Annotated in this window: 28 protein-coding genes and 1 pseudogene; 17 read left to right on the top strand and 12 right to left on the bottom strand. The window is 59.8% G+C overall.

The features are described from left to right. Window positions 1-44: 44 nt before the first annotated feature. A complete protein-coding gene (locus tag OK411_RS16510; protein WP_016774979.1) occupies window positions 45-347 on the bottom strand; it encodes a hypothetical protein in 303 nt (100 codons plus the stop codon). Window positions 348-496: 149 nt separating this feature from the next. On the opposite strand from OK411_RS16510, the gene OK411_RS16505 reads away from it, so the two are divergent. Genes OK411_RS16505 through OK411_RS16495 form a run of 3 tightly spaced genes read left to right on the top strand, consistent with a single transcriptional unit; the run spans window position 497 to window position 2,738 of the window. After that, the gene (locus tag OK411_RS16505; RefSeq protein ID WP_264365381.1) at window positions 497-1,219 is read left to right on the top strand and encodes a secretin and TonB N-terminal domain-containing protein; all 723 of its coding nucleotides are present in this window, start codon (window positions 497-499) and stop codon (window positions 1,217-1,219) included. Beyond that, window positions 1,216-1,767, top strand: a complete 552-nt coding sequence (locus tag OK411_RS16500; RefSeq protein WP_041480103.1) for an RNA polymerase sigma factor — start codon at window positions 1,216-1,218, stop codon at window positions 1,765-1,767. The genes OK411_RS16505 and OK411_RS16500 overlap by 4 nt, the downstream gene beginning before the upstream one ends. Window positions 1,768-1,799: 32 nt before the next feature. Further along, a complete protein-coding gene (locus OK411_RS16495; protein WP_264365380.1) occupies window positions 1,800-2,738 on the top strand; it encodes a FecR family protein in 939 nt (312 codons plus the stop codon). Between the two features lie 695 nt (window positions 2,739-3,433). On the opposite strand, the gene OK411_RS16490 is transcribed toward OK411_RS16495, so the two are convergent. Further along, a complete protein-coding gene (locus OK411_RS16490; protein WP_264365379.1) occupies window positions 3,434-4,042 on the bottom strand; it encodes a prepilin-type N-terminal cleavage/methylation domain-containing protein in 609 nt (202 codons plus the stop codon). Beyond that, complete coding sequence (locus tag OK411_RS16485; RefSeq protein ID WP_151552732.1) at window positions 4,039-4,485, bottom strand: GspH/FimT family pseudopilin; 447 nt, start codon at window positions 4,483-4,485, stop codon at window positions 4,039-4,041. The genes OK411_RS16490 and OK411_RS16485 overlap by 4 nt, the downstream gene beginning before the upstream one ends. Before the next feature lie 120 nt (window positions 4,486-4,605). Between OK411_RS16485 and OK411_RS16480 the strand changes: the two genes are divergently transcribed. Beyond that, entirely contained in the window at window positions 4,606-5,043 is a 438-nt protein-coding gene (locus tag OK411_RS16480; RefSeq protein ID WP_264365378.1) for a type II secretion system protein N, read from the top strand. A 393-nt stretch (window positions 5,044-5,436) separates the two neighbouring features. On the opposite strand, the gene OK411_RS16475 is transcribed toward OK411_RS16480, so the two are convergent. From OK411_RS16475 to OK411_RS16465, 3 genes are all read right to left on the bottom strand, one after another. Continuing rightward, window positions 5,437-5,865 (bottom strand): hypothetical protein, encoded by a 429-nt coding sequence (locus OK411_RS16475; protein WP_264365377.1) that lies wholly within the window; start codon window positions 5,863-5,865, stop codon window positions 5,437-5,439. Window positions 5,866-6,260: 395 nt separating this feature from the next. After that, complete coding sequence (locus OK411_RS16470) at window positions 6,261-6,977, bottom strand: hypothetical protein (RefSeq protein WP_264365376.1); 717 nt, start codon at window positions 6,975-6,977, stop codon at window positions 6,261-6,263. Further along, a complete protein-coding gene (locus OK411_RS16465; protein ID WP_264365375.1) occupies window positions 6,974-8,239 on the bottom strand; it encodes an AAA family ATPase in 1,266 nt (421 codons plus the stop codon). Before OK411_RS16465 ends, OK411_RS16470 begins: the two co-directional genes overlap by 4 nt. Window positions 8,240-8,771: 532 nt before the next feature. On the opposite strand from OK411_RS16465, the gene OK411_RS16460 reads away from it, so the two are divergent. Next, entirely contained in the window at window positions 8,772-9,131 is a 360-nt protein-coding gene (locus tag OK411_RS16460; protein WP_065616219.1) for a DUF6124 family protein, read from the top strand. A gap of 157 nt (window positions 9,132-9,288) precedes the next feature. On the opposite strand, the gene OK411_RS16455 is transcribed toward OK411_RS16460, so the two are convergent. Both OK411_RS16455 and OK411_RS16450 read right to left on the bottom strand, forming a co-directional pair. Beyond that, entirely contained in the window at window positions 9,289-9,678 is a 390-nt protein-coding gene (locus tag OK411_RS16455) for a hypothetical protein (RefSeq protein WP_264365374.1), read from the bottom strand. Window positions 9,679-9,882: 204 nt separating this feature from the next. Further along, entirely contained in the window at window positions 9,883-10,356 is a 474-nt protein-coding gene (locus OK411_RS16450) for a hypothetical protein (RefSeq protein WP_264365373.1), read from the bottom strand. Between the two features lie 1,301 nt (window positions 10,357-11,657). On the opposite strand from OK411_RS16450, the gene OK411_RS16445 reads away from it, so the two are divergent. The 3 genes and pseudogenes from OK411_RS16445 (at window position 11,658) to OK411_RS16435 (ending at window position 16,911) form a co-directional block, all read left to right on the top strand. After that, window positions 11,658-12,017, top strand: a complete 360-nt coding sequence (locus tag OK411_RS16445) for a DUF6124 family protein (RefSeq protein WP_016774969.1) — start codon at window positions 11,658-11,660, stop codon at window positions 12,015-12,017. A 641-nt stretch (window positions 12,018-12,658) separates the two neighbouring features. Next, window positions 12,659-13,011: pseudogene (locus tag OK411_RS16440) on the top strand (DUF6124 family protein); the annotation flags it as partial. A gap of 222 nt (window positions 13,012-13,233) precedes the next feature. Beyond that, on the top strand, window positions 13,234-16,911 hold the full coding sequence (locus tag OK411_RS16435; RefSeq protein ID WP_264365372.1) for an RCC1 domain-containing protein: 3,678 nt from the start codon (window positions 13,234-13,236) through the stop codon (window positions 16,909-16,911). Between the two features lie 226 nt (window positions 16,912-17,137). On the opposite strand, the gene gspI is transcribed toward OK411_RS16435, so the two are convergent. After that, window positions 17,138-17,518 carry a type II secretion system minor pseudopilin GspI gene (gene gspI / locus OK411_RS16430; RefSeq protein ID WP_264365371.1) on the bottom strand — a complete coding sequence of 127 codons (381 nt, stop codon included), beginning with the start codon at window positions 17,516-17,518 and terminating at the stop codon, window positions 17,138-17,140. A gap of 148 nt (window positions 17,519-17,666) precedes the next feature. Here gspI and gspG point away from each other — a divergent pair, with 148 nt between their 5' ends. The 9 genes from gspG to OK411_RS16385 all read left to right on the top strand — a co-directional run bounded on the left by gspG (window position 17,667) and on the right by OK411_RS16385 (window position 41,480). Next, on the top strand, window positions 17,667-18,125 hold the full coding sequence (gspG, locus tag OK411_RS16425; protein ID WP_056789534.1) for a type II secretion system major pseudopilin GspG: 459 nt from the start codon (window positions 17,667-17,669) through the stop codon (window positions 18,123-18,125). 47 nt (window positions 18,126-18,172) lie between these two features. Beyond that, complete coding sequence (gspK, locus tag OK411_RS16420) at window positions 18,173-19,093, top strand: type II secretion system minor pseudopilin GspK (RefSeq protein WP_136492551.1); 921 nt, start codon at window positions 18,173-18,175, stop codon at window positions 19,091-19,093. After that, window positions 19,090-20,211, top strand: a complete 1,122-nt coding sequence (gene gspL / locus OK411_RS16415; protein WP_264365370.1) for a type II secretion system protein GspL — start codon at window positions 19,090-19,092, stop codon at window positions 20,209-20,211. Before gspK ends, gspL begins: the two co-directional genes overlap by 4 nt. Next, on the top strand, window positions 20,204-20,752 hold the full coding sequence (locus tag OK411_RS16410; RefSeq protein WP_264365369.1) for a type II secretion system protein M: 549 nt from the start codon (window positions 20,204-20,206) through the stop codon (window positions 20,750-20,752). Before gspL ends, OK411_RS16410 begins: the two co-directional genes overlap by 8 nt. Then, window positions 20,749-23,130: a type II secretion system secretin GspD gene (gene gspD, locus OK411_RS16405; protein WP_264365368.1), complete on the top strand. Its 2,382-nt coding sequence runs from the start codon at window positions 20,749-20,751 to the stop codon at window positions 23,128-23,130. The genes OK411_RS16410 and gspD overlap by 4 nt, the downstream gene beginning before the upstream one ends. A gap of 1,531 nt (window positions 23,131-24,661) precedes the next feature. Beyond that, a complete protein-coding gene (gene gspE, locus OK411_RS16400; RefSeq protein ID WP_264365367.1) occupies window positions 24,662-26,068 on the top strand; it encodes a type II secretion system ATPase GspE in 1,407 nt (468 codons plus the stop codon). Next, entirely contained in the window at window positions 26,068-27,279 is a 1,212-nt protein-coding gene (gene gspF / locus OK411_RS16395) for a type II secretion system inner membrane protein GspF (RefSeq protein ID WP_264365366.1), read from the top strand. Before gspE ends, gspF begins: the two co-directional genes overlap by 1 nt. A 437-nt stretch (window positions 27,280-27,716) precedes the next feature. After that, the gene (locus OK411_RS16390) at window positions 27,717-28,820 is read left to right on the top strand and encodes a substrate-binding domain-containing protein (RefSeq protein ID WP_130886952.1); all 1,104 of its coding nucleotides are present in this window, start codon (window positions 27,717-27,719) and stop codon (window positions 28,818-28,820) included. A gap of 174 nt (window positions 28,821-28,994) precedes the next feature. After that, complete coding sequence (locus OK411_RS16385; RefSeq protein WP_264365365.1) at window positions 28,995-41,480, top strand: filamentous haemagglutinin family protein; 12,486 nt, start codon at window positions 28,995-28,997, stop codon at window positions 41,478-41,480. Window positions 41,481-41,526: 46 nt separating this feature from the next. Here OK411_RS16385 and OK411_RS16380 read toward each other — a convergent pair whose 3' ends face one another. From OK411_RS16380 to OK411_RS16370, 3 genes are all read right to left on the bottom strand, one after another. Next, window positions 41,527-41,838, bottom strand: coding sequence for a type II toxin-antitoxin system RelE/ParE family toxin (locus OK411_RS16380; RefSeq protein WP_130886950.1), 312 nt, complete (start codon window positions 41,836-41,838; stop codon window positions 41,527-41,529). Continuing rightward, window positions 41,801-41,995, bottom strand: a complete 195-nt coding sequence (locus tag OK411_RS16375; RefSeq protein WP_016774959.1) for a hypothetical protein — start codon at window positions 41,993-41,995, stop codon at window positions 41,801-41,803. The genes OK411_RS16380 and OK411_RS16375 overlap by 38 nt, the downstream gene beginning before the upstream one ends. 230 nt (window positions 41,996-42,225) lie before the next feature. Next, window positions 42,226-42,444 carry a hypothetical protein gene (locus tag OK411_RS16370; RefSeq protein WP_016774958.1) on the bottom strand — a complete coding sequence of 73 codons (219 nt, stop codon included), beginning with the start codon at window positions 42,442-42,444 and terminating at the stop codon, window positions 42,226-42,228. Window positions 42,445-42,520: the final 76 nt, after the last annotated feature.

Genomic DNA, 42,520 nt, shown 5'->3' with positions numbered 1-42,520 from the left:
CCCGGGCTGCATTCCCACGCAGGAGCGTGGGAACGATCAGTCCTTCACTGCGGCGGTCGCTGCGGTTTCACTGATGTGCCAAACGTATTCCCCATCCGCGTACTGGTCGCGGCCGGGGTCGCCAGTCCGACCTGATTCGGCGCGCGCTTGTGCACCGGCACATTCAACGCTTCCATGTTCTTCTGCGCCGCCGCCGCGCCGTCGGGGTTGTTGCCCATCTGCTGGCTCAGGCAATCGTAATTCGGCGCCTTGTAACCGCCGACCGTGACCTCGACACAACCCAGCGGCTCCTCCGCCTGCGCCGCGCCCACCGTCATCAGCAAGACCCACATCCACCGTGTTTTCATGTCCGCCTCCTGGCCCGCCCGATTGGGCCGCTCTGGGTTTGAGTCTAGTGCAAGCGCGGCGCAAAACCCGTGATGGTTTTTTTGCACTGCCCGTCATACCAGAGTCATAAATGCCCCGCAGGATAGCGATTTTCAGGGGTGCGCCAGTCGTGCAGCGAGGCAGTTCGCGGATCAGTCTTCAGCGCTCGGCGACGCTTGTGCGCCGCGCGGGCCTGGGGTGGCTGCTCGGTCTGCTGACCTGCGCGGCCAATGCTGATCCGGCAGCGGCGGACATGCGCATGACCTTGCACATCCCGGCGCAGGAGCTGGCCCGGGCGTTGGATCAATACAGCCGCGCCACGGGCGTCGCGGTGTTGGTCGACAGTCAGTTGAGCCGGGGCCGTCGCTCCCTCGCCGTGGATGGCGAATTCACCGCCGCCGACGCCTTGCGCCATCTGCTCGGCGGCACCGGGTTGATGGCGCGTTATGCCCGCGCCGACGCGTTCACCCTGCAAGCGGCGCAGGTGGAAGACCTGCCAGTGCCGACGGACAAACCCACGCCGGCCGCTGTCGCGGTCAACCGCAGTTACGCGACGGCGGTGCAAGCGGCGATCGAGCGCAAGCTTTGTCGTTCGCCGCTGACCCGGCCGGGCAGTTATCGCGCGGTGTTGCAGGTGTGGGTCGGGCGCGACGGCGTGGTGCAGCACAACCGGTTGGTCACTTCGACCGGCGATGTACGGCGCGATAACGCGCTGGTGGAAAGTTTTCGCAACCTCATAATCGATCGGCCGACGCCCAGCGCCTTGCGCCAGCCGGTCACGTTGCTGTTGTTACCGGAGTCGTCAGGGAAACGCATGGAATGCACGAGATGGGAAGGAGTTTCCGGGGGATGAAAGACGCCGGACAAAGCACGATGGGCCAGCTGTTCCTCAGCTCCTACGAGGATTTTCGCGTGCGCCTGCGCCGCCGCCTCGGCTCCGAGGATCTGGCCAACGACGTGCTGCACGAAACCTGGCTGCGGGTCGATCGCATGGAGACCCCGCCGAACCTGCTCAAGCCCAACGCCTACCTGTATCGCATGGCCCTCAACATCGCCGCCGACCGCCGTCAGGCCGATGCGCGCCTGCTCACCGGCACCGAAGTCGAGGAACTGCTGCAACTGGGCGACGAAGCCCTCGACCCGGCGCGGGTGGTAGGCGGGCAAAAAGAGATGCAGGCGCTGCTCAGCGCCTTGTACGAACTGCCCGCACGACGTCGGCGAATCTTCATCGCCGCGCGGCTGGAAGAGGCGCCACACCTGGAAATCTCCCAGCGTTTCGGCATTTCCACGCGCATGGTCGAGAAGGAAATCAAAGCCGCGCTGGGCTTCTGCGCAGCGAAACTTGAAAGAAAAGTGTTTCAGCGGTTCGGTCGCGGGGCCGGAAAACCGTCTAGCGAATAGTGACCCGATTAATCCGTTGAGAATTTGCGCGTTTGAACATCTTTCGACTGAAACCCGCCGAGCCCTCGGCCACCGAGTCTCTGCACAGCGAAGCCCACGACTGGCTGATCCTGCTGACCTCGGGCCGCGCCACCGTCGCCGACGCCCGCGCCCTGCGCGAATGGTGCGCGCAAAGTGGCGAACATGCCCAGGCGTTCGAAGAAGCCAAGCGGCTGTGGCATCACCTGCAACCGGCCGCCGAAGCCGTGCAGGGCCGACGCAGCTTCGGTCGACGGGCATTTCTCGGCGGCGCGATTGCCGCATCCGCCGCGTTCCTGCTGGTGCGCGGCACGATTCCCGGCGGCTTCGAAGGGTTGGGCGCCGACTACATCACCGAAGTCGGCCAGCAACGGCGGGTCGAACCGGCGCAAGGCGTCAGCCTCGAACTCAACACCCAGACCCGCATCAACCAGCGCAGCGTCGAAAACGGCGTGCAGGGCTTTGAACTGGTCAGCGGCGAAGTCGAAGTGCAAACCGCACGTCTGCCACTGGCGATGCAGGCCGGAGCAGGGTGGTTGCGCGCCAGTCAGGCGCGCTTCAACCTGCGCAACACCGACCAGCAAGTCTGCGTGACCTGCCTCGACGGCACGGTCGACGTCGCCATCGAAGGCCGCAACCTGCGCCTCGAAGCGGGCCAGCAAGTCACCTACGACGCACGGCAAATCGGCAACGTGCAAACCGTCGACACCGCCGCCGTGATGAACTGGCGCCAACAAGTGCTGGTGTTCAACGGCGCGACCCTCAGCCAGATGATCGACGAAATCAACCGCTACCGCCCCGGCATGCTCCTGCTGCTCAACCGCGAACTCGGCCAACGCCGCGTCCAGGCCCGCTTCAACCTCGACCAACTCGCCGGCGTCGCCTTGCTGATCCGCGACGCCTACGGCGTCAAATGCACCGAACTGCCGGGCGGCGTCGTCGTCCTCAGCTAACTGCCTGCCACACACAGATCCCCTGTGGGAGCGAGCCTGCTCGCGAAAGCGGTTGCCCAACTGACCAATATCGTCCGGTCGCACTCGAACCCTGTGGGAGCTGGCTTGCCAGCGATGACGGCCTAACAGCCACCCAACCTGCAACTGACCGCCCCCAACCCAATTGTGGGAGCGAGCCTGCTCGCGAAAGCGGTCTACCATCTGACCAATATCTTCCGGTCGCACTCGAACCCTGCGGGAGCTGGCTTGCCAGCGATAACGGCCTAACAGCCACCCAACCTGCAACTGACCGCCCCCGATTCAATTGTGGGAGCGAGCCTGCTCGCGAAAGCGGTTGCCCAGCTGACCAATATTTTCCGGTCGCACTCGATCCCTGTGGGAGCTGGCTTGCCAGCGATGACGGTCTAACAGCCACCCAACCTGCAACTGACCGCCCCCAACCCAATTGTGGGAGCGAGCCTGCTCGCGAAAGCGGTCTACCAGCTGACCAATATCTTCCGGTCGCACTCGATCCCTGTGGGAGCTGGCTTGCCAGCGATAACGGCCTAACAGCCACCCAACCTAAAGCTGACTGCCCCCAATTCAATTGTGGGAGCGAGCCTGCTCGCGAAAGCGGTCTACCAGTAACAACAACATTGACTGACCCACCGCAATCGCGAGCAGGCTCACTCCTACAAAAACTGCGGTGATCCCGGCTATTGCAACAACCCAATCACCTGCCGATAACGCTCAACCCCCTGCGCCGTCTGCCGACTCAAACTAACTTCCAATCCCAACGGATCCTCCCGCCGATTCCCGCTCAACTGCCGCCATCCCTTATCCACCTCCCAAACCCGCACCTGCACATCACTCACCTCACGCAACACCGCCACCCCATTCCCAGGCGCCGGCAACGGATAGCGACTGCGCGCCTCAGCCACCGCCCGATACAACGTATCCCCCTTGACCCACCACCGCACCCGCTGCAACGCCCCCGGCTGATCCGCCGCGCTACGAATAATGTCCAGCCGAAACCCCTTGCTGTCGCTACTGCGCACCGTCACTGCCGGCGGCGCAATCGGCGCCTCATCCTCAGCCCCAACCTTGCGCGGCTCGCTCAACTCCACCCCCGCGCGCATGTCCACATCCCGCTGCAACTGATTCAACACCCGCAACAACCCATCGCTCTGCTCACTGCTGGCCTGCAAATGACTGTCCGCCCGCGTCACACTGTCCAGCCCGCGCCAGGCAATCAGACTCACCACCGCCATCAGCAGAATCGCGACCATCACCTCAATCAGAGTGAACCCTTGCTGAGTCTTCATTGAACACTGATCCGCCCACTGCCATCGCGCAGCACACTCAGCCGATTGGCCCCATCCGACAAAATCAGCCGCAACGGCGGATTGATCCACTCGGCATTCAGCACCACCGTCTGCCGAGGCTCCACACGCACCTCGACCTTCGGGCTCTGCCACGCACGCGGGCGCAACTGCGCATCCTCCTTGAACGACTCAAACCCCACGCCATCATCCCCACGCCGACCAAACCGAAACCCCTTGGCATCCGTCACCCACACAATCGGCCGCCCATCCGCGCGAGCCTCGGCCTGCGCCACCTGCAACAACTGCGCAACCCGCTCGGCATCCTTGCGCAACAACTGCAACGGATCGGGCCTGATACTCAAACTGATCGCCGCACTGGCAATGCCAATAATCACCAGCACCACCATCAACTCGATCAACGTAAAACCCTGCTGCCTGCTCATCACCCACGCGCTCCTTGGCGTCCCACCCCATCGTGCCCGGCGAACATGTAAGGCATGTGAAATAAAACGGAGAGAATTGCCGCGTAGGCTGGCAACAGGGACAACAAGGAGCGACAACCCATGAAATTCACCGCACGGATCACCCCGGCGCAAACCGTCCAGGCCCTGGCCCTGCTCGCCGCCCTGGTGGGCGTCGCGACATGGTCGTCGCTGCTGCTGACCACGGCGGAATCGCATACCCCAGCGGCCGCCCCGCAAGTGCTCGCGGCGAGGAGTGATAGCCCGGCGTTGCAGTGGTTTTCCAATGAGACCGCGCCGGTGGATATCAAGGTGAGCGGGGTGATCGCAGGCGGGAGTGGGACGGTGGCGATATTGAGTTTGAACGATGGCGCGCCGAGGAGTTTTTTGGTGGGGGAGAAGGTTGGGGTAGGGGTGAAGTTGGTGGGGGTTGGGGGGGATGGGGTGGTGATTGAGCGGGGTGGGGAGAGGGTGCGGTTGGGGGTGGAGAGGTTGGGGGAGGGGGTGCAGATGCCGAGGCTGATCCGGCCGGAATGGTAGAGTCAGGAAAAAGGGAGAACCCCGAGGTCTTGGGGTTTGCTTTTATTCCAAAACGGACAATTGTGTTTGTCCGCTATCGGCCCAGAGCGTGTAAAAACGCTTCGCCAAAATTGAAGTGTGCGCGTCTACGTTAAATCTGAAATTTATCTACGCGTCAGCAGATGTAGACTTCACGAAGAATCGCGATTTCCAGTCCGGTTTTGAGTACCTGTCGCGCTGAAGAACGTTTTCACACAGCCTCGGCCAAACTGGCCGTTCGTAAGTAGCGGCGAACAGTTGAGAGCGGTCGTTAGAAAATGTCTGGAAAACTAGGGCCGATTAATAGACAGTCGTCATTGCTTTGTGAAGCATTGGCATTTTCGACGATCAACTTGGATTCACGGGGGGCACCCATTAGCAATATTTCGTCCGCCTTGCTTTATTGAAGGGCCATGGCCATGGCCAGGGACTAGCTTCTAGCTTAGCGCGATCCCAATCATGCTTTAGTAGCAAAGCAATACGCTTTGAAAACTCGGAAAGCTCAGTGTTCGACTCTGAGGGGTCATTCAGTTTGCAAATACTGGCCAAAATACCATTATCTTCAGAGTCGAGCGGATTGAGCATGTGTTCAAATATTAAGTGCAGCTCCGAAAGTCTTGGATTGTTATTGGTCACAGATGCTCTGTGAACTTCCAATGCATTGAGGCGAATCTTGTCTCGCCACTTTGCCCGCTCTTGTGTGACGTTCTCAATCTCTATTTTTCTTTCTGAAGATCTCAGTGTTACTAGTGCGGCCACCATCGCCGAAACTACGGTCGAGGACAAAAGCTCAATTAGTGTCATGTCGCTTCCTAGTTGTCAGTCAATTGGCTGTGGAGTGTATTTATCCGAGTTTAATGTATGATTTACGGCTCTCGTTCCTGCTTGTTTTATAGCCGAAACGCGGGTTGTGCGAGCATCTTGATAAGAGTGAAGAAGCCAGATTTAATTTGATACTTTTTCGCTATGCTGGGATTGTTTAGACCATGCGGAGAGTAACCCATGGGTTTCTTTGAATCACTTCGTCGATATCAGCGTCTTCACTAACTTTGGAATGATCGAGTACTTTCGTGGTTTCTGTGACTGCTAAAATCTGGCTCTCGGCCATTCACGAAAAGCTGCAATTTGCCAATGGGAGAGCTCAGAAGGGTCTACTAAATAAGATACTATAATTCGAAAGTTGTGTGGCCAAAAATTCTTTATGTGCTTTCAGCAGCTGCCTCTACCTCAAAAAATGAATCGACTCGCTGGAAGAAAAAATCTAGCGATTCCGACTTGGCTCTAACAGTTTCATATAACTCTCCATAATCCAAGGCTCCTACCAGCCGCTTAATCTCGGTTTCTCTTTTCTTATATTGCTCTCCAATCAATACGTAAATGTCGTGAAGCATGCGAGCAGGGTGTCTTACAGTCGTTTCTGCACAATCATCTACTGGATGAAAGCCGACACTAGCCTTAATGAAATCTCCCGTAAGCGCCTCATCCATTTTTATGAAGTGACTTGCCTCATTCAAGAACCAAGATTCCACCTCGGCGACTGCTATGCATATCTCGATTTTGATATTCGGATCATCCAATCCTGTGGAAATGCCAATTTTGAACCTTTCTAGGTTATCCAATGTTTTCGGATATAGGTCTTGCAATCCGAGAACGTAAGAATATCCTTGCTGAATCAGGCGCGACTTTCGCTCAAGAATGAATGATTTTACCGAGCCATCACCGCAACAATTTACCAACATTATTGTCAAGACTGCTACGTCTTCAGGAGCTCCTGAAGTTTTTATGATATTCAGCACGCCACCATGCTGCCGCGCCAAGTGAATTCTTACTTGGCCCCAGCCTGCGACCTCTTCTATCAATCTTTCAACAAAGTAAAATTCAGTATATCCCTCTACAAATATGGCAACCTTTTTCATACACTGTCTTCAGTCAAAAAAAACTTACCAGAAAAAAAGTCAAAATTGCTTAACCCCATAAACTCAAATTCTTGGAACGCCGCCTTTGAGTTTGTGTTATTAAAGGCGCGTACTTTTCCCTCTTGCCGATGTAAAACGATCCAGTGCTCTAGCGGCACGACATTCATGATAAAGCGATCATTTGAAGCCATTATCAGTTGCACAGAATTTTTCTCTGCTTTTTCAACCAGCAACTTAATGAGCGACTTAGATCGCTCAAAATCCAGACCTTCCCCGATGTCGTCAACAATGACCATCGGTGAGTCGCCAGGCTTAGGTTCGCGACCTACCATACTCGCTCGGGTCCAAAGTATATTTGCGTTAAACTGAATGAGTATGGCAAGGGCTCTGTACATGCCTTGCGACATTTCGCCCTGCGTCGTGAGAAATTTAAACCCTTTCTCCCGAACGGCTAGTGCAAAACCTACTAAGCTTGGCGATTGATGATTGACGACTTGAGTAGTAAGAATGTCCTCGCAAAAATATCCAATATTGGAAAAGTCTTCCATCAACATTTTTTTATAATCTGCACCAAACCTTTCAGTTGTTACATGAAAGACGTGACCTACATTATCTGCTAGCTCACTCATATTAAGCTCTGCCAACTCCATCGACTGGAGATTGGCTGATAGCGTTGATTTTCCGAAATCTGAGCCGAATCGATAGCAGCAAGCTGTTACACCCCAGTTATACATGTGCTCAAAAAATGGATGCTGGATTTCATCCCTGCGCACGACTACCATCAACTGATCGCTAGGGACTTTATAGCTTACCCGATCCGATCCAGTCTTTTTTAAGACGAAACCTTTGCCAGAGTCATCTCTTGCCATAACCAGCCGACCGGCAATAGACATAGCTTCAGACACAACCTTTCCCGAAGAAAGCTCAAGAATATATAGCTGTTCTTCGACCATTTGGCCTTTCGTTCTCTCAAATATAACCTTCCATTTGCCGCTTGAGAATTTTGGCGGGATCCTACCTGCAACTATTTGTGCCAAACCAAAAAGGGCGCTAATTACGCGAGACTTCCCGCTTGCATTTTTACCGACTATGAGATTTATATTCCCAAAATCTAAGCCGGTGACTTTCCAGCTCCGGGGATCTCCCGGTGACTCTGAATACTCTAAGGACTTAATAAACATTTTTTCACCTTTAAGGACATGGTGGGTTCCGTGCCATTCTAAGCCGGGAAGATATGTCTGGATAGCATAGTCCAGGTTCATAAACCACTAGGCTGAAGTCGGTACCCAACAAGACAGGACGATTCGACCGCAGTGTACCAAATGCCAAAGGAGAGGCTGCTGTAGGCCGAAAGCTGCCGTTTCCACGAGTCAAAGTCAGCTCAACAGGCCATTGGGGACGCATCTGTCCCGCCTAACGTGGCGCAATTGCGCCTCATGAACATAAATGTTTAAAAAGACACCTCTAGACACGCTCTCAGGCTACACACTCTTGCGCCTTTGCCTACAGCTACGCCAGAATCCGCCGGCTTGTGCGCTTTGTACCTGGTCTTTATCGTCTACGTGTCGCTGGCAACCCAGTGACCGGGTTTAGCGACCTGACCAGGTATAAGTACAACGACGCTCCAGTTTGTCGCAGACGTTTGCGATGACGCTATGGTGGCTGTGCGTGGGAGACCTTCGGGTCTGCCGGGTCTTATACCTCTCGGTTCGCTAACCCGCGCACAGCTGCCGCCCTTACTTGTTTAGCGACAGGTTTTGGTGGTTCCACCAGGTATAAAAATGGAGCTTCACCATGATCAAACCAACACCCAACCCGCCCGAAACCGATCCCACATCTCCCTACGAATCCCTCGATTCCAACAAACTCCACGAAGCCGCCGACCGCGCGCTCGATCATTACCTGTCGCCAAACAATCTCCTGCCTCCGCCGCGCAAGGCGCGTGGGATGTATGCGGTGACGGCGGATACCAAGAATGAAGAACTGCTGGCTGATGCGAGTGAAACGCTTGCTTCGGCGAAGACGATTGCTCAGGACATTTCCAGTTTGCTGCCAGCGCCGCAGCGGCGGGCATTGTTGGGGGTTGCGCAGTTGATCATGCTGGGGGAGCTGGCGGTGAATCGGGCGCTAGATAATTTGGAATTGCCGGGTTGATGTGGAGTAGGGATGGCAGCGATGGCAGATGCGCTGTTTGTGCTGCCTGATAATCCGCTATCGCCAGCAGGCTGGCTCCCACAGGGTTTTGTGTTAATCAGGGACGTTGTGTTCGTCGCTGAAACCTGTGGGAGCGGGTCGGTTTAGTTTTACGTGATTATTCAGCCGCTTCAGGACATTCGTCGATCCATCGCGTCACCGTCATGTCGTTGAACTGCTCACCGATGGTATCGACGCGCAGGCAAGAGCCTTTCTTCGAGTAGTACAAGATGCAGCGCGAGCTATCAAACGAGCAGGTGTCCAGTTCGAAGTACTTGCGTGTAGCCAGCTCCTTCTCCACGCCACTGTATTCATACCCGTCGGTGGTGTGCATCGGCGTTGGCTTCCATCCTTGTTTGACGAGCTTGGACTTGGCCGCAGCCAAACGCTCACCGACGACGATGCCTGCTGGCCCGCGCTTGTCGTTTGACGCCTGTGAGTCATCGGCAAACGTTGCGCTGATACCCATGCAGTAAAGTGCGAAAAATACGAGGATCGAAGTCTTCATTTGACAGTTCATACGGCGGATTTTAGCTCGACAAAAATTTCGGAATTGGATGTGAGGTTCCGGGGGACGGTGACTCTCGGTGACAGCCCTTCGGGAAAGTCTTGCCTCCCTAGTTGGTTGCTTTCGGCCATAGCGCTTAGCCATCGAAAATTGAAACTGCCATGAATCCAGCTTAGTAAAACTGCCTTGGATTATTGCCTGCTTTTATTTAGTGGTTCCTGTGATTCTTCTTCCGGTGCAATGAAAGGCTGCCACCAAAAAATCCTTGAGCGACCACGCCCACAGACCCAGAAGCATGCAGATCACCAAAAAAGTGAAATATTGATGAAAGTCCGTACGGGGAACGTGTTGGCTGGTTACTCCAACCAACCCGAGGCTTATCAGGCTGATGGAAAAAAGACTCAGACACTGAAAAGCTAGATAGCACACGTCTCTGACGCTAACCGAGGATGCCCATCTTTTAGCAGCTTCAGAAAATAAAGCCGACCACACCAAATGAAACAGACTTGCGTAGATAAAGCTCAGGCTCAGTCGTTGTGCTACATCAGCGTCGGACCCCAGGAAAATTTGTGAATAGAAATGGTCGAGGAGAACACCTACGGGACGCATGAGGTCGAGAAAAGGAAACAGGGCAACCCCACCTGCAAAATATATGGCTAAAAAAGCGATGACTTTCATCTGCACTCCGCTGCTTTATTTACCAGGGTGATTTGCTGTCAAATCGGTGGCTTGCGTCCTATGGATCAACCTCGACATTGGTATCGTCCGACTATTTTTTTCAGCTAGCTGAGTCAACAGCATAGTCATCCTGACCAATTCCGGTAATTCAGTCGCGGGACATCAGAGGGCCAGACGGAACAGGGACGCGTTTGCGGCGAGCGGGGTTGCTTTGGGATGTGAGGGTGACCATTTCTTTAGGGATATGTGGACAGGAAAGAAGACGGATCTATTTAGAACTGACAGTCTGAATGGTCCTACAAGCTAATGGGTTGGCGGTTTTGGAGTGGCAGGTCGGGTATTTTTTTCAAGCAAAGGAATCAACATGCACGGTGAAGTGGGGTTTTGCGAGTGGCGTTCTTGGGAGAATCGTGGAGAGGTGCCGGGAAAGGATTCGCCGGGGGTGTATTTCATCGCTTGTAGCGATACAAAGCCCGACAGTTATCGAGCGCATCATGAAGCGATCATCTACATAGGAGAGACGTCGCAGCGCACCCTCGGCCGTCGCCTTTGGGAGTTTAATACCTCGGCTTTCAACGGGAAGCCCGGTCACTCAGGTGGGCACACTTTTAAACGGAATATGCCGGACGCAACGCCCGGCCATCTTTGGGTATCAGCCTGCCCAGTGGCTCTCGGGGAGCCGTACACGACGGCATATATCAAATACCTGGAGCGTCGTCTCCTCTGGGAGTATGTGAACACGTGGGGATGCTTGCCTCCATGCAATAGCATGTGAAGTCTTGGTAGACGGTTCAGGTAGCGACGATATCGCGTCCTCACATGCCAGGTTTGCGACTAGTAACGAGATGAAGCCGTGCTAATCGCTGCGCATCGAAATCGATAGGCGGCTCTGTTCCGCGCTGCTGTCCGAAACGACTCATAGGGCAGGACGATAAGGAAGGGCAATCAATAAACACCAACGTTTAAAAAGACATCTCCAGTCACGCTACCAGGCTACATATCCTTGCGCCTTTGCCTACAGCTACGCCAGAATCCGCCGGCTTGTGCGCCTAAGGGGCGGGTTCTATTGTGGTCGCGTCGCTGACGAATCAGCGATCGGGTTTCGCAGCCCGGATCAATCAAGGCGCGCAGCGCTCCAGTTCGTTGTCATTTTTGGCAATGGTGCTTTATGGCGGCTGTGCGCGGGATACCTTCGGGTATGCCGGGTTCCTTGATTCCCGGTCTGCGAACCTGCGTACAGCTGCCACCTCTCTTCGTTTCGCAGCGAAACGTGGCGGCTCCAATAATCAAGGAGCTTCACCATGATCAAACCAACACCCAACCCGCCCGAAACCGATCCCACGTCTCCCTACGAATCCCTCGATTCCAACAAGCTCCACGAAGCCGCTGACCGCGCGCTTGATCATTACCTGTCGCCAAACAATCTCCTGCCGCCGCCACGTAAGGCGCGTGGGATGTACGCCGTTACCGCTGATACCAAAAACGAAGAACTGCTGGCTGATGCGAGTGAAACGCTTGCTTCGGCGAAGACGATTGCTCAGGACATTTCCAGTTTGCTGCCGGCGCCGCAGCGGCGGGCATTGTTGGGGGTTGCGCAGTTGATCATGCTGGGGGAACTGGCGGTGAATCGGGTGATGGATAATTTGGAGGTGGCGGGGTGATTTAGAAGACGGGGCCAAGGCTTGATTGGAGTAAGCTTTGGCGCCTTCGCGAGCAGGCTCGCTCCCGCGGGGGTCGGTGTGGATCGCTGGTTCTGTGGCCGGCGCTGAAGTTCATGATAGTGGGTCGGTTGCTGTCTTTAGAACGTTAAAGGAATTCACTCGATGGACTCATATTTGAATGGTCAACCGACCTCGCGGAGTTGGTGATGGAGTTTTCAACTACGATTTGGAACTGGTACGGGCAGAGCGAGTACCGACGAGTTCTTGCTGTTTGCTTGGCAATTCGGGGGCTTACCTTCTTGGCTATGAATGCTGATGAGCAGCGACAAACGATTCCTGATTGCCCAGCCTGTGAGGTTTGGTCGAAAACAATGCTGCCTTTGCATGAAGCACTAACAGTGTGTGGGGCCGCGATGCAAAAGGATGTTCGGAGTGGACTGCAGCATGTTTGGGACTTGTGCAGTTCCTTGCCTGAGTCGGCTATCCATTGCGATGATCGGTCGATATTTGATCAATGTGAATGGCAGCCTCTACGGGAAGCCGCTAATCAGGCTCTAGCTTTCGTAGACGCGGAGAAAATATCCCCTTATCTGGATGAACTAATTTCGGATTGTCGAAGTGCCATGGTTCACTCGTGATCAAAACCAACACCAAACCCGCCCGAAACCGATCCCACGTCTCCTACGAATCCCTCGATTCAAACAAGCTCCACGAAGCCGCTGACCGCGCGCTCGATCATTACCTGTCGCCAAACAATCTCCTGCCTCCGTCACGTAAGGCGCGGGGGATGTATGCGGTGACGGCGGATACCAAGAATGAAGAACTGCTGGCTGATGCGAGTGAAACGCTGGCTTCGGCAAAGACGATTGCTCAGGACATTTCCAGTTTGTTGCCGGCGCCGCAGCGGCGGGCGTTGTTGGGGGTTGCTCAACTGATCATGTTGGGAGAGATGGCGGTGAATCGGATGATGGATAATTTGGAGGTGGCGGGGTGATGTGATGTGCGGGGCGCCAGGGGGTTGATTTGTTGTCTGGGCTGGCGCCTGCTTGAGCAGGCTCGCTTCCACAGAGCGTGCTATTCGTCGTTGAAACAGTGCGTTGGCGGCCACATCCGTTCGTCTGGAAATTACCTCTACCTGTCAGGTTTGACAGGTGACAGCCATCCGGCAGCGGTTCATAACATCTCCATCGCCCCCCACCGAATGGAGTGCTTGATCATGGCCCAGGAAGCACACGCAAGAAATTCAATACTGGCGCTCAGAGAACCGGAAATCACCGGTCGTACGAAGCCGATACTTCCTTCCGGTGAATGGGGAATCAATCGTGCCGCTGCGATGGAAGTTTATCCAGACCACGGACTGGAGGTATTCGTCCCGGCTTGGAATGAAATGCGACGCGGTGACGTTACTGTGTTGTTGCTGGATGGCAAGGAGGTTGATCGGCATGTCATCTTCGACGAGGCAGAGGTCGGTGATCGCGTGACGCTCTTTGTAGCACCGCGTCATTTGGCGACCGGTTCCAAGGAACTGACTTATTGGGTGGAGGCCGGGAACAATGCCAGGGAGACGTTCACGCCGCCGGTCAAAATCTATGTCAAGTTGGAAATTCCTGGCGGACAAGACACCGATGAAGGGCCGGGCCATTCCAATCTGTTCATGCACATTCCTGAGGAAATTGTTCAGGGCATAGTTGATAGCGAGACCGCTGATAAAGGTGTACCCATCACCATCAGAAACGAGTCGCCCACCGGCAAACCTTATCCTGACATTGCGATCGGGGATTGTTGCGAGTGCAGTTGGGGCGGTGTTTTTATTTCATCTGCCCCGGTAACGGCCGAGCAGATCAATGATCCGGCCGGCAATCCCATTACGATCCTGGTAACTCGCAATTTCATCGAGAAAGCGGGCGACACTGATGAGGTGGGCCTGGCAGTCGCCTTCCGTGTGCGCGACATCGTGCACAACTACTCCGAAGACTGGTGCAAGGAGACCCGGATAAAAGTCTCTCTTGGTACCGCCTTGCTGACGGCGCCGATTGCCAAACAGGCGGTCAACAATGTACTGGATCTGGATTCTTTGAATGACGACGCCATTCTCGCGCAGGTTTTTGCCAAAGCACCCGAGTTTGAGCATGGCGACATTATCGAGTTGAAAGTTCGCGGCACTACACTCGAAGGCGATTCGGTCGAGCTCAAGGCGCCCGAGCAAATCGTCGACAATTTGCCACATATCTACGAGTTCGCATTGCTCAATGCGGACCTTAGAAAACTGGTCAAGACTCAGGTTGTTTTTGAATACAAGGTCGTTCGCGCAACTGACACCTTTCGTTCCAAGGGTCAGTTCGTGCAAGTCAATGGGGAGGCGGTGCGGCTGGAAGCTCCTGTCGCAGAGGACGAAAAGGAGGGGGCGCTCAATCCCGATCTGCCTAGCACGCGTGTTTTGATCCCCAAGAACGACACGTTCAATGTGGGCGATGCGATCGAGCTTGTCTGGTTCGGCCAACGCCCTAACGGCATCTATAACCCGCCGCTGGAATGGTACTTCCCGAATGCCGACGAACTTGCACAGGATGATGGTTTTTTTATCAAGGTTGATGGCGTGCACGTCAAAGCGCTCGAAGGCGGAACGCTGATCCTGTCTTACGTCCACTGGCGTGAGGAAGGAGGGCAAGCGGTCGGACGAACGTCGCGCTCCGCTGCGTCCTTGAATGTGGGCGAACCCAGGTTCGAACTGGTCTCGCCTATTGTGGAAGGTGAAAAAGACGGCGCGCTCGAACCCGCCGACCTGCCCAATGGGGTCACGCGACTGATTGCTCCTCGATCTTTCACGCCGACGAAGCCGGGCGATAAGGTTACGTATGACTGGCAAGGTGAGAAAAGCGGACCGCATACTGACTCTATCGATATCACCGTACTCAACCAGGATAGGGACATTGCGTTCAGTTTGAATGCGCAGTTTATCGCTACTCACCTTGAGCCAAATCGCGATCACAAGGTCTCGGTAAGCTACAAAATATGGCGTAAGGAAACCGACACTAACAGCCAGTCGAATCCATTGACCTTTTCAGTCGGCACGGCGCAGGAAATCAAGCTTCCGGTCGCCAGCTCCAGCGAAGCCAAAGAAGACCAATTGAGCCCGGACGATGTTTATCCGGGCGGTGCAACCGTCGTGATCGGGGAATCGGCAGCGCTGCAAACCGATGATGAGATCACCGTGACAGTCGTTGGAAAAAACACGACAACCTACCCGCATACCGTTCTCGCTACCGAGGCGGGCAAGGAGTTGCGTGCGATCAAGGTGCCGCACGCCGTGATCATTGCCAATCTCGAAGGAAGTATCTCGATGTTCTATACGGTTTTGCGGCAAACGGGCAGTACGGATGGGCCGTCGAACCCGAGTGTCTACGATATACGCCGGGTGATCGGCAACGGCACCTTGAAAATCATGGGGGCACGCTACAACCGCAGCACACTTCGTGCCTCCGGCGCCACTCGCATCCTCAGTGCATTCAACGTAACCACGGGGCTGCCACTTCAGGCCCAGTGGAAATACCCCTCTGATAATGACTGGGTAACCGCTGCCACCTGGCGGGATTCGAAACCGCAGGAGCCACTGCAGGTGCGCACCTCTGAAGATCAGGTCACGCTCAACCCGGCGAACATTATCGGCAATGGCATCGGAGGCGATGTCAAGGGGCGCGCGGCATTCGTTGCCCATCGTGACGTCGGCGACGTCGCGGGCTGGGGCAACGCTGCGCATGGTGCGGATATTCCTTCAGCCATTATCACCATGGATGACATCGTAGAAGTCAGCTGTGCCCGCAGCGCTTATGCCGCCCGTAGAGCCAACGGCGCTGTGGTGGCCTGGGGTTCGGCAACCGAAGGCGGGAGCATGATCGGTATTGATCCGCTGGGGTTCGTTGAGGTCATCGGCAACCAAGGTGCTTTCGCAGGGCTGAAATCTCCCGGGCAAGTATTCGCATGGGGCACCGGCATCAATGGCGGTACCGTTCCAGATGAGATAGGTGACCGCAAGGATATTGTTCGAATTGTTGCGGCGGCCCACGCTTTCGCTGCTATCCGCACGGACGGCAAAGTTATGGCGTGGGGATGGGACGTGTATGGTGGGGTGATTCCGGACCAGATTGCCAGTTTGACTGATATTGAAGACGTGATTGGCGGTGGTGGAGGTTTCGCTGCACTTCGTTCCAATGGTCGGGTTGTCGCCTGGGGCAACCCTTATTTTGGCGGCGCTGTTTCAGCCGAGATCGCAGCGATGACGGACATTATCGAATTGACCTGTGCGAACGGCGGGGCATTTACGGCAAGGCGCAGCACCGGGCGAGTGGTGGCATGGGGCCACGCTATGTATGGCGGGAGGATCGATCCGCTGATCGGTGACCTGACAGACATCGTTGAAGTCAGCTCCACCTTGTTTGCTTTTGCCGCACGTCGCGGCAATGGCCATGTCGTGGCCTGGTGCGATGCCAGCTATGGTGGAGCAGTGCCTGCCGATATCGCCCGGCTGGACGATATCGTTCAGGTGTGCGGGGCCTCAACGGCGTTTGCAGCTTTGCGCAAGAATGGCACGGTGGTCGCTTGGGGAGATGCCACGTCTGGTGGCGATACAACACCGGTCGCGAGCGAACTGACCCAGGTTCTGGCGCTTTATAGCAACGCTCATGGTTTCACGGCGCTGACGGCTGATGGACGGGTAGTGACCTGGGGACATCCATCAGGTGGTGGCGATAGTAGCGCCGTGCAGGATCGACTGCGGGGCAAGGTATCTTACAGAGCCACGCCGGCATCGCGAGGTCTGGCGCTCAAGGCCAGTCGATGGGTCGAGTTGAAGGCAGCACCCGAATCGTTGGCTGCTGAACCAACCGATTTCCCGTGACCGTCGACATGGAGTTTGATGGAGAAGGAGGGTATTCCTGCGCATTTGATCCTGCTGATCAAGAACTGGCGAAGGAAGCCCCTCCCGCGAGAAGCAAGCGCTACTGGCCCGACGGAACCCTGGAACAGGAGCCGTGCCTTACGGGGCAATCTGTCGAGAGCATTGCGCACGAGTGACGTTGCCTTGCCGCTACGACTGGCGAGAGCGGGTGAGTTACTGCCGTCATTCAATTTTCTAGGGATCGGGACAACAGGGTCTCCAGCCGTGCCAGCGGCGGCGCATCCTGGCTGCGGTCGAATACCTGCACATTCACTTTGAGCAACCGTCCATTCTCTGCGCTGGCGATCACCTGTTCGCAGCGCAACAACAATCTTCCTTGATCACATTCAACAGCCTTCATCCCATTCGGCAATCGCCCCTCCAACCGCAGCTCAGCCATCCGGCTCTGCACGGCAATCAGCGCGATCGATCGATCCCGCAACAGCCCATTACTCTGCGTCATCAACCCCGCCACTCGCACGGCGGCGGACATGGCGACGGCGATGATCGCCAGTGCCACCAGCACTTCAATCAGGGTGAAACCTTCCTCTCGCGTTCGCGCGCGCATACGTGGCCCAAAAGCAAAACCCAGCCCTCGACGCTAACCCCCGTCCTTGACGGCTTGACGACGGAAACACCCGAGGATTTTCAACATCCCTGACATATCTTCTTGCAACACTGCGCGTCGAATTCGGATCAAGCCAGGGAATGTCGAGATGGATATCGCACCTTTGAAAACGCTCAGTCAGTCGCCGCGCATGCCGCGTGGGCAGCAGGGTTTTACCTTGATTGAGATCATGGTGGTGGTGGTGATTCTGGGGATTCTGGCGGCGATGGTGGTGCCCAAGGTGCTTGACCGGCCGGATCAGGCGCGGGCGACGGCGGCGAAGCAGGATATTGGTGGGTTGATGCAGGCGTTGAAGTTGTATCGCCTCGATCACGGCACGTATCCGAGCATGAATCAGGGGCTGAAGGTGTTGGTCGAGCGGCCGGCGGATGCGAAGAACAGCAACTGGCGTTCGTATCTGGAGCGTTTGCCGAATGACCCGTGGGGCCGGCCTTATCAGTACCTCAACCCGGGCGCGAATGGTGAGGTCGATATCTTTTCCCTCGGCGCCGATGGCCAGCCTGACGGCGATGGCGTGAATGCCGATATCGGTTCCTGGCAGTTGTAAGGCCGGCCGTGAACACAGGTTCGCTCAACGGGGCGAAGCAACGGGGCATGGCGATTATCAGCGCGTTGTTGATCGCCGCCGTGGTGGCGGTGATTGCGGCGGGGATGTTGACGCGGCAGAGCGTGGCGACCCGGGCGCTGGAGGCCGATCAGCAGCGGGTGCAGGGGCGTTGGCTGGCGCAGGGTGGTCTGGAGATCAGCCGGCAGTTGCTCTGGGACGCGCGCCTGCGTGATCCGTTGACCCGGCGTGATCAGCCTTGGGCGCAGCCGTTGCTGGCGGCGGGTTTTGCCGGGCGGCTGGAGGACGAGCAGGGCAAGTTCAACCTGCGCAATCTGGTCGCCAATGAGCGCATCGATGAGGCGCAGGTGCAGGCGTTTGAGCGTTTGTGCGAGCTGATTGGTGTGAGCGCCGTTGTCGGGCAGCGCATTCGTCAGCGGGTGATTGCCGGGTATCCGCATCTGCTGAATGCGCAGATTGGCGCGACGGGCAAAGCAGGTTTCGACAGCGGCCGAGCGACTTCGCCCGATGCCGATCACAAACCGCCACCGCCGAAGGTGCCGATGCTGCGCACACTCGATGACTTGCGCAGCGTCGAAGGCGTGACCGATGCGCTGATCGGCCAACTGGCGCTGTACGTGACGGTGATTCCGGCGACGACGTGGATTAACGGCAACACCGCGACGGCGCAGGTGCTGGCGGCGTATGTGCCGGGGCTTTCGCTGGAGCGGGCGACGGCGTTGATTGCCGAGCGTGACGCCGGGCGCTGGTTTATCAATCGCGGGGATTTCGTGAACCGCTTGCGCATGCCGCAGCTGGAAATGAGCAGCGTCAAGGTCGGTATCACCAGTGACTGGTTTCGTTTGCGCGGTGAAGCGCGGCGTGATCAGCGCCGGGTCAGCCTCGACGCTTTGCTGCACCGCAGCGAAGATCGCCTGCCGCAGGTGATCTGGTCGCGGGTGGGCGCATGAGTCAGTTGCGCGTCGGGTTGCCGCCGCTGGCGGAGCTGGAGTTGCACAGCGAAGTGAGCTGCGCCTGGCTGGATCGTCAGGGGCAGGTCAGTCGTGAGGAACGGCTCACTTTGAGTCAGTTGGGGCAACGGCCGAAGCAACCACCGCTGCTGTGTTTTCTGCATCCGGCCGACAGCCTGCTCGCCAGCATTGATCTGCCGCCGCTGCCCGCGAACAAAACGGCGGCCGCTGTGCAGTGCGCGGCGCAGGCATTGATGCTCGGCGACAGCACCCAGATGCATATCGGCCACAGCCCTCGCGATGCAAGCGGGCAGGTGCAGATTGCCTGGGTCTCGCGGCTGCATTTGCAGGTTCTGGCTGCGGTGCTCAAGCAAGCGGGTTTGAGTTTGCGCGGTTTGTATCCGGCGCCGTATAGCCTGCCAGTCGCGCCCGGTGTTGTCGCTTGTGTGGCGGACGGGCATTTGCTCCGGCGCGAGAGTTTGAACAGCGCGCAGGTTGAGCCGTTGCTCGGTGACGAAGTTGATGAGGCATCGTTCGCAGCTGACGCGACACAACGCTGGATCGGTCCATTGCCCGGTTGGGGTTTGCACGGGGGTCTGCAGCAAAGCGGCGGCGAGCAGCGTGGCTGGGGTCGCGCTGTCGGGTGTGTGGCTTTGGCGGTGGCCGTTTGGGTGGTCGGCCTGAATCTGTACGCAACTCGCGAAGCGCGGCAGGGCCAGCAGCTCAAGGCGCAGATGAGCCAGCGGGTGAAGCAGGCCTTCCCCGAATTGCCGGTGATTCTCAACCCGCTGCAACAGGCGCGTCAGCAATTGGAGCAGCGGCAAAAAGGCGCGGTCGATGACCCGGCGCAGAACTTCAATCGGCTGGTGTTGCAGGCCGGCACGGGCATGCCGTTCATGGCCGGCAGTGTCGAGCGCCTGAGTTACCGCGACGGCGCTTTGCAACTGGCCTTGCTCAGCGATGCAAACCGTGGCGGCAACGACAAGGACTGGCAAAGCACGTTGGCCCAGGCCGGCATCAGCGTCACTGCCGATGACGCAGGCTGGACGCTGCGCCCGAGCGATGAATCCAGCGCAAACACCAACGAAGACGACGACAGCGGAGCAGACGATGAGTAGGGCGACGCTGGCGATTTATCGTGGACGCTGGCAGCGCTTGCGCAGTCAGTTGCAGGCGCGTTGGCAGCCGTTGGCGCTGCGTGAAAAACGCATGGTCGGCGGCATGGCGCTGGTGCTTGTCGGTCTGTTGATCTGGCTGACGCTGGTCAAGCCGCCGCTGGCCAGGATCACTTTCTGGCAGAGCGAAACGCCCAAGTTGCGCGCACAAACCGAGGCGCTGGAAGTGCTGTTGCGCAGCGTCAATGTGCGGCCGCAGGGGCAAAGCGTTGGTCAGTCGCTGGAGCAAAGTCTGCAAGCGGCGGGGCTGGCCGGGCATTACCAATTACAAGCGGCGGAGGGCGGCGCGTGGCAGTTGAATGTCGACGCCGCGCCGGCCGATGCGCTGCTCGACTGGCTGCTCAGCCAGCCGTCACAACTTTCTCTGCAGGTGGTCGAGGCGCAGTTGCAACGTGCAAGCGCGGCCTCGACCGAAGTCACTGCCGGCACATTGTCAGGCACCGTTCGCATGGATCAGGCGCAGGGCGCTAAGGAAGCTTCATGAAGGAGTCACGCTGCAAACCGGCACGTCTGGCGCTGCCGTTGTTGCTGATGGCATTGAGCGCGTGCAACAGCACCACGGCCCCGCAGAATCAGCCGCCGCTGTTGGTCGACAGCGAACTCGGGCGGCCGCTGGCCAACACCCAGCGCAGCGGCGATGCGGTGGCCGATCGCGAACGGGCGCAGGCTCAGGCGCGGCCGGTGCCCAAGCAATTGCATAACATCAGTCAGCGTGGGCGCAGTGCTGGTGTTGCGCCGAGCGACACGGTTGCGCGCAATCCGTTGGGCGAGCAACCGGTGACGCTGAATTTCGTCGAGGCGGATATTCAGGCGGTGGTGCGTGCGCTGTCGCGGGCCACTGGGCAGCAGTTTCTCGTCGATCCACGGGTCAAGGGCAATCTGACGTTGGTCTCGGAAGGTCAGGTGCCGGCCCGTCAGGCCTACGACATGCTGCTCGCGGCGTTGCGCATGCAAGGCTTCAGCGTGGTCGATGTCGGCGGCGTGGCGCAGGTGGTTCCCGAGGCCGACGCGAAACTGCTCGGCGGGCCGATCTACAGCGCTGACAAACCGGCCGGCAACGGCATGCTCACGCGCACGTTTCGCCTGCAATACGAAAACGCGGTGAACCTGATCCCGGTGCTGCGCCCGATTGTCTCGCCGAACAATCCGATCAACGCTTATCCCGGCAACAACACCGTGGTCATCACCGATTACGCCGAGAACCTCACCCGCGTCGCGCAGTTGATCGAGAGCATCGACACGCCGAGCGCAATCGACACCGACGTGGTGCAGATCCAGAACGGCATCGCCGCCGACATCGCGCCGATGGTGGCCGACTTGCTCGACGCGCCGGGCAATGATCCGACGCAGAAAATCGCCGTGATCGGCGACCCACGTTCCAACACCATCATCATCCGCGCCGGCAGCCCCGAGCGTACCGAGCTGGCGCGCAACCTGATCTACAAACTCGACAACGCGCAGAGCAATCCGAGCAATCTGCATGTGGTTTATCTGCGCAACGCCCAAGCGGCGAAACTCGCCCAAGCCTTGCGCGGTTTGCTCACCGGCGAGAGTGATAGCGGCAGCAGCGACGCGGCGCGGTCGGTACTCAGCGCGATGGGCAGCAGCACCGGCGGCAATGCCGGGCAGAACGGCCAGAGCAGCACGCCGAGCACGGGCACTTCAACGACGACTGGCAGCGGCGCAAGCGGCGGCAGTTATGCGCAGGGCAGTGGCGGCGGCAGCAGCAGTGGCGGTACGCAGAGCAGCGAACAGAACGTTGCTTTCAGCGCTGGCGGGGTGACGATTCAGGCTGACGCCACCACCAACACGCTGCTGATTTCCGCACCGGAGCCGCTGTATCGCAATCTGCGTGAGGTTATCGATCTGCTCGATCAGCGCCGTGCGCAGGTGGTGATCGAGAGTCTGATTGTCGAGGTCGGCGAGGACGATGCCAGTGAATTCGGTGTGCAATGGCAGACCGGCAATCTCGGCGGCAAAGGCGTGATCGGTGGCGCTAATCTAGGTGGTGCGGGTCTCAACACGGGGGCCAAGAACAGCATCGACGTGCTGCCGCAGGGTTTGAATCTTGGCTACGTCAACGGCACGGTCGACATCCCCGGCATCGGCAAGATTCTCGATCTGAAAGTGCTGGCCCGGGCATTGAAGAGCAAGGGCGGGACCAACGTGCTGTCGACGCCGAACCTGCTGACGCTGGACAACGAAGCGGCGAGCATTTTTGTCGGCCAGACCATCCCGTTTGTCAGCGGCAGCTACGTCACCGGCGGCGGGGGCACCAGCAACAACCCGTTCCAGACCGTGACCCGCGAAGAGGTCGGCCTCAAGCTCAACGTACGCCCGCAGATTTCCGAGGGCGGCACGGTGAAGCTGGATATCTATCAGGAAGTCAGCAGCATCGATGAACGCGCGTCCAACAGCGTGACTGCGGCGGGCATCGTCACCAACAAACGGGCGATCGACACCAGCATTCTGCTCGACGATGGGCAGATCATGGTCCTCGGCGGATTGCTTCAAGATGGTTACAGCCAGAGCAATGATGCGGTGCCGTGGCTGGGCAGCCTGCCGGGCATCGGCGCGCTGTTTCGCAACGAACGCCGGGCGATCACCAAGACCAACCTGATGGTGTTCCTGCGCCCGTACATCATCCGCGACAGCGAAGCAGGGCGCAGCATCACCCTCAACCGCTACGACTTCATGCGCCGCGCCCAGGGCGGCTTGCAGCCGGAACGCAGCTGGGCGATGCCCGACATGCAGGCGCCGCAATTGCCAAGCGCCGCGCAAGGCGTGCCAGCGCCGGGGCCGACATCAGGCCCACGGGCCACGATCAAAGCCGTACCGATTGAAGGGAGCACCCGGTTTTGATTGGAATGATGATTGTGGCGAGGGGATTCATCCCCGCTCGGCTGCGCAGCAGTCGTAAAACCGGTACACGGGATTTGCCTGGAGAAATTGGTTCTCAAGGTTTGGGTCTGCTTCGCAGCCCAACGGGGATAAATCCCCTCGCCACAGGGGATCCCATTGCCACAAGGGATCTCATTGCCACGGCACTGATCGAAGGGAGCACCCGGTTTTGACTGAGGTGATGATTGTGGCGAGGGGATTCATCCCCGCTCGGCTGCGCAGCAGTCGTAAAACCGGCGCACGCGATTTGCCTATAGAAACCGGTTCTCAAGGTTTGGGTCTGCTTCGCAGCCCAACGGGGATAAATCCCCTCGCCACAGAGGTTCCCATGGCCACAGAGGATCTCATTGCCACAGGGAATCCCATTGCCACGGTACCGATTGAAGGGAGCACCCGGTTTTGATTGGAATGATGATTGTGGCGAGGGGATTCATCCCCGCTCGGCTGCGCAGCAGTCGTAAAACCGGTACACGCGATTCGCCTGTGGAAACCGGTTCTCAAGGTTTGGGTCTGCTTCGCAGCCCAACGGGGATAAATCCCCTCACCACAGGGGATCGCATTGCCACAGAGGATCGCATTGCTACAGAAGATCCCATTGCCACGGTACCGATCGAAGGGAGCACCCGGTTTTGACTGAGATGATGACTGTGGCGAGGGGATTTATCCCCGCTCGGCTGCGTAGCAGTCGTAAAACCGGTACACGGGATTTGCCTGGAGAAACCGGTTCTCAAGGTTTGGGTCTGCTGCGCAGCCCAACGGGGATAAATCCCCTCGCCACAGAGGTTCCCATTGCCAAAGGGGATCGCATTGCTACAGGGAATCCCATTGCCACGGCACCGATTGAAGGGAGCACCCGGTTTTGACTGAGATGATGATTGTGGCGAGGGGATTTATCCCCGCTCGGCTGCGCAGCAGTCGTAAAACCGGTACACGCGATTTGCCTGGAGAAACTGGTTCTCAAGGTTTGGGTCTGCTGCGCAGCCCAACGGGGATAAATCCCCTCGCCACAGAGGTTCCCATTGCCACAGGGAATCTCATTGCCACGGTACCGATTGAACGGAGCACCCGGTTTTGACTGAGATGATGACTGTGGTGAGGGGATTTATCCCCGTTCGGCTGCGCAGCAGTCGTAAAACCGGTACACGCGATCTGCCTGGAGAAATCGATTCTCAAGGTTTGGGTCTGCTGCGCAGCCCAACGGGGATAAATCCCCTCGCCACTGAGGTTCCCATTGCCACAGGGGATCGCATTGCCACGGTACCGATCGAAGGGAGCACCCGGTTTTGACTGAGATGATGATTGTGGCGAGGGGATTTATCCCCGCTCGGCTGCGCAGCAGTCGTAAACCGGGCACACGCGACTTGCCTGGAGAAACCGGTTCTAAGGTTTTGGGTCTGCTTCGCAGCCCAACGGGGATAAATCCCCTCGCCACAGGGGATCGCATTGCCACAGAGGATCTCATTGCCACGGTCGATTGCGGGGAGGATGGGCGATGAGTGCATTGCCGTACGCCTGGGCCAAGGCGCAGCGCATTCTTTTGTGCGATGGCGTGCTGACGGTGTGCCCATCGACGCCCGGCTGGTCGATCAGCGAAGTGCGTCGGCAGTTCGGTGCGACGCGGATCGAGCGGGTGCGCGATGACGAGCTCGACGGTTTGCTCGCCAGCGCTTACGCCGATACCGGCAGTGCGGCGGCGGTGGTGGGTGCTGCGGAAAACGAGGTCGATCTCGATCGGCTGATGCAGGACATGCCGGAGATCACCGACCTGCTCGACACCCAGGACGGCGCGCCGGTGATTCGCATGATCAACGCTTTGCTCACCCAGGCCGCGCGCGATGAGGCCAGCGACATTCACATCGAGCCGTTCGAAACCCATTCGGTGGTGCGCTACCGCGTCGACGGCACCCTGCGGGATGTGGTCTCGCCGCGCAAGGCGTTGCACGGTGCGCTGGTGTCGCGGATCAAGATCATGGCCCAGCTCGATATCGCCGAAAAACGCCTGCCGCAGGATGGGCGCATCGCCTTGCGTGTAGCGGGGCGGCCGATCGATATTCGGGTGTCGACGGTGCCCACCGGCCATGGCGAACGCGTGGTGATGCGCCTGCTCGACAAACAGGCCGGGCGCTTGCATCTGGAAACCTTGGGCATGGATGCGCAGGTGCTGGCCAAACTCGACCATTTGATCCGCCAGCCCCACGGCATCGTCCTGGTCACTGGGCCGACTGGTAGCGGCAAAACCACCAGCCTCTACGCGGCGCTGGCGCGGCTGGATGCCAGCACCAGCAACATCCTCACCGTGGAAGATCCGGTGGAATACGACCTGCCGGGGATCAGCCAGATTCAGGTCAACGCCAAGATCGACATGACCTTTGCCCTCGCGCTGCGGGCGATTCTGCGGCAGGACCCGGACATCATCATGATCGGCGAGATCCGCGATCTCGAGACCGCGCAAATCGCCGTGCAGGCCTCGCTCACCGGGCACTTGGTGCTGGCGACGCTGCACACCAACGACGCGGTGTCGGCGGTCAATCGCCTGATCGACATGGGCGTTGAGCCGTTCTTGCTCGCGTCATCCATGCTCGGCGTCCTCGCGCAACGTCTGGTGCGGCGCCTGTGCAATCAGTGCAAACAGGAGGATCCGGCCACGCCCGGCACCTGGCGCCCGGTCGGTTGCGCGGCGTGCAATCACACCGGTTACAGCGGCCGCACCGGCATCCACGAATTGTTCTGCATCGACGACAACATCCGCACGCTGATCCACCAAGGGGCAGGGGAGCAGGCCCTGCGCGCGGCGGCGTCGAAAGCGGGGATGTTCAGCCTGCGTGAGGACGGTGAGCGCTGGATTCGCAGCGGTGCCACCGCGCCGGAAGAAATCCTTCGCGTGACACGGGACGCCTGATGAATCGCTATCGCTTTGAAGCGGCGGATGCCACCGGGAAAATCGAGTCCGGGCACCTTGAGGCGGACAGCCAGAGCGCGGCGTTCAGTGCCTTGCGCGGACGTGGCCTGACAGCGCTGTCGGTGCACGAGGAAAGCAACGTCGCCCGACACGGTGGCGGCGGTTTGTTCAGCGCCAGACTCTCCGACAACGACCTCGCCTGGGCCACGCGGCAACTGGCGAGCCTGCTCGGTGCCAGTCTGCCATTGGAAGCAGCGTTGAGCGCGACGGTCGAGCAGGCCGAGAAAAAACACATCGCCCAGACCCTCAGCGCCGTGCGCGCCGATGTGCGCAGCGGCATGCGTCTGGCGGAATCGCTGGCGTCGCGGCCACGGGATTTTCCCGAGATTTACCGCGCGCTGATTGCCGCTGGCGAAGAGTCCGGAGATCTCGCCCAGGTGATGGAACGGTTGGCCGATTACATCGAGGAACGCAACAACCTGCGCGGCAAGATTCTTACCGCGTTCATCTATCCGGGCGTGGTGGGGCTGGTGTCGATCGGCATTGTGATTTTCCTGCTCAGCTACGTGGTGCCGCAGGTGGTCAGCGCGTTCTCTCAAGCGCGGCAGGATTTGCCGGGGTTGACCCTGGCAATGCTCACGGCCAGTGATTTCATCCGTGCGTGGGGTTGGTTGTGTGCGGCAGTGATGGCCGGGGCGTTCTGGAGTTGGCGTCTGTATTTGCGCAATCCGGCGGCGCGTTTGAGCTGGCATCACCGGGTGCTGAAGTTGCCGCTGTTCGGGCGTTTTATCTTGAGTTTGAACACCGCGCGATTCGCCTCCACCTTGGCGATCCTCGGCGGTGCCGGCGTGCCGTTGTTGCGTGCACTGGAAGCAGCGCGGCAGACCTTGTCCAACGACCGCTTGAGCCTGAGCGTCAGCGAGGCCACGGCAAAGGTGCGCGAAGGCGTCAACCTCGCCGCCGCGCTGCGCGTGGAGAATGTGTTCCCGCCGGTGCTGATTCACCTGATCGCCAGCGGCGAGAAAACCGGCTCACTGCCGCCGATGCTTGAGCGTGCGGCGCAGACGCTATCGCGGGATATCGAACGGCGGGCGATGGGCATGACCGCGTTGCTCGAGCCGCTGATGATTGTGGTGATGGGCGGGGTGGTTCTGGTGATTGTGATGGCGGTGTTGTTGCCAATTATTGAGATCAACCAGTTGGTGCAGTAGCCAAATTTGATGTTGGCCGGGCCGGCCTCTTCGCGAGCAGGCTCGCTCCCACAGGGGAACGCATTTCAACCGTGGGAGCGAGCCTGCTCGCGAAAGCGCCAGTCCCGACAACACAAAACTCAAATATTTTGCACCGGCCTGACCCTCACCCGAGTCCCGATCCCGCCATCCTCGGGTTCTCCATTCTGTCATCTGCAACCACCCGCCAACGGCTCCAGCCCGATTCAGCCAAACCCGCGATCCAGACGCGCCGCAACCCACCGCAAACACCCGAGAAATCCCCACAAAAATCCCCCCGCAGCTCCCGAGGTTTTTTCCTTTATCTGTCACCGGAAGCTGCGAATTTCTCCCTGCGGCTCCACTGCGGTGGACCCTCCCGGTGTCATGCAAGCTTTCCGAAACCTGTGTTCCAAACCAAGTTGAAAAGGAGATTCTTCATGTTCAAGCGCACTCTGATCGCCGCCTCACTGACCGTCGCCGCTCTGGCTTCCGCCCAGGCCATGGCCGTTACCGGTGGTGGTGCTTCCCTGCCTGCCGCGCTGTACAAAGGTTCTGCCAACAGCATCCTGCCCGCCAACTTCAGCTACGCCGTAACCGGTAGCGGCATTGGCAAAAGCGCTTTCCTGACCAACAACGCTGCCCAGTTCAGCACTACCGGCACCGTGCATTTCGCCGCTAGCGACTCGATCCTCAGCGCTGCGGAACTCAGCACCTACACCACCAACTTCGGTGCTTCGTACGGCCCGCTGATCCAGCTGCCATCGGTGGCCACTTCGGTTGCCATTCCGTACAAAAAATCCGGTCAGACCGCGCTTAACCTGACCAGCGCTCAGTTGTGCGACGCGTTGTCGGGCACCAAGACTACCTGGGGCGCGCTGTTGGGTACCGCCGACACCACCGCAATCCGCGTGGTTTATCGCAGCACTTCGAGCGGCACCACCGAAATCCTCAGCCGTCACCTGAACTCGATCTGCCCGACCAAATTCGCCGTCAACTCCACCTTCACCAACGCTCGTCTGCCGGCCGGTTCCGCGCTGCCATCGACTTGGGTCGGCGTAGCCAACACCGCTGATGTGGCCACTGCGGTGAACGCCGTGGACGGTTCGATCGGCTATGTGGGTCCGGACGGCGTGAACGCCACCAGCAACGCTGTGGTTGCCCGCGTCAATGGCGTCCAGCCAACCAACGCTAACGTGACGCTGGCGCTGAGCACTGCACCGGTGCCAAGCGCACCTGCCAACCCGGCTGGCTGGGCCCCGGTCGTGCCTAACCCGGCAAGCGGTTACCCGATTGTGGCTTACACCAACTTCATCTTCGGCCAGTGCTACAAAGATGCAGCCGTGGCCACCGCCGTGCGCAACTTCCTGACCACCCACTACAGCAACCCGGGCAACAACGTCGCCACCGTCGCCCACAGCTTCACGCCGGTTCCCAACAACTGGAAAACCGCTGTGACCGCCAACTTCATCACCAACACCTCGGGCAATAACCTGGACATCAACAACGCCAACGCCTGCAACGGCATTGGTCGTCCTTTGTAAGCCTTGTCTCAACTGCAATGAAACGGCAGCAGCCTTCGGGCTGCTGTTTTTTTTTGCCGATTTACTCCTCGAACATGAAGTTTGTGTGACATCCGTTCGGTCGTGAGGCTCGCCAACTGCCTATGTCGTAACAGCAGGGCTGATCCGACCTGCCACCCAAAAGGACCTGTAGTGATGCTTGCTCGCACCTCCCGTCACAGTAACCGTATCCGGCCGATCAAACGTGGCGCGGGCGATCCCGCACAGTGGCTGCTCAAGCCATTGGCGCAAGCCGTCGCCTTGTGTCTGGTGGCGGGCAGTGCCGAGGCGGCAACAGCGTTCAGTTCCACCTGGTTTGCCGCGAAGGGCGCAGCGCAGCAGGCTTCGGCGTCGCGTCCGGGTGGGAGCGGTCTGCCGGGGATGACCCCACCGCTGGCACAGCAGCAACGGGCCAGCCAGCAGTTGCAGCGCTCTTTGCAGACGCTCAATAACACCGTGGCAGCGATTGCCGCTCAGCAGGCCGCACAAGCCGCTGGACGTGCCGCCGCATTGGGCAGTGTGCAAGTGGTTCCGGACGGATTGGGCGAGGGCGGCCTGAAGGTCGATAACAGCCTGAGCCAGGGCTGGATGAACGCCAAAGGCCCGCAACAGACCCAGGCCGACGGCAAGACCACGGTGAAGATCGAGCAGACCGCCGACAAGGCGATTCTCAATTGGGAAACGTTCAACGTCGGCCGCAATACCACAGTGGAATTTGCCCAGCAGGCCAACTGGGCGGTGCTCAATCGCGTCAACGATCCGAGCGCACGGGCTAGCCAGATTCAGGGGCAGATCAACGCGGACGGCACGGTGATGCTGATCAACCGCAACGGCATCGTCTTCAGCGGTGGCAGCCAGGTCAATGTGCGAAATCTGGTAGCGGCAGCCGCGAACATGACCGATGCACAATTTCGCGATCGGGGTTTGTATTTCGACGGCACCGGCAGTCAGCCAACCTTTACCGATGCTGCTGGCAAAGTCCTGGTGGAGCGTGGCGCAGCCATACAAACGCACCAACCTGCGCTCTCCACCGACGCCGGCGGCTATACCTTGCTGCTTGGCCAGGACGTGCAGAACGACGGCTCGATCAGTACGGCCAAAGGTCAGACGGTGCTGGGTGCGGGGGACCGTTTCTATATCCGCAAGGGCTCGGGCACCGACGGCAATGGTTATTCAACCACCTTCGGCAGTGAAGTCATTCCCGGTTTCAAGGCTGACAGCTCGGGCAAGGTCAGCAACACCGGCCTGATCCAGGCATCCACCGGCGACATCACCCTGACCGGGCGCGACGTTGTGCAAAACGGTGTGCTGCTGGCGAGCACTTCGGTGGCGACGCGCGGCACCGTGCATCTGCTCAATCCGGCCAGCGATGCCCAAGGCCGTGTGACCCTGGGCGAAAATGGCGTCAGTGCGATTCTGCTCGACAGCAGTGATCTCACCGCCCTGGACAGCCAGCGCGAGGCGGCGCTGACCGGCGTCAATGCCAACAACCGGATCCGCAGCGATCAGTCACGCATCGACATCGGCAGCGGCGGCACCGTCGAATTCAAAAGCGGCTCGATCACCCTTGCCACCGGTGGGCAGGTGGCGGTTGCCGCGGGACGGCGCAGTCTATTGCGCGAGGGGGCGGTGATCGACGTGTCCGGCGCCCTCGGCGTCAAAGTGGCGATGGCAAACAACAACATCAAGATCAACGTCCAGGGCAACGAGCAGCGTGATGCGCCGGTCAATCGCGAGAACGGCGCGCTCAACAGTAACGACATCTGGGTCGATGTCCGTGAGCTGGTATTCGTGCCGGCGGGCACCAACGGTTACGCCACCGACCGCTGGTACACCGCCGGTGGGTTGTTGGAGGTCGGCGGATACCTCGGCACTCAGGGCCATGGCGTTGGTGAATGGATGGCGCAGGGCGGTGAGGTGCGGTTTTCCGGAAAGGACGTGATCAGCGAAAAAGGTTCGCTGATCAATGTGTCCGGCGGCACGCTTGATGTGCAGGGCGGCGAGATTCGCCAGAGCTGGCTGCGCGGTGCGGACGGGCGGTTATACGAAGTGTCGCGTGCGCCGGGCGATATTCTCTACAACGGTCTTTACAAAGGTTACGAAAGTCACAGCGAGCGCTGGGGCCAGACGGATTATTTCTATAGCCCGCTGATCGCGCCGACGCGTCGTCAGGAAGCGGGTTACACCGTTGGCCGGGATGCCGGCCAGTTGGTGATCGCCACGGGCAACGCCGTGCTGGAAGGCCAGCTGTTGGGTGAGGTGTTTCAGGGCGAACGGCAAATCCAGGCACCGCGGGCAGGTCTGGACGGCTATGCCCAGACTCAGACCGCCCGGGCGCGGCGAGGGCAGTTGGTGGTTGGCAGTTACGATGCTGCTTATGTCGCTGCCAGTGCCGGCCTGCTCTATCAACTCGCCCCGTTGCTCGATCAGGTGCAAGTGGGGGGCGCGCATGCCAGCGTAGCGAACGCAGGGCTGACCGATGCGGTCGCGGCAGAACGCGCAGGCAAACTGTTTCTCGATGCCGGGCTGCTCAATGGTTTCGCGCTGGGCGCGCTGAAGATTTCGGCGAAAAACACGATTGAAGTCAATGAAGGCGTGACGGTGGATCACGGTGGCAACATCACCCTGTTCAGCCCTGACGTGCAGGTCAATGCCGATCTGAGTGCGCAAGGCGGCAGCCTGCAATTGGGCAACGTTTTGAACCAGCTCGCCACCGATCGGCGTGATGACACCAGTCTCCAGGTTTCAGCAGGCAAGCAAGCGCGAGTGACGGTTGCGCAGGGTGTGCAGCTGCAGACGCGCGGTCTGTGGAGCAACCTGTCGAGTAACCCGGACGACGCGGGCGGCCTGGCGTACCTCAATGGCGGGACGGTGTCGATCCGCAGTACCGGCGACATTCTGCTGGCCAGTGGCAGTCTGGTCGATGTTTCGTCGGGCGGTGCGGTATTGGCCAACGGCAAGACGCGTGGCGGCAAGGGTGGCGACGTGACGCTTGAATCCAGCGCCAACAGTGCGCCAGGCCTGTCGCGCATGGTGCTCGATGGCGAGGTGCAGGGCTATGGCGTGAACGGCGGCGGCACCTTGACCGTGCAGGCCAGCAAGGTGCGGATCGGCGCTTCCGGCGAAGTGGCCGAAGAACAGACCTTGCGCCTGACGCCGGAGCTGTTCCGCACGGGGTTCAGCGCCTACAACATCATCGGTCTGAAGGGGCTGGAGGTCGCCGCGCAAAGCGCGATCGATGTGCAGATGCCGGTCTATCGATTTGGCGAATCCGCCTCGACCATTGTGTCCGGTATGTCGCCGCGCGCTGCGCTGGAGCTATGGACGCCCGCGTTATTTCAGGAAGACCCGCTCAAGGGCGTCTTGACGCAAAGGGCCGGCGCTTCTGTCGCATTGCAGGCCGGCGCGACGCTTGCTGGCTTGATTGATCCCGCCAGCAGTCCGTTGTCGATTGGCGAAGGCTCACGGATCAGTGTCGATCCCGGCCAGCGCATCGGTTTGCGCGGGGCAGGCCAGATCACGCTTGATGGTGAACTCAACGCCTGGGGCGGTGTTGTCGATATCCGTCAACAGCAGTTCGGCGCGATTGATGTGGCGACGTCCTTGCAAGAGGCCGATCCGACCCCGCACAACCGTTCGATCTGGATCGGTGAACATGCCTTGATCGATGTCGCCGGTCGGGCAGCGACCGCTGTCGATGCGCTGGGCCGCGTCTACGGCCAGGTCGGCAAGGGTGGCTCGATCATTGTCGGTGGCGAGATTGATGTGAAGAAAATCACGGCGACCGCTGCCGATGCTTACGTCATCGTCCGCCAAGGTGCGCGACTGGAAGCGTCCGGTGCGCAAGCCGTGCTCGATAGCGGTGGGCAAGGCCCCGCTCGTGTGGCCACCGATGGCGGACGGATCACCCTGAGTTCCTACAATGGTCTGTTCATCGAGGGCAGTCTGCAGGCCAATGCTGGCGGTGCTGGTGCGGCGGGCGGGCGTCTGGAGATCGCTCTGGATACACCAGCGTACGGTCCCGCGAACTTGAGCAATGCGGTGCGCGTGCCGCGTGAAATGATCATTGCCCAAGGGCCCGCGCCGGCACTGCCGCAGCCGCTGCGAGCAGGCGAGGCTTCGCCACTTTTACGCTACGGGCGTACACGTTTGAGTGCCGATCAGCTGATGAGCGGTGGCTTCGACAGCGTGAGTCTGCTGAGCAACGGCCTGATGACGTTCGACGGCGATGTCGACCTGCACATGGGACAGGGCCTGAGCCTGTTCGCCGGTTCTCTTTCATTGGCCGAGTCGGCGAGTGACAGCGCCAGGGTCAACCTCAGCGCACCTTACCTGCGCCTGTCAGGGCTGGGCACCTATTTCAGCTCGGAAGTCAAAGTGCGTCCGCGGGTGATGAGCAATCCGACAGCGCAGTTGTCCGGCGCGCAATTCACCGCCAGCGCGAACCTGCTGGACGTGGGCAACTCGCTTTCATTCGGCACCGAAGGGACTCTCGTGCAATCGGCCGCACCGGCGCTGGCGGTCAGCCGCCGTGGCTTTGGTCTGGTCACGCTCGACAGCCAGGGCGACTTGCGCTTCCTCGCGCCAACCGATGAACAGCAGCGCAGCCGTCTGTGGACTACGGGTGACATGCACATGCGGGCTGCGCAGATCTACCCGGCCAGCGGCGTCTCGGCTGAGGTGCGAGTGGGCTATCAGAGTATGGCCGGATCGGTGCCGGAGCATACGTTGCGTATCGGCAATCACGGGGCGGCGCCGACCGCTTTGCCGTACTCGGTGTTCGGCAGCCTGACACTCAGTGCGGGACAGATCGAGCAGGGCGGCGTCATTCGTGCGCCTTTGGGGCTGATATCCCTGGGTGATGACGTCATTGTCAAAACCCGTGAACTTCACCTTCTGCCGGGCAGCGTGACTTCAGTCAGCGCCGCCGGACTGGTCATGCCCTATGGAGGAACCACCGACGGTATCGACTATCGGTACAACGGTAAGTCGGTGATGTTGAATGGCATTGCCGGAGCGACCTCCGGGGTCATCCTTGATGCGCAATACACCAATGTGCAGGCCGGGGCGGTGATCGACCTTTCGGGCGGCGGCGATTTGCGCGGTGCTGGTTTTGTCTCCGGACGAGGTGGCTCCACCGACGCGCGTTTCAATCCGCTGGTACGCAATACCACCGATGGCACCTTCAGTTTGCCGGGGCTGGCCAGCAACCCCGTGTATGCAATCGTGGCCGGTGACCAGAGCCGCTATGCGCCGATGCTGGCCGAGGCCGGCGCGGTCGACCCGCGTATCGGCCAGCAGATCACCCTCGGGACCGGCGTTGCCGGACTGGCACCCGGCACCTACACCTTGTTGCCATCGACCTTTGCCTTGTTACCGGGCGCTTTCCGGGTCGAAATCAATGGTCAAGCGATTGCGGGGCCGATGGACAGTGCGTTGAAGTTGCGCAATGGCTCGTGGACCACGGCCGGACAGCTGTCGATTGCCAACACCGGTATCCGCGACAGTTTGCCCAGCCAGGTCATCGTGACGTCTGCCGATGTGCTGCGGCGCTATTCACAGTACAACGAAACCGGGTTCAGCCAATTTGTGCTCAACGATGCTGCCCGCCGCGGTCTGCCGCGCGCCCGCACACCGCTGGACGGCAACACGCTGCACCTGCGCATGGTCAGTGGCGGCGAGCACGACTCAGCCCTGGATTTCAACGGGCAGGTGCTGTTCAAACCTGCCAGCGGCGGGGTCATTGGTACGGCGGTCGTTCAGGGCGGTTATACCGGCGCAGAGTTTGAAATTCTCGGTGCCGGGCATACGCGAACGCCAGGGTTCGACGGTGTATCGCTGTACGCCGACACCCTCAACCGCTTGAATGCCGGACGTTTGACCATCGGCGGCACCCCAACCGTGTATTACGGTTCGGAGGGCGGCTCGATCAAGGTGATCGGCAATACCTCGGCGATTCGTCTGCGCGAGGGCGCGATCCTCTCGGCGCCAGAGGTTGTGCTGAGCAGTAACAGCGCCAATGGCGGCATCACCATCGATGCGGGAGCGGGCGTCAATACCTTGGGGCGAGGTAACGTCCCGTATGATGCCGCAGCCGGTTTCGTCTACGAGCCGGGGCGCTCCAGCCTGCTGGTGGTGTCCAATGGCTGGACGCCGGTGCTTGCGCCCACCGATGGCGGGGGCGGGAGCATTCGTATCGGCAACTGTCCGACGGCCGATTGCACCGCTGCGGCGTTGCTGTACTCCAACGGCAGCATCATCGCCGCCACTGACAAAGACTTCGAACTGGGCGAAAGCGTGCGCTTTGGCACTCGCCAACTCGGGCTTTCGGTCGGTGTGGTCAATGCCGGCAGTCCGCAAGCACTGGCCGCAGCCAGCGGCCGCACACCCGCGGGCCTGACGCTTAACCAGAACGTGCTGGATCGCCTGTTGCAGGGCGACACGCAATCTGGCGCCCCCGCGCTGGAAACCCTGAGTCTGGTGGCCCGCGATGCGTTCAACTTCTTCGGCAGCGTGACCCTCGACACCATTGATCCGCAGACCGGCCAGAGCCGTTTGCAGAATCTGGTGTTGGGTAGCCCGGCCATCTACGGCTCGGGCGCTGCCACCGATGTCGCGACGATCCGCACCCGCAATCTGATCTGGAACGGGGCGACTCAGGCCCCGGGTACGGTGGTCAACGACGGCGCCGGCAACGGGCACGGCACGCTGGATATTCAGGCGCAGCGGATCGAAATGGGTTATGGCCCGAACCCGCAGCCCAATGGCCTGGATCGCAATAACCGACTGGCCCTGGGGTTTGCCAACGTCAACCTCAACGCCAGCGAGCGCATCACCGCCAACCACAAGGGCAGTCTGGCGGTGTACGAATCCCAAGGAGCTTATGACGCGGTCAAGGGGTTCAGCTACAGCGGCGGCAATCTCAATCTGCGCACGCCATTGCTGACCGGCGAGGCCGCCTCGGTCAGTGAACTCAAGGCGGGCAACAACCTGACGCTGAGTGGTAGCGCCACAACGGCTGCCGCGGATGCCCTCGGTGCGCAACTGAGCCTGACGGCACGCAGTGTTGTGCTCGACAGTCGCATCGTCCTCGCCAGCGGCAAGCTGCTGGTCAATGCCGAGGATGATCTGCTGCTTGGCAGCGGCGCGCAGGTGGACATGGCGGGCCGGGTTCTGCCGTTCAATGATGTGCAGAAATACAGCTGGGGTGGCGACGTGTCGTTGCAGAGCAACAACGGCAATATTCGTCAGTTGGCGGGCTCGCGAATCGATCTGTCCGCCGTCAACAATCAGGCCGGCCAATTGAACGTTGTGGCCCTTGCCACTGACGCTGGACAGGTTGATCTGCAAGGGCAGATTGTCGGCAGCAGCAGTGGCTATTACGACGCGGGCGGTACGTGGGTGCCGTACAAGGCCGGTGGCGTGGACATTCGCGCCCAGCGCCTGGCGGGTGATTTGAGCCAGGCGTTTGCCAGCCTTAACCTGCGCTTGAATGCCGGCGGGGTAGTGGGCAGTCGAAGCTTCCAGTTCAAGCAGGGCGATCTGCGTATCGGTAACGAACTCAAAGCGGGCCAAGTCAATGTCTCGGTGGACAACGGCAACCTGACCGTGGACGGGGTGATCGATGCCAGTGGTGAAAGGGTCGGCAGCATTCGCCTTGCCGGCAAAAACGGTTTGAACCTGACGGGCAACGCGCTGCTCGATGCCCATGGCCGCGTACTGCGCGTCGACAGCTACGGCAAAATCATCGACGCACCGAACCGCGCCATGGTTGAACTCAATTCAGGTGACGGCGTGCTGACGCTGGCCGCTGGTGCACGGATTGATCTGCGTCACGGCACCGATGCCGTGCCTGGAAACCAGGCGGGACAACGCGATGACGTGTTGCGTGGGACGCTGGAGCTCAATGCACCGCGCCTGGGCGGCGGTGACATTGCGGTGGATGCCAGCGGTACGTTGAGTATTCAAGGTGCGCGCTCCATCGGGCTGAATGCCGTGCGAAGTTACAGTGATGCTGCCGATGGCACCGATCCGGCGGCCAGCGGTCGCCCGTATCAAGTGATCGATCAAGCCTACCTGGATCGCATTCACTCAGACAGCAGCGGCTTTATCGATGCGGCGCTGGGTAACAGTGATCTGCTACAACGCAAACTGGCCGGCCTCAACAATGCGACCAATGCCGATGCGTTTCATCTGCGCCCGGGGGTGGAGATCGTCAGCAAAACCGCTGACGGCGATCTGGTGGTGCAGGGCGATCTCGACTTGTCCGGCTACCGTTACGCCAGCCTCAACCCGCACACTCGCCGGACCTCGGTGTATGGCAGCGGGGAAGCGGGCAGCCTGTGGATCCGTGCCGGTGGCAACCTCGATATCTACGGCAGCATCAACGACGGTTTCGCACCGCCGCCGGAAACCGTGGACGACGCTGGCTGGAAACTGTTGCCGGGGATACAGCCTTTCGGCGGTGACCTGATCGTACCGGGCAGCGGTGTCAGCCTCGCCGAAGGGACGCTCTTTCCGGTTGGCGCCACTTTGAATTACGACCTGCCGATTCAAGCCGCCACACTGGCTGCGGGCACAGTGTTGCCGGTTCAGAGCACTTTGGCCGCACCTTACGTGTTACAGGGTGGAACTGTGCTGGCCGGCGATGTGCATGACGCGGCGGGTAACCTGATGTATGCCGCCGGTACGTTGCTCGACAACGCTGTGACCCTGCCGACCGGCAGTCGTTTGGGTGCAGGTATTCGCTTGAACAACGCCACCGCACTGCAGGCCCTGCTCTGGCCCAAAGGCGTGCCGCTGCCGGGTGCGGTTGATGCCGACAATAAAACGGTGGGTGTTGTGTTGAACGGAACGTTGGCGCTGTTGCGGGGTTCGCTGATCCCCTCCATGACCAACGTGACGCTCGCCGATGGCACGGTATTCCTCGACCTGCGTCCTGCCAATGGAAACCAGCAAGGTCGAAACTGGGCGATCGCCAGCATGCTGCCGGCGGGCAGTGCGTCGTGGTCGATGCGCATGGTGGCAGGGGCCGATCTGACCGCGGCAGACAGCCGTAGCGTGAAACCTCAGGCCAGCGTTGGCAACTTGCAGATGGCCGACACTCACTATGGTGTGAGCATGATCGAGGTGGCCGGCAAACTGGTCTGGGCGGTGGATAACGAGTATGGCTTTACACCGTACGAACCGGTTCCCGAGGAATACCTTGTGCTCTGTGATATCGCTCCCGGTTCTTGCGCGCCCATGGCGCGCAGTGTGTGGGCGCCTGGCAACTGGATGGGCATGCCGGATTACACACCGATGAACGATGACGAATTGTTCTGGTGCTCCATCGACCCGGCACTGTGCATTGAAAACAATCCGAGCAAGAGCGCCCAGGCCCACACGCAGATGTTCAGCGTTTTGCGTACTGGCACCGGCGACCTGGATTTGATGGCGGCCGGTAACCTCAGCATGGCCTCACCTTTCGGTGTCTACACCGCCGGCACCCAATCGGCAGACGTCGATGCGCGTTATAACCAGCCCCGCGGAAGGCTGTCGGCTGATGGCTCGGTATTGGGCAGCGCTGGCAGCGATTACGAAAAATGGGTCGATGGCGGCAGTGCCAGCCTCTATCAGGCCTGGTATCCGCAGATGGGCGGTAACCTGACGATCAATGCCGGCGGGTCTGTGTCGGGTGACGTGCTTGGCCGTCGCTCGGTCGCCACGGGCGACGGTACGCGGGAGCAGGTGCCGAGTGTGGCGGTGGGCAATTGGCTCTGGCGCCAGGGCACCGGCAACAACGATGTACCGACTGCCTGGTGGATCAATTTCGGCAGCTACGCTGCGCAGCCATTGCCAGCGCTGGGCGAGGAAACGAGACCTTATCTGGTGGGCTTTACCGGGTTCGGTACGCTGGGCGGCGGCAACATCAGTCTGAGCGCCGGCGGGGATGCTGGCATGCTCAAGGCCATGGGCGACGACAGGTATGCGTCGTACCCTCGCAGTCAGGGGTTGATCGTGGCTGTCGGCAGTACGGGCCGCGTGGACAGTGACGGGAACCTGCAACTGACCGGTGGCGGAGACCTGGATATTCGTCTGGGCGGTGTCCTTAATCCGTCTCTGCAGGCACGTGCCGGCCTGGCGGGTACCGGCACGCCGACGCACGACTTGCAGGGCGCGCTCATCAACCTGCGCGGTGCGGCGCAACTGACGGGCGCCGCGTTGGGCGGTATCAATCTGCAGTACGGCGCCTCGGCGCTGTTTCATGACCCACGGGAAACGCGCGCCTTCGACCCGTTCAACTCGACGGCCAGTAATGCCAGTGGTGGGCTGGTGCTGATTCCCGGTGACTCCGGCATGCGCCTCAACACCCGCGGCGATCTGGTGTTGGGTGGCGCCGCCGATCCGGGCCGCGTGAGGTTGCAGAACTCCACACCGTTTACCACGGCGGATGGCATTTACCATGCCGGTGGCGGTTTGAGTGGTTTCTCGCTGTGGACCGATCACACGGCCATCGATTTGTTCTCGGCCGGCGGCAACCTGACGCCCAGCACCCAGTTGATGGAAACCACCGGGCAGGACCCCGTCGCCGGGCTTAACGGGTCACCGACCGATGACCGCTTCGTCTTTCCTTCGATATTGCGTGCCGTGGCCGGCCAGGGCTCGATTTATGCGGGACCATCAGCGGCCTACGGCATAGGCAACCCGGCGCCGGCTCTGGCCTGGTCATTGCTGTTGGCACCTTCCAGCGCGGGGCAGCTTGAACTGATCGCTGGGGATTCGATCTATGCCGGCGGCTACGCCATCAACCAGTCAGGGGCCAGCCCGGCGGCGCTCGCCACACCGTTTGCACCCGCGTTCAATGGCTACGGCAACAACCAGTCCGCTCGGCCGATCACGACCAACGCCGGCAGCGATGGTGTGCTGGCGCAAACCAATTCGCGCTATCCACTGTTTGCCTTTGGTCCCGATAGTTACTCGGGGTTGAGCAGTGTTCAGGGGCCGGCGCGCTTCTATGCACTGACCGGTGACCTGGTAGGAATTCGCACGGGCGAAACGCTGGCGTTCGCGACCACGAAGCGCACCTGGTATGAATCGGCAGGCCCGGTGTGGATGGTGGCGGGGCGTGACATCGTGGCGTCCGGTACCAATTTGGGGCAACCCACGTTTGCGCCCGTTGGGGGCATGAGTCGCAATAACGAACAGATCGCGTCTACCGGCAATCTGTTCGTGCATAACGATGCGCGCGACATTTCGCGGATTTCGGCCGGGCGAGACATTCTCTACAGCAGCTTCGACATCGCCGGCCCGGGTGTTCTGGACGTCAATGCCGGGCGCAATATCCTGATGGAAGATCGCGCCAGCATCACCAGCCTCGGCCCTGTCGTGGCAGGTGATCAGCGCCCCGGTGCGAGCATCGTGATGCAAGCGGGTGCGGGCGCGCAGGGGCCGGATTACTCACAGTTCATTGCGCGTTATCTGAACCCGCGAAACGTAGCGGATTCTGCTGTGGCCCTCAGCGCGCAGCCGGGCAAAGTGGTCAAGACCTACGTCGAAGAACTGCAGAGCTGGCTGAGCCTGGGTTATGGCTTCAAAAGTAGCGCCGAACAGGCGCAAGCCTTCTTCGCCGCACTGCCGAGTACCGAACAGGCGATCTTCGCCCGCCAGGTGTACTTCGCCGAATTGCGTGCCGGTGGCCTGGAATACACCGATGCCGACGGCCCGCGCACTGGCAGTTACCTGCGCGGTCGCAACGCCATTGCGGCACTGTTCCCGACCACTGATGTCGCCGGCAATCCGCTTCGCTACGACGGCGATATCACGATGTACGGTGGCGCCGGGGTCAAGACGCTGTTTGGCGGCGATATCCAGATGCTCACACCGGGCGGTGGCCAGGTGTTCGGCATCGAAGGCGCGGCGCCGCCGTCGACGGCGGGGATCATCACTCAGGGTTCGGGCGACATTCAGCTGTATTCGCAAGGCAGCATTCTGCTCGGCCAGAGCCGGATCATGACCACCTTCGGCGGCTCGATTCTCGGCTGGTCCGCCGAGGGCGATATCAACGCCGGTCGCGGCTCGAAAACCACCGTGGTCTACACGCCGCCAAAACGTGTCTACGACACTTGGGGCAACGTCACGCTGTCGCCGTCGGTGCCGAGTACCGGCGCCGGTATCGCCACGCTCAACCCGATCGCCGAAGTGGCACCGGGCAACATCGACCTGATCGCGCCACTGGGCACCATCGATGCCGGCGAGGCGGGGATTCGCGTGTCAGGCAACGTCAACATCGCCGCGCTGACGGTGGTCAACGCCGCGAACATTTCGGTGCAGGGCAAGGCAACCGGCGTGCCGGTGGTGTCAGCGGTGAATACCGGCGCGATCACCTCGGCCAGTTCGGCGGCATCCTCCGCGACCCAAGCGGCGGAAGACGTCGCCCGGCAGCAACAGGCAGCGGCGCGGCAGAACCAGGCCTCGGTGTTCACCGTGCAGGTGCTCAGTTTCGGCAATGAGCAACTGGCACCGTCGCGCGATGGTGCCAGTCGCACGCCGGCGACCGGTTACAACCCGGACAGCCCGGTGCAGGTGCTCGGCGCCGGGGCATTGGATGAACAGGCGAAGCAGCAGCTGACCGAGGAGGAGCGTGGGCAGCTGACGTTGTAAAGGACTCTCGTGCAGTACGTTTGGGCGGCCGGTTGGCCGCCTTTGTTTAGAGTGAAGGGGTTAGGGGATATTTTTGTCGAGCGTGAAGCACCCTGAGTATGTCGATCTCCCCATTCACCCGATAAACCAGCAGATAGTTCGGATGAATCACCATTTCGCGAGTGCCAGACACCCGACCGGATCGGTAGCCATGGGGTATAGAAGAAAGTTTCTGCGCTGCGGCAACGGCTTTACGTTGAAAGGAAACCGAAGCAACGGAGTTGTGCTGATCGATGTAATCAATGATGTCAGCCAGTTGACGAATAGCCTTGTAGCTCCATTTAACCCGCAGCGCGGCGCTTCCTGCGGTTTTCTTCATTCATCTGATCGAGCAACACCATTGCTTCGGCATGGGGAATGCCAGGGTGCGGATCATCAAGTGCTTCCTGGACCTGCGCACGAAACCAAAGGTCGTATTCCGCAGCCTCTTCTTCGGTTTCGAAGTCTGAAACGATAAGTGAAAGTTCAGCGCTCATCATGACCTCCATGATCAATGTGAAGCAGTCTAAGGGGGATGTGGCTCGTTGTCGTCACTGGCGGGACGAGGGAGACATCATCCGCAAACAGACGATGCAAATCTGTCAGACGCTTCGCTTGTGATGCACGTGCAGTCGATCAGCTGTGTATTTCAATTCTGTAGGAAATCAGCTTTTGGTCATCGGGCTGACAGCCGCCGCTCAAAGCCGCGGCCACAGCCACGCCGCACTTAGTTACCGTCTGCAACCTTGCGCTCGATCTCGTCGACTTTGCGCTGCAGCTCTTCCGCTTCCTGCTCTTTGACCCGAGTGGAAGACGGCGTGATGACTTTGTCCACGCCCTCGGTGTTGTTGTCGCGGTCCTGCAGATCGCGCTCGACCACATTCACCGGTTTGCCGCTGGCATCGGTGGGTGGGGCGTTGGGGGTTTTGTCGTCGTTGGGGTTCATGGCGCTGGCCTCCTGTGGGTGTACACATTGGAGACAGCGCGGCGGCAGACGTTCGAAATTTTTCAGCGGCTGTGCC

It is taken from the genome of Pseudomonas sp. RG1, from assembly GCF_025910115.1.
Lineage (GTDB): Bacteria > Pseudomonadota > Gammaproteobacteria > Pseudomonadales > Pseudomonadaceae > Aquipseudomonas > Aquipseudomonas atacamensis.
The sequence above is the reverse complement of the archived record's forward strand: the minus strand, read 5'-3'. Positions and strand labels throughout refer to the sequence as shown.

Excerpts from the sequence above, each read along its gene's own strand:
- OK411_RS16460 (WP_065616219.1), top strand. The coding sequence starts at position 8,772 with ATGATCAAACCAACACCCAACCCGCCCGAAACCGATCCCACATCTCCC.
- OK411_RS16470 (WP_264365376.1), bottom strand. The coding sequence starts at position 6,977 with ATGAAAAAGGTTGCCATATTTGTAGAGGGATATACTGAATTTTACTTT.
- OK411_RS16375 (WP_016774959.1), bottom strand. The coding sequence starts at position 41,995 with ATGAGCGCTGAACTTTCACTTATCGTTTCAGACTTCGAAACCGAAGAA.
- OK411_RS16450 (WP_264365373.1), bottom strand. The coding sequence starts at position 10,356 with ATGAAAGTCATCGCTTTTTTAGCCATATATTTTGCAGGTGGGGTTGCC.
- OK411_RS16435 (WP_264365372.1), top strand. The coding sequence starts at position 13,234 with ATGGCCCAGGAAGCACACGCAAGAAATTCAATACTGGCGCTCAGAGAA.
- OK411_RS16480 (WP_264365378.1), top strand. The coding sequence starts at position 4,606 with ATGAAATTCACCGCACGGATCACCCCGGCGCAAACCGTCCAGGCCCTG.
- OK411_RS16455 (WP_264365374.1), bottom strand. The coding sequence starts at position 9,678 with ATGAAGACTTCGATCCTCGTATTTTTCGCACTTTACTGCATGGGTATC.
- OK411_RS16380 (WP_130886950.1), bottom strand. The coding sequence starts at position 41,838 with ATGAAGAAAACCGCAGGAAGCGCCGCGCTGCGGGTTAAATGGAGCTAC.
- OK411_RS16410 (WP_264365369.1), top strand. The coding sequence starts at position 20,204 with ATGAGTAGGGCGACGCTGGCGATTTATCGTGGACGCTGGCAGCGCTTG.
- OK411_RS16485 (WP_151552732.1), bottom strand. The coding sequence starts at position 4,485 with ATGAGCAGGCAGCAGGGTTTTACGTTGATCGAGTTGATGGTGGTGCTG.
- OK411_RS16445 (WP_016774969.1), top strand. The coding sequence starts at position 11,658 with ATGATCAAACCAACACCCAACCCGCCCGAAACCGATCCCACGTCTCCC.
- gspD (WP_264365368.1), top strand. The coding sequence starts at position 20,749 with ATGAAGGAGTCACGCTGCAAACCGGCACGTCTGGCGCTGCCGTTGTTG.
- OK411_RS16510 (WP_016774979.1), bottom strand. The coding sequence starts at position 347 with ATGAAAACACGGTGGATGTGGGTCTTGCTGATGACGGTGGGCGCGGCG.
- OK411_RS16490 (WP_264365379.1), bottom strand. The coding sequence starts at position 4,042 with ATGAAGACTCAGCAAGGGTTCACTCTGATTGAGGTGATGGTCGCGATT.
- OK411_RS16385 (WP_264365365.1), top strand. The coding sequence starts at position 28,995 with ATGCTTGCTCGCACCTCCCGTCACAGTAACCGTATCCGGCCGATCAAA.
- OK411_RS16390 (WP_130886952.1), top strand. The coding sequence starts at position 27,717 with ATGTTCAAGCGCACTCTGATCGCCGCCTCACTGACCGTCGCCGCTCTG.
- OK411_RS16465 (WP_264365375.1), bottom strand. The coding sequence starts at position 8,239 with ATGAACCTGGACTATGCTATCCAGACATATCTTCCCGGCTTAGAATGG.
- gspG (WP_056789534.1), top strand. The coding sequence starts at position 17,667 with ATGGATATCGCACCTTTGAAAACGCTCAGTCAGTCGCCGCGCATGCCG.
- gspL (WP_264365370.1), top strand. The coding sequence starts at position 19,090 with ATGAGTCAGTTGCGCGTCGGGTTGCCGCCGCTGGCGGAGCTGGAGTTG.
- gspK (WP_136492551.1), top strand. The coding sequence starts at position 18,173 with ATGGCGATTATCAGCGCGTTGTTGATCGCCGCCGTGGTGGCGGTGATT.
- OK411_RS16475 (WP_264365377.1), bottom strand. The coding sequence starts at position 5,865 with ATGACACTAATTGAGCTTTTGTCCTCGACCGTAGTTTCGGCGATGGTG.
- OK411_RS16370 (WP_016774958.1), bottom strand. The coding sequence starts at position 42,444 with ATGAACCCCAACGACGACAAAACCCCCAACGCCCCACCCACCGATGCC.
- gspE (WP_264365367.1), top strand. The coding sequence starts at position 24,662 with ATGAGTGCATTGCCGTACGCCTGGGCCAAGGCGCAGCGCATTCTTTTG.
- OK411_RS16500 (WP_041480103.1), top strand. The coding sequence starts at position 1,216 with ATGAAAGACGCCGGACAAAGCACGATGGGCCAGCTGTTCCTCAGCTCC.
- gspI (WP_264365371.1), bottom strand. The coding sequence starts at position 17,518 with ATGCGCGCGCGAACGCGAGAGGAAGGTTTCACCCTGATTGAAGTGCTG.
- gspF (WP_264365366.1), top strand. The coding sequence starts at position 26,068 with ATGAATCGCTATCGCTTTGAAGCGGCGGATGCCACCGGGAAAATCGAG.